60 protein-coding genes and 1 pseudogene (2 of these 61 only partly in view) are annotated in these 53,310 nt (G+C 72.3%); 39 read left to right on the forward strand and 22 right to left on the reverse strand.

Annotation, left to right across the window (positions count from 1 at the left end; translation table 11 throughout):
• The 6 genes from ACYU7L_RS11040 to ACYU7L_RS11065 form a co-directional block, all read left to right on the forward strand.
• Positions 1 to 218, forward strand: partial view of an LOG family protein gene (locus ACYU7L_RS11040; RefSeq protein WP_460796242.1) — the 3' end only. 574 nt of this gene lie to the left of the window's left edge; only the last 218 of its 792 coding nucleotides appear in the window; its start codon lies beyond the left edge, outside the window; it ends in the stop codon at positions 216 to 218.
• Positions 219 to 222: 4 nt separating this feature from the next.
• The gene (locus ACYU7L_RS11045; RefSeq protein WP_460796244.1) at positions 223 to 537 is read left to right on the forward strand and encodes a DivIVA domain-containing protein; all 315 of its coding nucleotides are present in this window, start codon (positions 223 to 225) and stop codon (positions 535 to 537) included.
• Between the two features lie 14 nt (positions 538 to 551).
• Positions 552 to 977: a hypothetical protein gene (locus ACYU7L_RS11050; protein ID WP_460796247.1), complete on the forward strand. Its 426-nt coding sequence runs from the start codon at positions 552 to 554 to the stop codon at positions 975 to 977.
• Between the two features lie 17 nt (positions 978 to 994).
• Positions 995 to 1,813, forward strand: coding sequence for a DUF2817 domain-containing protein (locus ACYU7L_RS11055; protein ID WP_460796251.1), 819 nt, complete (start codon positions 995 to 997; stop codon positions 1,811 to 1,813).
• Between the two features lie 64 nt (positions 1,814 to 1,877).
• Complete coding sequence (locus ACYU7L_RS11060) at positions 1,878 to 2,096, forward strand: helix-turn-helix domain-containing protein (RefSeq protein WP_460796254.1); 219 nt, start codon at positions 1,878 to 1,880, stop codon at positions 2,094 to 2,096.
• A gap of 16 nt (positions 2,097 to 2,112) precedes the next feature.
• Positions 2,113 to 2,616: a Clp protease N-terminal domain-containing protein gene (locus ACYU7L_RS11065; RefSeq protein WP_460796257.1), complete on the forward strand. Its 504-nt coding sequence runs from the start codon at positions 2,113 to 2,115 to the stop codon at positions 2,614 to 2,616.
• Here ACYU7L_RS11065 and ACYU7L_RS11070 read toward each other — a convergent pair.
• Positions 2,603 to 3,415 (reverse strand): enoyl-CoA hydratase/isomerase family protein, encoded by an 813-nt coding sequence (locus ACYU7L_RS11070; protein WP_460796259.1) that lies wholly within the window; start codon positions 3,413 to 3,415, stop codon positions 2,603 to 2,605. The two genes, ACYU7L_RS11065 and ACYU7L_RS11070, sit on opposite strands and share 14 nt — an antisense overlap.
• 219 nt (positions 3,416 to 3,634) lie before the next feature.
• On the opposite strand from ACYU7L_RS11070, the gene ACYU7L_RS11075 reads away from it, so the two are divergent.
• From ACYU7L_RS11075 to ACYU7L_RS11085, 3 genes are read left to right on the forward strand one after another with little or no spacing between them, the layout of a single operon-like run.
• Entirely contained in the window at positions 3,635 to 3,802 is a 168-nt protein-coding gene (locus ACYU7L_RS11075; protein ID WP_081795029.1) for a DUF3117 domain-containing protein, read from the forward strand.
• Positions 3,803 to 3,806: 4 nt separating this feature from the next.
• Positions 3,807 to 5,381 carry a leucyl aminopeptidase family protein gene (locus tag ACYU7L_RS11080; RefSeq protein ID WP_460796263.1) on the forward strand — a complete coding sequence of 525 codons (1,575 nt, stop codon included), beginning with the start codon at positions 3,807 to 3,809 and terminating at the stop codon, positions 5,379 to 5,381.
• Positions 5,378 to 5,716: a hypothetical protein gene (locus tag ACYU7L_RS11085; protein WP_460796266.1), complete on the forward strand. Its 339-nt coding sequence runs from the start codon at positions 5,378 to 5,380 to the stop codon at positions 5,714 to 5,716. The genes ACYU7L_RS11080 and ACYU7L_RS11085 overlap by 4 nt, the downstream gene beginning before the upstream one ends.
• Positions 5,717 to 5,854: 138 nt before the next feature.
• On the opposite strand, the gene ACYU7L_RS11090 is transcribed toward ACYU7L_RS11085, so the two are convergent.
• Positions 5,855 to 6,409 (reverse strand): O-methyltransferase, encoded by a 555-nt coding sequence (locus ACYU7L_RS11090; protein ID WP_460796268.1) that lies wholly within the window; start codon positions 6,407 to 6,409, stop codon positions 5,855 to 5,857.
• Positions 6,410 to 6,762: 353 nt separating this feature from the next.
• On the opposite strand from ACYU7L_RS11090, the gene sigE reads away from it, so the two are divergent.
• The 3 genes from sigE to ACYU7L_RS11105 are packed head-to-tail and all read left to right on the forward strand — an operon-like array spanning position 6,763 to position 9,561.
• Positions 6,763 to 7,374 (forward strand): RNA polymerase sigma factor SigE, encoded by a 612-nt coding sequence (sigE, locus tag ACYU7L_RS11095; RefSeq protein ID WP_460796270.1) that lies wholly within the window; start codon positions 6,763 to 6,765, stop codon positions 7,372 to 7,374.
• Entirely contained in the window at positions 7,371 to 7,961 is a 591-nt protein-coding gene (locus ACYU7L_RS11100; RefSeq protein ID WP_460796273.1) for a zf-HC2 domain-containing protein, read from the forward strand. Before sigE ends, ACYU7L_RS11100 begins: the two co-directional genes overlap by 4 nt.
• Position 7,962: 1 nt before the next feature.
• Complete coding sequence (locus ACYU7L_RS11105; protein ID WP_460796275.1) at positions 7,963 to 9,561, forward strand: S1C family serine protease; 1,599 nt, start codon at positions 7,963 to 7,965, stop codon at positions 9,559 to 9,561.
• Between the two features lie 19 nt (positions 9,562 to 9,580).
• Here ACYU7L_RS11105 and ACYU7L_RS11110 read toward each other — a convergent pair whose 3' ends face one another.
• Positions 9,581 to 9,823, reverse strand: a complete 243-nt coding sequence (locus tag ACYU7L_RS11110; protein WP_460796279.1) for a helix-turn-helix domain-containing protein — start codon at positions 9,821 to 9,823, stop codon at positions 9,581 to 9,583.
• Positions 9,824 to 9,924: 101 nt separating this feature from the next.
• Here ACYU7L_RS11110 and ACYU7L_RS11115 point away from each other — a divergent pair, with 101 nt between their 5' ends.
• Together ACYU7L_RS11115 and ACYU7L_RS11120 are read left to right on the forward strand one after the other, a co-directional pair.
• Complete coding sequence (locus ACYU7L_RS11115; RefSeq protein WP_460796282.1) at positions 9,925 to 10,587, forward strand: hypothetical protein; 663 nt, start codon at positions 9,925 to 9,927, stop codon at positions 10,585 to 10,587.
• A 3-nt stretch (positions 10,588 to 10,590) separates the two neighbouring features.
• Positions 10,591 to 11,952, forward strand: coding sequence for an AAA family ATPase (locus ACYU7L_RS11120; protein WP_460796285.1), 1,362 nt, complete (start codon positions 10,591 to 10,593; stop codon positions 11,950 to 11,952).
• Here the strand turns inward: ACYU7L_RS11120 and ACYU7L_RS11125 are convergent.
• Both ACYU7L_RS11125 and ACYU7L_RS11130 read right to left on the reverse strand, forming a co-directional pair.
• Entirely contained in the window at positions 11,915 to 13,276 is a 1,362-nt protein-coding gene (locus ACYU7L_RS11125; RefSeq protein ID WP_460796287.1) for a hypothetical protein, read from the reverse strand. The two genes, ACYU7L_RS11120 and ACYU7L_RS11125, sit on opposite strands and share 38 nt — an antisense overlap.
• A gap of 1 nt (position 13,277) precedes the next feature.
• Positions 13,278 to 13,718, reverse strand: coding sequence for a hypothetical protein (locus tag ACYU7L_RS11130; RefSeq protein WP_460796289.1), 441 nt, complete (start codon positions 13,716 to 13,718; stop codon positions 13,278 to 13,280).
• A gap of 158 nt (positions 13,719 to 13,876) precedes the next feature.
• Between ACYU7L_RS11130 and ACYU7L_RS11135 the strand changes: the two genes are divergently transcribed.
• From ACYU7L_RS11135 to ACYU7L_RS11150, 4 genes are all read left to right on the forward strand, one after another.
• A complete protein-coding gene (locus ACYU7L_RS11135) occupies positions 13,877 to 15,361 on the forward strand; it encodes a WS/DGAT/MGAT family O-acyltransferase (RefSeq protein ID WP_460796291.1) in 1,485 nt (494 codons plus the stop codon).
• On the forward strand, positions 15,358 to 15,783 hold the full coding sequence (locus tag ACYU7L_RS11140) for a DUF6912 family protein (RefSeq protein WP_460796293.1): 426 nt from the start codon (positions 15,358 to 15,360) through the stop codon (positions 15,781 to 15,783). Before ACYU7L_RS11135 ends, ACYU7L_RS11140 begins: the two co-directional genes overlap by 4 nt.
• Before the next feature lie 69 nt (positions 15,784 to 15,852).
• Positions 15,853 to 17,481, forward strand: a complete 1,629-nt coding sequence (gene pruA, locus ACYU7L_RS11145) for an L-glutamate gamma-semialdehyde dehydrogenase (RefSeq protein ID WP_460796295.1) — start codon at positions 15,853 to 15,855, stop codon at positions 17,479 to 17,481.
• Positions 17,482 to 17,619: 138 nt separating this feature from the next.
• Positions 17,620 to 17,844: a hypothetical protein gene (locus tag ACYU7L_RS11150; protein ID WP_460796297.1), complete on the forward strand. Its 225-nt coding sequence runs from the start codon at positions 17,620 to 17,622 to the stop codon at positions 17,842 to 17,844.
• Here ACYU7L_RS11150 and ACYU7L_RS11155 read toward each other — a convergent pair.
• The 3 genes from ACYU7L_RS11155 to ACYU7L_RS11165 form a co-directional block, all read right to left on the reverse strand.
• Complete coding sequence (locus ACYU7L_RS11155; RefSeq protein WP_460796299.1) at positions 17,823 to 18,896, reverse strand: alkene reductase; 1,074 nt, start codon at positions 18,894 to 18,896, stop codon at positions 17,823 to 17,825. The two genes, ACYU7L_RS11150 and ACYU7L_RS11155, sit on opposite strands and share 22 nt — an antisense overlap.
• 88 nt (positions 18,897 to 18,984) lie before the next feature.
• Entirely contained in the window at positions 18,985 to 19,467 is a 483-nt protein-coding gene (locus tag ACYU7L_RS11160; protein WP_460796301.1) for a DUF2505 domain-containing protein, read from the reverse strand.
• A complete protein-coding gene (locus tag ACYU7L_RS11165; RefSeq protein ID WP_460796303.1) occupies positions 19,467 to 19,949 on the reverse strand; it encodes a DUF2505 domain-containing protein in 483 nt (160 codons plus the stop codon). The genes ACYU7L_RS11160 and ACYU7L_RS11165 overlap by 1 nt, the downstream gene beginning before the upstream one ends.
• Before the next feature lie 51 nt (positions 19,950 to 20,000).
• Between ACYU7L_RS11165 and ACYU7L_RS11170 the strand changes: the two genes are divergently transcribed.
• From ACYU7L_RS11170 to ACYU7L_RS11180, 3 genes are all read left to right on the forward strand, one after another.
• A complete protein-coding gene (locus ACYU7L_RS11170; RefSeq protein ID WP_460796306.1) occupies positions 20,001 to 20,876 on the forward strand; it encodes a tryptophan 2,3-dioxygenase family protein in 876 nt (291 codons plus the stop codon).
• Positions 20,877 to 20,999: 123 nt separating this feature from the next.
• Positions 21,000 to 21,695, forward strand: a complete 696-nt coding sequence (locus ACYU7L_RS11175; protein ID WP_460796308.1) for a hypothetical protein — start codon at positions 21,000 to 21,002, stop codon at positions 21,693 to 21,695.
• A complete protein-coding gene (locus ACYU7L_RS11180) occupies positions 21,688 to 22,245 on the forward strand; it encodes an RNA polymerase sigma factor (protein WP_460796311.1) in 558 nt (185 codons plus the stop codon). The genes ACYU7L_RS11175 and ACYU7L_RS11180 overlap by 8 nt, the downstream gene beginning before the upstream one ends.
• Before the next feature lie 89 nt (positions 22,246 to 22,334).
• Here ACYU7L_RS11180 and ACYU7L_RS11185 read toward each other — a convergent pair whose 3' ends face one another.
• The gene (locus tag ACYU7L_RS11185) at positions 22,335 to 22,730 is read right to left on the reverse strand and encodes a hypothetical protein (protein WP_460796314.1); all 396 of its coding nucleotides are present in this window, start codon (positions 22,728 to 22,730) and stop codon (positions 22,335 to 22,337) included.
• A gap of 150 nt (positions 22,731 to 22,880) precedes the next feature.
• Here ACYU7L_RS11185 and ACYU7L_RS11190 point away from each other — a divergent pair, with 150 nt between their 5' ends.
• The 3 genes from ACYU7L_RS11190 to ACYU7L_RS11200 are packed head-to-tail and all read left to right on the forward strand — an operon-like array spanning position 22,881 to position 29,162.
• Positions 22,881 to 27,803, forward strand: a complete 4,923-nt coding sequence (locus ACYU7L_RS11190) for an NAD-glutamate dehydrogenase (RefSeq protein WP_460796317.1) — start codon at positions 22,881 to 22,883, stop codon at positions 27,801 to 27,803.
• Between the two features lie 40 nt (positions 27,804 to 27,843).
• On the forward strand, positions 27,844 to 28,371 hold the full coding sequence (locus ACYU7L_RS11195; protein ID WP_460796320.1) for a hypothetical protein: 528 nt from the start codon (positions 27,844 to 27,846) through the stop codon (positions 28,369 to 28,371).
• Positions 28,368 to 29,162, forward strand: coding sequence for a glycosyltransferase family 2 protein (locus ACYU7L_RS11200; RefSeq protein ID WP_460796322.1), 795 nt, complete (start codon positions 28,368 to 28,370; stop codon positions 29,160 to 29,162). The genes ACYU7L_RS11195 and ACYU7L_RS11200 overlap by 4 nt, the downstream gene beginning before the upstream one ends.
• Here ACYU7L_RS11200 and ACYU7L_RS11205 read toward each other — a convergent pair.
• Genes ACYU7L_RS11205 through idi form a run of 7 tightly spaced genes read right to left on the reverse strand, consistent with a single transcriptional unit; the run spans position 29,125 to position 34,862 of the window.
• On the reverse strand, positions 29,125 to 30,018 hold the full coding sequence (locus ACYU7L_RS11205) for a prenyltransferase (protein WP_460796324.1): 894 nt from the start codon (positions 30,016 to 30,018) through the stop codon (positions 29,125 to 29,127). The two genes, ACYU7L_RS11200 and ACYU7L_RS11205, sit on opposite strands and share 38 nt — an antisense overlap.
• Positions 30,015 to 30,320 carry a lycopene cyclase domain-containing protein gene (locus ACYU7L_RS11210; protein ID WP_460796327.1) on the reverse strand — a complete coding sequence of 102 codons (306 nt, stop codon included), beginning with the start codon at positions 30,318 to 30,320 and terminating at the stop codon, positions 30,015 to 30,017. Before ACYU7L_RS11210 ends, ACYU7L_RS11205 begins: the two co-directional genes overlap by 4 nt.
• Before the next feature lies 1 nt (position 30,321).
• Entirely contained in the window at positions 30,322 to 30,675 is a 354-nt protein-coding gene (locus ACYU7L_RS11215) for a lycopene cyclase domain-containing protein (RefSeq protein ID WP_460796330.1), read from the reverse strand.
• Positions 30,672 to 32,306, reverse strand: coding sequence for a phytoene desaturase family protein (gene crtI / locus ACYU7L_RS11220; protein WP_460796333.1), 1,635 nt, complete (start codon positions 32,304 to 32,306; stop codon positions 30,672 to 30,674). The genes ACYU7L_RS11215 and crtI overlap by 4 nt, the downstream gene beginning before the upstream one ends.
• Positions 32,303 to 33,217: a phytoene/squalene synthase family protein gene (locus ACYU7L_RS11225; protein WP_460796335.1), complete on the reverse strand. Its 915-nt coding sequence runs from the start codon at positions 33,215 to 33,217 to the stop codon at positions 32,303 to 32,305. The genes crtI and ACYU7L_RS11225 overlap by 4 nt, the downstream gene beginning before the upstream one ends.
• A complete protein-coding gene (locus ACYU7L_RS11230) occupies positions 33,214 to 34,281 on the reverse strand; it encodes a polyprenyl synthetase family protein (RefSeq protein WP_460796337.1) in 1,068 nt (355 codons plus the stop codon). The genes ACYU7L_RS11225 and ACYU7L_RS11230 overlap by 4 nt, the downstream gene beginning before the upstream one ends.
• A complete protein-coding gene (gene idi, locus ACYU7L_RS11235) occupies positions 34,278 to 34,862 on the reverse strand; it encodes an isopentenyl-diphosphate Delta-isomerase (RefSeq protein WP_460796339.1) in 585 nt (194 codons plus the stop codon). Before idi ends, ACYU7L_RS11230 begins: the two co-directional genes overlap by 4 nt.
• Before the next feature lie 75 nt (positions 34,863 to 34,937).
• On the opposite strand from idi, the gene ACYU7L_RS11240 reads away from it, so the two are divergent.
• The 4 genes from ACYU7L_RS11240 to ACYU7L_RS11255 are packed head-to-tail and all read left to right on the forward strand — an operon-like array spanning position 34,938 to position 38,862.
• Positions 34,938 to 35,474 (forward strand): MarR family winged helix-turn-helix transcriptional regulator, encoded by a 537-nt coding sequence (locus ACYU7L_RS11240; protein ID WP_460796341.1) that lies wholly within the window; start codon positions 34,938 to 34,940, stop codon positions 35,472 to 35,474.
• A gap of 9 nt (positions 35,475 to 35,483) precedes the next feature.
• Entirely contained in the window at positions 35,484 to 36,887 is a 1,404-nt protein-coding gene (locus ACYU7L_RS11245; RefSeq protein ID WP_460796343.1) for an amidase, read from the forward strand.
• A complete protein-coding gene (locus ACYU7L_RS11250; RefSeq protein ID WP_460796345.1) occupies positions 36,884 to 37,783 on the forward strand; it encodes an ABC transporter ATP-binding protein in 900 nt (299 codons plus the stop codon). The genes ACYU7L_RS11245 and ACYU7L_RS11250 overlap by 4 nt, the downstream gene beginning before the upstream one ends.
• Positions 37,780 to 38,862: an ABC transporter permease gene (locus ACYU7L_RS11255; RefSeq protein ID WP_460796348.1), complete on the forward strand. Its 1,083-nt coding sequence runs from the start codon at positions 37,780 to 37,782 to the stop codon at positions 38,860 to 38,862. The genes ACYU7L_RS11250 and ACYU7L_RS11255 overlap by 4 nt, the downstream gene beginning before the upstream one ends.
• Before the next feature lie 10 nt (positions 38,863 to 38,872).
• Here the strand turns inward: ACYU7L_RS11255 and ACYU7L_RS11260 are convergent, their stop codons facing one another.
• Together ACYU7L_RS11260 and ku are read right to left on the reverse strand one after the other, a co-directional pair.
• Positions 38,873 to 39,640 carry a VOC family protein gene (locus tag ACYU7L_RS11260; protein ID WP_460796351.1) on the reverse strand — a complete coding sequence of 256 codons (768 nt, stop codon included), beginning with the start codon at positions 39,638 to 39,640 and terminating at the stop codon, positions 38,873 to 38,875.
• An 85-nt stretch (positions 39,641 to 39,725) separates the two neighbouring features.
• Positions 39,726 to 40,700 carry a non-homologous end joining protein Ku gene (gene ku, locus ACYU7L_RS11265; RefSeq protein ID WP_460796355.1) on the reverse strand — a complete coding sequence of 325 codons (975 nt, stop codon included), beginning with the start codon at positions 40,698 to 40,700 and terminating at the stop codon, positions 39,726 to 39,728.
• 98 nt (positions 40,701 to 40,798) lie between these two features.
• Between ku and ligD (ACYU7L_RS11270) the strand changes: the two genes are divergently transcribed.
• The 6 genes from ligD (ACYU7L_RS11270) to ACYU7L_RS11295 all read left to right on the forward strand — a co-directional run bounded on the left by ligD (ACYU7L_RS11270) (position 40,799) and on the right by ACYU7L_RS11295 (position 45,641).
• Positions 40,799 to 41,752: a non-homologous end-joining DNA ligase gene (gene ligD / locus ACYU7L_RS11270; protein ID WP_460796358.1), complete on the forward strand. Its 954-nt coding sequence runs from the start codon at positions 40,799 to 40,801 to the stop codon at positions 41,750 to 41,752.
• Positions 41,752 to 42,483: a L,D-transpeptidase family protein gene (locus ACYU7L_RS11275; protein ID WP_460796361.1), complete on the forward strand. Its 732-nt coding sequence runs from the start codon at positions 41,752 to 41,754 to the stop codon at positions 42,481 to 42,483. The genes ligD (ACYU7L_RS11270) and ACYU7L_RS11275 overlap by 1 nt, the downstream gene beginning before the upstream one ends.
• Positions 42,480 to 43,382 (forward strand): non-homologous end-joining DNA ligase, encoded by a 903-nt coding sequence (gene ligD / locus ACYU7L_RS11280; protein WP_460796362.1) that lies wholly within the window; start codon positions 42,480 to 42,482, stop codon positions 43,380 to 43,382. Before ACYU7L_RS11275 ends, ligD (ACYU7L_RS11280) begins: the two co-directional genes overlap by 4 nt.
• A 127-nt stretch (positions 43,383 to 43,509) precedes the next feature.
• Positions 43,510 to 44,193, forward strand: coding sequence for a response regulator transcription factor (locus tag ACYU7L_RS11285; RefSeq protein ID WP_460796364.1), 684 nt, complete (start codon positions 43,510 to 43,512; stop codon positions 44,191 to 44,193).
• Positions 44,190 to 44,981 (forward strand): HAD-IIA family hydrolase, encoded by a 792-nt coding sequence (locus ACYU7L_RS11290; protein WP_460796367.1) that lies wholly within the window; start codon positions 44,190 to 44,192, stop codon positions 44,979 to 44,981. Before ACYU7L_RS11285 ends, ACYU7L_RS11290 begins: the two co-directional genes overlap by 4 nt.
• A gap of 24 nt (positions 44,982 to 45,005) precedes the next feature.
• A complete protein-coding gene (locus ACYU7L_RS11295) occupies positions 45,006 to 45,641 on the forward strand; it encodes a hypothetical protein (RefSeq protein ID WP_460796369.1) in 636 nt (211 codons plus the stop codon).
• 13 nt (positions 45,642 to 45,654) lie between these two features.
• Here ACYU7L_RS11295 and ACYU7L_RS11300 read toward each other — a convergent pair.
• The 4 genes and pseudogenes from ACYU7L_RS11300 to ACYU7L_RS11315 all read right to left on the reverse strand — a co-directional run bounded on the left by ACYU7L_RS11300 (position 45,655) and on the right by ACYU7L_RS11315 (position 49,325).
• Positions 45,655 to 46,619: pseudogene (locus ACYU7L_RS11300) on the reverse strand (IS481 family transposase).
• A gap of 104 nt (positions 46,620 to 46,723) precedes the next feature.
• Positions 46,724 to 47,668, reverse strand: a complete 945-nt coding sequence (locus ACYU7L_RS11305; RefSeq protein WP_460796372.1) for a GGDEF domain-containing response regulator — start codon at positions 47,666 to 47,668, stop codon at positions 46,724 to 46,726.
• Between the two features lie 65 nt (positions 47,669 to 47,733).
• Entirely contained in the window at positions 47,734 to 48,462 is a 729-nt protein-coding gene (locus ACYU7L_RS11310; protein ID WP_460796376.1) for a response regulator, read from the reverse strand.
• Positions 48,459 to 49,325: a sensor histidine kinase gene (locus ACYU7L_RS11315; RefSeq protein WP_460796378.1), complete on the reverse strand. Its 867-nt coding sequence runs from the start codon at positions 49,323 to 49,325 to the stop codon at positions 48,459 to 48,461. Before ACYU7L_RS11315 ends, ACYU7L_RS11310 begins: the two co-directional genes overlap by 4 nt.
• Here ACYU7L_RS11315 and ACYU7L_RS11320 point away from each other — a divergent pair.
• The 5 genes from ACYU7L_RS11320 to ACYU7L_RS11340 form a co-directional block, all read left to right on the forward strand.
• A complete protein-coding gene (locus ACYU7L_RS11320) occupies positions 49,309 to 49,866 on the forward strand; it encodes a serine hydrolase domain-containing protein (protein ID WP_460796381.1) in 558 nt (185 codons plus the stop codon). The genes ACYU7L_RS11315 and ACYU7L_RS11320 overlap by 17 nt on opposite strands.
• Positions 49,867 to 50,027: 161 nt before the next feature.
• Positions 50,028 to 51,308 (forward strand): CpaF family protein, encoded by a 1,281-nt coding sequence (locus tag ACYU7L_RS11325; protein ID WP_460796384.1) that lies wholly within the window; start codon positions 50,028 to 50,030, stop codon positions 51,306 to 51,308.
• On the forward strand, positions 51,308 to 52,162 hold the full coding sequence (locus ACYU7L_RS11330; RefSeq protein WP_460796386.1) for a type II secretion system F family protein: 855 nt from the start codon (positions 51,308 to 51,310) through the stop codon (positions 52,160 to 52,162). Before ACYU7L_RS11325 ends, ACYU7L_RS11330 begins: the two co-directional genes overlap by 1 nt.
• Positions 52,159 to 53,100: a type II secretion system F family protein gene (locus ACYU7L_RS11335; protein ID WP_460796389.1), complete on the forward strand. Its 942-nt coding sequence runs from the start codon at positions 52,159 to 52,161 to the stop codon at positions 53,098 to 53,100. The genes ACYU7L_RS11330 and ACYU7L_RS11335 overlap by 4 nt, the downstream gene beginning before the upstream one ends.
• Positions 53,101 to 53,132: 32 nt before the next feature.
• A protein-coding gene (locus ACYU7L_RS11340) for a hypothetical protein (RefSeq protein ID WP_460796391.1) crosses the window boundary here: on the forward strand, positions 53,133 to 53,310 show its 5' portion. 32 nt of this gene lie beyond the right edge of the window; only the first 178 of its 210 coding nucleotides appear in the window; the start codon lies at positions 53,133 to 53,135; its stop codon lies off the right edge, out of view.

Consider the following 53,310-nt stretch of genomic DNA (forward strand, 5'->3'; position numbering starts at 1 on the left):
GCAAGAAGACGTCGTTCCCGATCGTGCTGCTCGGCGTCGACTACTGGTCGGGCCTGCTCGACTGGCTGCGCGACACCGTGCTCGCCGAGGGCAAGATCTCCGCCCAGGACCTCGACCTGATCACTCTCACCGACGACGTTGACCTGGCCGTCTCGCTGATGGTCGCGGCCCGCGACGGCGACTGGCCGGCCGACCCCGTGCCCGAGCAGCCGGAGTAGCGACGTGGTCTGGTTCTTCGCGATCCTGATCGTGCTCGCGATGGGCGGTGTCGCGCTGGTCGCCGCCGGCCGGGGCGACCCGCTCGTCGACGTGTACGACGATCGCCCCGACGCGCTCGTGCCTGCCGACCGGCCGCTGGGGCCCACGGACCTGCGCCGGGTGCGCTTCTCGGTCGCGTTCCGGGGCTACCGGATGTCCGAGGTGGACGCGCTCCTCGACCGGCTGGCCCGGGAGCAGGAGGCCCAGGCGGCAGGCCCCGAAGATCGCCCCCACGCCGTACCACCCACCGACGCGCATGGCGGGCTCGACGTGGACTAGGGCACACTGCCCGGGTGTCCACGCAGGTGATCGTCTACATCCTGACCGCGCTCGGCGCGGTCGTCGTCGTGCTCACGCGCGTCCGGCTCCGCTCCGAGGGAGGCGGCGCCGGGCAGTTCCGGGTCGGGGGAGGCCTGCTCAACCTCCACACCATCGCCGGCACGCTGGCTCTCGTGACCTGGGTGACCTTCCTCGTCGCCCCGGAGGACTCGGCCCTGGGCGGTGCGGGCTTCGGTGTGCTCTCGCTGGGCTTCTGGTGGATCGTGGCCCTGGCCGGCCTCGCGATCCTGCTGCGCTGGGCGCCCACCAAGGGCAAGCACGCCACCAGCACCCGCGAGGACTCGTGGAGCGAAGGCCCCGCCCTGTCGATCCTGGCCCACGTCGGCATGCTCGTCGGCACCTGCGTGTTCACCGGCGCCTATCTGGTCGCCGCAGTCTGACTGGAAGGTCGCCTCGGATGTCCCACCGCTCACTGACCGGGCTCGCCGCCGCTGTCGCCCTGGCCGCCTCGCTGGCCGCCGTGCCCCCGGCCGTCTCCGCACCCACCACGTCAGCGCCCACCACGTCAGCGCCCACCACGTCGTACGGCGTGAGCGCGGCGCGGCAGTCGGCGGCCGCGCCGCGCCCCGCCGTACTCGAGAACCGGGTGATCGGCCGCTCGGTGCGCGGACGTCCGATCCGAGCCTTCCGGCTGGGGGAGCCCGGCAAGAAGAAGGTCGTGCTGATCTCGACGATGCACGGCAACGAGCGTCAGACCAAGCAGATCCTCGAGGTCCTGCGCGACGGTCCGGCGCTGCGCGGCGTCGACATGTGGGTGATCCCCAACTACAACCCCGACGGCTTCGCGCGCGGCACCCGCAAGAACGCCCGCGGCGTCGACCTGAACCGCAACTTCCCGCACCGCTGGGCCGACCTCGACGGCAGCTATGAGTCGGGCCGGCGCCCGGCCTCGGAGCCCGAGACCCGTGCGGTGATGGGCTTCTTGTCCAAGATCAGGCCGCAGCGGATCCTGAGCTTCCACCAGCCGCTGTACGGCGTGGACACCGACACCAAGAACCAGCGGTTCGCGCGCCGTGTCGCCCGCGAGCTGCGGCTGCCGCGCAAGACGTTCTCCTGTGGCGGCGTGTGCCACGGGACGATGACGATGTGGTTCAACCACAAGTTCGCCGGCGCCGCGCTCACGGTGGAGTACGCCACCTCGCCGAGCCGGCGCTCGATGCGTGTCGAGGCCCCGCGCCAGGTGCTGCGGATCTTCGAGGCGCGCCGGGCCCGCTGATCCTGGGCAGCCTGTTATCAACCTGGGTTGACGAAGGGTCGATCGTCAACGTAAGTTGATGGCCATGGATCCGGCATCCCTCCCGAAGCCCGAGGACCCCGAGGCCGCGCTGGCCGCGGTGGTGGCTCTGCGTCGACTGGCGGGTCAGCTGGAGTCTGCTGCGGTGGTCGAGGCGATCGCCCAGGGCTGGACCTGGGCCCAGGTGGGGGAGGCGCTCGGCGTCAGTCCCCAGGCGGCCCACAAGAGGTTCGCACCCGAGGTCCGCGCGCGGCGCGGCACGTGATCCGGAGGATCTGCAGATGGGACTCATGAACGCCGTGCGGGACATGCGCACGATCAAGCAGCTGTTGACCACGGCGGAGGCCGAGGCTCGGAGCGGGGGCGAGGAGCTCCCTGGGCCCGAGCACCTGCTGCTGGCAGCGACGGCGCTCCCCGACGGCAGCGCCACGCGCGCCCTCGAGCAGGTCGGCGTGACGCCGCACCAGCTGCGCGAGGCCGTCGTGGAGGTGCACCGCAGCGCGCTGGCCGCGGTCGGGATCGACGTCGATGTGGAGACCGAGCCGGCCTTCCAGAGCCCGGCCACCGGCGCGATGCGGTCGACTCCGCAGGGCCAGCGGGTCTTCCACGAAGCCGTGGCCCTGTCGAAGTCGACGAGGCCGTCGGTGCTGACCGGCGCGCATGTCGTCGTGGCGGTGTGCACGCTCGAGCGGGGCACGGCCGTCCGGGCGCTCGCCAGGCTCGGCGTCGACCCGGATCGGCTGCGCGCCGCCGCCTGTGCGGAGGCGGGGCTCAGCGCCCTGTGAAGTCCGGCTTCTGCTTGGCGATGAACGCCGTCACGGCCGCCTCGTGGTCCGCGGTGGCGCCCGTGCGCTGCATCATCCGGCTCTCGAAGGCCAGCGAGTCCTCGAAGCCGTGGCCAGCGGCGTACGCCACCGACTGACGGATCGAGGCCAGCGCGACCGTCGGGCCGGATGCGAGCCGGACGGCCAGCTCGCGGACGACTCGCTCCAGCTCCGCGGCCGGTACGACGCGGCTGGCGAGGCCGATCTCCAGAGCCTCGTCGGCGGGCACCGTGCGCGGGAAGTAGAGCAGGTCGAGCGCCTTGGCCGGGCCGACCAGGCGCTGCAGGGTCCAGCTGGCGCCGGTGTCGCAGGAGAGCGCGACGCCCGCGAACGCCAGGTTGAAGCCCGCGCTGTCCGCCACGACGCGGATGTCGCAGGCCATCGCCAGGCTCGCGCCGGCGCCGGCGGCCACGCCGTTCACGGCTGCGAGGACCGGCTTGTCCATCGTCGCCAGCGCGGTGACGATCGGGTTGTAGTGCTCGTCCACCGTGCGGAAAAGCTGCTCGCTGGAGTCGCTGTGCAGGATCTCGATGTGCTCCTTGAGGTCCTGGCCGACGCAGAAGGCGCGCCCGGTGCCGGTCAGGACCACGCAGCGCACGGCCGGGTCGGTGGCGACCTGGGTGACGACCTCGCGCAGCGCGACCTTGGTGGCGACGTCGAGACTGTTCATCGCGGAGGCTCGGTTGAGCGTGATCGTCGCGACGCCCTCGGAGACGTCGAGGAGGACGGGTGCGGACTCGGCAGACTGGGTGTCGGACATGGCGCGACCCTATCGCCGTGGGACGCCCGTGGGAGCGGCGTACCGTCTCCGTACCAACCCCGTGCCACGCCGGTGCAGAGACCGTTGCCCGACCTGTGGTCGGCGTCACCTCGTCGATGGGGGATAATGGTCTGCGCGCGCGGCGCCCCTGGGTCCTCCAAGGCCCGATTCGCCGGTGCGCACGTACTCACAACACGTACTCACAGAAGAGGTGCACGGATGGCGGCAATGAAGCCCAGGACGGGTGACGGTCCGCTGGAGGTCACCAAGGAGGGCCGCGGGATCGTGATGCGCGTGCCTCTCGAGGGTGGTGGCCGCCTGGTGGTGGAGCTCAACGCCGAGGAGGCCGGCGCGCTCGGCAACGCCCTCAAGGACGTCGTCGGCTGACCTCGTGACTGCCTCTCCCTCCCTCCCCAGCCAGGTCTCGCCGCCGGAGTTCGCGCTCAGCGCCGCCGCCGCCCACGCCATCCTCGGTGTGGAGGTGGTGGCGCTTCCGGTCGTGCCGGCGGGTGTCGACTCCGGGGACGACTCCACCGGCGCCGTGCTCCTCGGCCCCGGTGCCGACGAGCTCTCCGAGGCGCTGGGCGTCGACCTGCTCGAGCTCCTGGAGCAGCAGGAGGCCACCGGCCGCACGGGGGAGATCACGTCGTTCCCGGTGCTGACGCGCGGCACTCTCGACAACGAGCAGCTCACCACCGTGCTGCTGGTGGGGGTGGGGGAGCAGGAGCTGGTCGACTTCCGCCGCGCGGGCGCCGCGCTGGCCCGCGCGACCAAGGACCGCTCCAGCCTGGCCACGACGCTCCCGGCGATCGCGCCGGCCGGTGGGCTCGAGGCGTTCGTCGTGGGCGCGATGCTGGGCTCGTTCGTCTTCCACTGGCGCTCCGAGGGGCCGGAGCACCACCCGGTCGGCCGGATCGTGCTGGCCGGACTGCCCGACGCCGACGGTGACGAGCGGTCCCTCGAGCTCGACCGTGCCCTCGCTGTCGGGGGCGCCTCGTGGCGCGCCCGGGTCCTGGCGACCGTGCCGTCGAACCTGAAGAACCCCGCCTGGCTCGCCGACCAGGCCCGCCTCGCCGCGGACGAGGCCGGCCTCGAGATCACCGTGCTCGACGAGGTCGAGCTGGCCGCGGAGGGCTTCGGCGGCATCGTCGCGGTCGGCCAGGCCTCCGCCACGCCGCCCCGGCTGATCCGTCTGGACTACACGCCGCCCGGCGCCGATCGTCGTACGCCGCGGATCGTGCTGGTCGGCAAGGGCATCACGTTCGACACCGGCGGCCTGTCGATCAAGCCCGGCGAGGGCATGGTCAACATGAAGCGCGACATGACCGGCGGCGCCGTCGTCATCTCGGTGATGGCCGCGCTCGCCGACGTCCGTTGCCCGGTCCGGGTCACCGGGCTGGTCGCCGCCGCCGAGAACGCCGTCAGCGGCAACGCCCTGCGCCCCGGCGACGTGATCCGCCACTACGGCGGCCGCACCAGCGAGGTCACCAACACCGACGCCGAGGGGCGTCTGGTGATGGCGGACGCGCTGGCCTTCGCCGCCGCCGAGCTCAAGCCTGCGGCGCTGGTCGACATCGCCACGCTGACCGGCGCGATGAAGGTCGCGCTGGGCCTGCGCACCGGCGGCTTCTTCGCCAACGACGAGGCCCTGGCCGCGTCGATCCGCGAGGCCGGCGAGGTCTCCGGCGAGACGCTGTGGCGGATGCCGCTGGTCGCCGACTACGAGGAGAAGCTCGCCTCCAAGATCGCCGACGCCGACAACGCCGCCGGGGGAGCGGGCGCCATCACCGCGGCCCTGTTCCTGCAGCACTTCACCGGCGACGTGCCGTGGGCCCACCTCGACGTCGCCTCGGTCGGCGACGCGCCGGCCGACCTGCACGAGTGGACGGCGGGGCCGACCGGCTTCGGCGCCCGCGCCCTGCTCGCCTGGCTCGGGCGGCCCGATCCCCTGGAAGGACTCTCGTGAAGGGTCTCACCGTCCGCTGGTCGCTCGCCGACGCTCCCGCAGGAGTCGAGGACGAGCTCGCGTCGTACGTCGCGGAGACCTCGCACGCGAAGTTCACCGGCATGAGCGGACTGCGCTTCAAGACCTGGCGGATGCGCCGCGGCGAGTGGTTCGAGGGCTGCTACGTCTTCGCCACCGACGAGGCCCGCGCCGAGTTCCAGGCCGGCTTCACCCCCGGCGCCGCCGACGCACCGGGCTCCAAGATCATCGGCAGTGCCCCCATCCTCATCGAGGAGTGCGACATCGTCGCCGTCGCCGAGGGCTGGGAGGGCTTCGAGCCCACCCCCCGCGCCTGACCCCGCGCAAACGCGCACCCAAAAGGGGCCGAGTCGGCGCAAGTGCACGCTCAAGAGATGCTGAGTCGGCACAAGTGCACACAGAACCGTGTGCGTTAGCGCCGACTCGCGTCGTACGGCGTGTGCGTCAGCGCCGACTCAGGCGCCGGACTCGGGGGACCAGACCTTCTTCGCGGCCAGCAGGCCGTCGCCGACGGGGAGCAGGACGGACAGCAGACCGTCGTGCTCGGCGATGCGGTGGCCCAGCGAGCGGATGGCGACGGTCTCGGGGTCGCGCTGGGAGGGGTCGGCGACGCGGTCGTGCCACAGGGCGTTGTCGAAGACCACGATCCCGCCGGGACGCAGCAGGCGCAGCGCCTCGTCGAGGTAGGCGTCGTACTCCTGCTTCTCGCCGTCGCAGAACACCAGGTCGTAGTGACCGTCGGTCAAGCGCGGGAGCACCTCGAGGGCGGAGCCGGAGATCGTGCGCGCCCGCTGGGCCGGGATGCCGGCGTCGGCGAAGCTCTGCTTGGCGAGGCGCTGGTGCTCGGCCTCGATGTCGACGGTGGTCAGCACACCGTCCGGGCGCATGCCGCGCAGCAGCCAGAGGCCGGAGACACCGGTGCCGGTGCCGATCTCGACGACCGCCCGGGCCTCCAGGAGAGCCGCCAGGAAGCGCAGCGCGGCGCCGGCACCGGGGCTGATCGGGACCACGCCCACCTCGTCGGCGCGGCTGCGGGCGCCGGCCAGGACGTCGTCCTCAGCGACGAACGCCTCGGAGTAGGACCAACTCGAGGGCTTGATCGGGGTGGTGATGATGACCTCCTGGGGCGCGAATGCCTGCGTGAGCCGGGCAGACGACCGACTCGGGCGACTCTATCGCGACCCGGGCACCCGGCGGCCGGAACTAAAACGGCCGGTCGGATCGTTGACGAGACGGAAGAACTGGTGGAACCCGTGGTCCGTTCACAGGAACCTCTCAGTCGCGGTTCCTACGGTGAGGAGGCACAGGCTTGTTCACGAAGAGCACGCCCAAGGGTCAACGCAGGAACCAACAGGAGGACACGGTGGACGCCGCCGACACCAGCGACCAGACGGGCAACCAGTCCGGACTGAGCTGGGACGAGATCGTTGAGCAGCACTCGAGCCGGGTCTACCGGCTCGCCTACCGCCTGACCGGCAACCGCCCCGACGCGGAGGACCTCACCCAGGAGGTCTTCGTGCGCGTCTTCCGCTCGCTGTCGACGTACTCGCCGGGCACCTTCGAGGGCTGGCTGCACCGGATCACCACCAACCTCTTCCTCGACCAGGCCCGCCGCAAGCAGCGGATCCGCTTCGACGCCCTCTCCGACGAGCGCGCCGGCCGACTGGCCAGCAGCGCCCCGGAGCCCGACATCGCTGTCGCCGACCGCACCTTCGACGACGACATCGAGCAGGCGCTCGCCACGCTCCCACCGGACTTCCGCGCCGCCGTCGTGCTCTGTGACGTCGAGGGGCTGAGCTATGAGGAGATCGCCGACATCATGGGCGCCAAGCTCGGCACCGTGCGTTCGCGCATCCACCGTGGCCGGGCCATGCTGCGTACGGCGCTCGCCCACCGGGCGCCCGCCGAGGGCCGCATCCGCTACGCCGGTCCGATGCTTCCCGACACCGACCGTGCGGGAGGGATGAGCCGATGATGCAGCACCTCGGACACCTCGGACACCTCGGACACCTCGGTCACCTGGGCGACCGGGTCAGCGCCCTGCTCGACGGGCAGCTGCCGCCGGAGGAGGAGGAGCGCGCCTGGGCGCACGTCCACCGCTGCCACCCCTGCCGCGACCTCGTGGAGCGCGAGGGCTGGGTGAAGACCCGGCTCGCCGGCCTCGACCTCTCGCACGCCGACCCCTGCCCCGATCGGCTCAAGGGCTCCCTGCTGGACGCCTCCGCGCTGCGGGCCTCGGCGCTGCGCGCCGCCGCTTCCCAGCCCCCGATGCCGGTCGGGGGCCACCTGGCCTGGGCCGACCGGCCGCGCCACCGTGCCGGGCTCGCCGTCCTCGGCACGGGGGCGCTGGGCGCCGCCATGGTGGGCGTGCTGGCGCTGGGTGCGGTCTCCGGTGGCTCCACCGGCCTGGAGCGCCGCACGCCCCCCGCCGAGATCGCCCCGGGACGTCAGGTCGCGCCCACCCCCACGACGCCCACCGCCCGACCGTTGGCGAGCACCACGACCACGCCGCGCGTGTCACGCACCGGTCCCGCGCTGGTCCGCCAGCAGATGATGGAGTGAGATGGACCCCGTGAACCCGCAGGACGAGCCCCGCCAGCAGCCCGACGACGCCTCCGCGGACGGCGCCTCTCCAGAGGACGGCCGTGCCCTGGACGCAGGTGACGTGGACACAGGCGTGGACGCGGGTGACGTGAAGTCGGGCGGCGAGCACCCCGACGTCGAGCAGACTCTCCCGCTCCAGGGTCAGTGGGCCCCCCCGAGCGTCGGCGCGCCCCGGGTCCAACAGCCGTGGGGGACCGCGCCCCTTCCCCAGCAGCCGGCCCAGCAGCCGGCCTTCCAGCAGTCGCAGCAGGGCCCGCCCTCCTACGGCGGCTCGTTCGGTGGCCCGCCGCCCTACGGCCAGTCCTTCGGGGGCCAGCCCATGGGCGGCCAGTCGATGGGCGGGCAGTCGATGGGCGGGCAGTCGATGGGTGGCCAGCGCCCCTACCCGATGCCCCCGCAGCCGCCCGGCAACCAGTACTCCATGGCGCCACGGCCGATGGGTCCTCCGGCCCAGAAGGGCCGCGTGCCCGGCTGGCTCTGGCCGGCCGTCGCCGCCCTCGCCCTCGTCGTGGGGCTGGCGGGCGGTGCCCTCGGTGGCGCCCTGGTGCAGGACTCCGACGGCGACGGGACCGGTCTCGTCAGCGGCGGGCTCGACAGCGTCGACACGCGCACCGATCCGCCGCTGGAGGCCGAGAACGGCTCGGTCGCCGCGGTGGCCCAGGAGCTGCTGCCCAGCACCGTCCAGATCCTCGCGGAGTACGGCGGGGAGGACGCGGGCGCGACCGGCTCCGGCTTCGTGCTCGACCAGCAGGGCCACATCGTCACCAACAACCACGTCGTCGCCGACGCGGCCCAGGACGACGGCAAGATCGAGCTGATCGACCACAACGGCAAGCGGTACGACGCCACGGTGGTCGGTCGCAGCCCCGTCTACGACCTCGCGGTCCTCCTGACCGAGGAGCCCGACGGTCTCGTCCCGGCCGCCCTCGGCGCCTCGGAGACGCTGCTCGTCGGGGAGAGCGTGGTCGCGATCGGCTCCCCGCTGGGCCTGAGCTCCACCGTCACGTCGGGGATCGTCAGCGCCCTGAACCGCCCGGTGACCACCGGCGACAGCGAGAACGAGTCGTCGTACATCAACGCCGTGCAGACCGATGCCGCGATCAACCCCGGCAACTCCGGCGGCCCGCTGGTCAACCTGCGCGGCCAGGTCGTAGGGGTGAACTCCGCGATCGCCACCACCGGCGGCGGCTTCGGCGGCGAGTCCGGCAACATCGGCGTGGGCTTCGCGATCCCGATCGAGCAGGTGCGCATCACCGCGGACCAGATCCTCAAGACCGGCGAGGCCCGCTATCCGGTGATCGGGGCCGAGGTGCGCATCGGCGGCTCCGAGGGCACCGGCGCCGAGATCAAGAAGGTCAACGAGGGGACGCCCGCCGACAAGGGCGGCCTGCGCGAGGGCGACCTGGTCACCGAGGTCGACGGCGATCGCGTCACCGACGGGATCTCGCTGATCGTCGCGATCCGCACCCACCAGCCCGGTGAGACGGTCGCGTTCACCATCGAGCGCGGTGGGGACGAGGAGACCGTCGACATCAAGCTGGGGTCGGAGATCGGCTAGGTTTCGAGACGCTCGCTCCTCAACCCTCCGGGCGGGTCTCGGCCTCCACGAACGGGTGCTGGTCGACGAAGTCGCGGGTCTCGGCGTACATCCGCTCGATGTACTGCTCGAGCACCGCGGACTCGACGCGCCACTGGCCCCGTCCGCCGATCTTGATCGCGGGCAGGTCGCCGCGGCGCACGAGGGCGTAGACCTGGGCGCTGGAGGTGTTGAGGATCTCGGCCACGTCGGCGAGCGTGAGGAAACGGGGGGTTGCGGCCATGGGACAACTCTGCCATCCCGCCGGGCGGGGGCAGTGCGGGTGGTGCGCGTCCTGTGGACAACCAGATGACCGCCGGGGCCCGGTGACGCCATGATGAGCGCGTGAGTCAGAACGCCGAGACCTACGACGCGCCCGCGGCGACCCGCGCCACCGCCCCGGGCTGGCGGGACCCGCGGATGTGGATCGGGGTCGCCATCGTGGCGGTCTCGGTGGTGGTGGGAGCGCGCGTGGTGGGCGGCGCCGACGCGACGATCGCCGTGTGGGCGGCCGCTGAAGAGATGGGAGCCGGGGACACGGTGCTCGCCGCCGACCTGGTCCAGCGTCGGGTGCACTTCGACTCCGACGAGGACGCCGCGCGCTATCTCGCGGCCGACCAGCCGCTCCCCGAGGCGACCCAGCTGACCCGCAGCGTGGGGGCGGGCGAGCTGCTGCCGGTCTCGGCCCTGGGCTCGCAGGAGGACAGCGGCTCGGTGGAGGTGCCGCTCGCGGTGGCGCTGGTGCCGCCCTCGGTGCGGGCGGGCTCCGTGGTCAACGTCTGGGTGACCCCTCCGCCCGGGTCGGTGGACACGAAGGGTGCGGGCCAGGACGCCCAGCTCGTCCTGGAGGAGGTCGTGGTGATCGAGGCACCGCGCGCGTCCGACGACTTCGGTGCCACCGGCGATCGTCAGCTGGTCGTGGCGGTGCCACCTGAGCAGTCCGAGGAGCTCGCCGTCGCGCTGGGCGCCGCGGCGGCCGGGACCGTCACCGTGACGCGGCAGGGCTGAGCCGTGATCTGCGTGCTGGTGGTCGCCTCGGGGGCGACCTGGGAGTCCGCCGCGCTCGGCGTGCTGCAGGAGCGCCCCGGCGTCGTCGTGCTCAAGCGCTGCGTCGACGTCGACGATCTGCTGGCGTCGGCGGCCGCGGGACAAGCCGACGTCGCGGTCGTGGCACTCGATGCGCCCGGCCTCGACGTCGCGGCGGTGGACCACCTGCGCCGCCACCGGGTGCGAGCCGTCGGCGTCGTGCCCGCCACGCTCGAGCCGGACACGGCCAGGCTGCGAGCGGGCCGGATCGGGATCCACATGCTGGTGCCCGCCACGTCGCTCGATCAACTGGCCGACACCGTCTCCGCCCTGGGAGCGGACCTCGGCTGGGGGCCCGGGCCCAGCAGTGGGCCCAGCGGTGGGCCCAGCGGTGGACCCAGCGGTGGACCCAGCATCGAGCTGCCGCCCACCGTCGAGCGTCCGGCCGGAGCCGAGAGCGACGAGCCGCCCGAGCCGCCCACCGAGGGACGGGTCATCGTCGTGTGGGGCCCGCAGGGGGCGCCCGGACGGAGCCTGCTGGCGACGTCCGTCGCCGCGGAGCTGGCCCGGCGCTCGGTGCCCACGACGCTGGTCGATGCCGACCCGCTGGGCGCGTCGGTGGCCCAGCAGCTCGGCATCCTCGACGAGGTGTCCGGCCTCCTCGCCGCCGCGCGGCTGGCCGGCAGCGGCGAGCTCGCCGACCGGTTCGGCACGGTGCAGCGTGCCCTCGGCCCGCACCTGCGCGTGATCACCGGTCTGCCGCGCCCCGACCGCTGGGTCGAGGTGCGCTCGGGCACCGTCGAGCACCTCCTGGAGCTGGGGCGCGCGGTGGGACACGTCGTGGTCGACACCGGGTCGAGCCTCGAGGACGACGCCTCGGCGGACCTGGGCAGCCGGCCGGCCCGCAACCAGATGACGCTGGCCGCCGTCCAGGCCGCTGACGAGCTCGTGGTGGTCGGCAACGCGGACCCGGTGGGACTGTCCCGGCTGGCCCGCGGCCTGGTGGAGCTGCGCGAGATCACGGCAGGAGCCCCGGTGCGGGTGGTGGTCAACCGGATGCGGCCCACGCTCGGTTGGGCCGAGCGCGAGATCGCCGCGATGGTGGAGGGGTTCACCCGCCTGCGCGGCCTGCACGTCCTGCCCGACGACCGGGCGGCCGCCGACCGCGCGCTGGTCGCGGGGCGCAGCGTGGTCGAGTCCGGCGACTCCGCACTCACCAAGGGCCTGGTGGCGCTCACCGATGCGCTGGCGCCGCACACCGTCGGTGCCCACCCCCGGCGACGTCAGCCGGGGGCGCGACCGGCGGTGCTCAAGCGGCGAACAGCAGGTACAGCCCGCCCGCGGTGAAGCCCACCATCGCCACCAGCATCGGCAGCTGACCGATCAGCTGGTGCTGCTTGGGCAGCAGCTTCACGGCGCGGTCGTGGCTCGCGATGACACCGAGCACGTGGCCGATGACGATGGCGACCACCTTGGTGTTCGCCAGGAACGTCGGGTGATAGGTCAGCCAGGTGTTGGGGGTGAGGTCTGCGGTCCCCAGCAGGTTGCTGCCGTTGCTGAACGGGTCGCTCATCTGGATCAGCGTCTGCTGCCCGTAGCCCACCAGCATGCTCAGGTAGTGGGCGATGATGTAGCCGACGATGATCGGCACGATCGCGTGCGCGAGCAGGTCGGGCAGCGCGCCGCGTCGTACGTCGGGACCGACGCCGGTGGCCATGCTGGCGATCACCAGGATCAGGCTCACCCCGACGCAGAACCCGATCAGGGCCAGGTTGTTGAGCAGCTCGGTGGAGGCGTCGGTGCCCTGGGTGTAGCTCACCCAGCGCGGGGACTCGCTGAAGGAGTCGTAGGCGGTGCTGCCGAAGAGCACCCCGACGACGGCGACCAGCCCGGGGCGGACCTCGACGGTGTCCAGGTTGGCCAGCGGGCTGCGCAGGACCAGCTCGCGGTCCTCGCCCACGGGGCGCCAGCCGAAGACCGACAGCTTGCCGACGAGCGTGGAGTAGACCTCGAACGGGTCGGCGCTCTCATAGAAGCGGTTGCCGAACAGCGACCCGCCGATCAGCATCACCGCGACGTAGAGCGCGCACCACAGCCGGGTCGGGCCCACCTCGGCGGAGTAGGGGTAGACCAGCTCCAGCCAGACGAACGCGAACAGGCCGAACGCCGCCGGCCAGTAGCCCAGGCGCTCGGGGTAGGTGAAGATCCCCCGGTCGGGGTCGCTGCCGCTGACCCGGGCGATCAGGGCGTTGATCGTGCGGACCGGGCTGATCGCCTTCCAGAACGGGCCGAACAGCAGCGACAGCGGGACCAGGCCGACCCAGACGAAGACGTAGAAGATGCCCAGGAAGGGGTTGGTGGCGAGGTCCTGGCCGAAGATCGCGGCCGTGGCGGCGTAGAGGAAGAAGGCCAGCCCGAAGACCTGCAGGGCGGCGGCGAACCATCGCGACGCCACGAGGTCCTCGAGCCAGGCGGGAGCCGGTCGGCCCCCGCTCTCACCGGTGTAGCGGGGGGTGCGCCACGCCACCGCGAGCACCGTGAACGAGACCACCAGGGCGGCGACGGCCCCGACGATCGCCAGCTCGGGCGAGATCGGGAGGTCCTTGGCGCCGCCGATCCCGTGCGCCGAGATGTTGCCCGAGGAGAGGCTGGTCGACCAGAGGCTGTTCACGTCAGCTGACTTCGAGCTGCACCACGGTCAGCGCGGGATCGTGCAGCTCCACCTCGACCACGCCGGGCGTGTCGACGGTGATCTCGTGCTCGGACGTCCCGGCCTCGAAGGCGATCTCCTGCTCGGGCGTCGAGTGCACGTGCATCTCGCCGGCCACGTCGGAGCTGATCGCGAAGACCACCGGCTCGCCCAGGGCCGCCTCGACGCGGTCGCCGCTGGGGGAGACCTCGCCGTCGGCGATCGTGACCTCGATGACGGTGCCCTCCGGTGCGTCGGCCGAGGGGGAGCCGGTCGAGGGCGCAGACTCCGAGGAGGGGGCGGACGGGCTGGACGAGCTCGTCGTGGGCTCGTCGGCCTCCTCCGAGTCGTCCCCACACCCGCCGGTCACCAGCACCAACAGGGCGGCGACGGCCGCGGCCGACACCTTTCCAACACGAGCCACCACAGTCTCCTTCGTGTGTTCACGATCACGTCCGGGGCGCCGCTTCGCTCACGGCTCTGCCAGAATGCCATGTCCATGCATCGCCGGACGAAGCGGCCGCACGCCCCACCGGGCGTGGAGCAGCCGACGGCGGGTCCCGACGCGACGAAAGGCAGCCGATGACCGAGCGACTCCGGCCACGCGACTTGGCGTTCCTCGCCGGTGAGTCGCCGACCGCGCCCCTGCACAACGCGACCCTCGAGATCTTCCAGCCGGGGCGCTCGGGCTTCGACTACGGCCAAGCGGTGGACCTGCTCCGTGACCGGATCGCGTTCGTCCCCCGCTACCGCCAGCGGATCCAGCCGGTCCCCGGTCGGCTCGCGAACCCCACCTGGGTGGACGACCCGTCCTTCGACCTCGGCTACCACGTGCGGCGCTCCGCGCTGCCGCGCCCGGGGACCATGGACCAGCTGCTCGAGCTGGCCGCCCGCATCGTCTCGCGACCGCTGGACCGCAACCGACCGCTCTGGGAGGTCTACTTCATCGAGGGGCTCGAGCACGGCCGCGTAGCGGTGCTGGCCAAGTCCCACCAGCTGCTGGTCGACGGCGTCGAGACCGTGGACCTGGGCCAGGTGATGCTCGACGTCAGCCCCGACGTCCCCGTCGTGGAGCACGACGGCTGGGCGCCGCAGGGGCGCCCGAGCCCGGCCAACCTCGTCGTGGCCGCGCTGCGCGAGTCCGTGGCCGACCCCTCATTGGTCGCCAGCACCGTCATCGGCAACACCGGCGCGGCGCTGCGCGCGGTCGGATCCGTCGTGCACGGAGTCGGGGCCGTGGCAGGAGCGCTCACCAACCGTCGCCCCGTCCACGACTCGCCGATCCACGCCGAGCTGTCCCAGCAGCGGCGCATCGTCACGGTGCGGACCCGCCTCGAGGACTACCGCAAGGTGCGCCGGACGCACGGCGGCACGGTCAACGACGTCATCCTCGCCACCGTGACCGGCGGCCTGCGGGCGTGGCTGATGACCCGTGACGACACGCTGCGCCATCCTCGGCAGCTGCGCGCGATGGTGCCGATGTCGGTCATCGACGACGAGCTCGAGGCGACGTCGCTGGGGACCCAGATCGCCGGTCACCTGGTGGACCTCCCGATCGGCGAGCCGAGCCCGGTCGTGCGGCTGCACCAGGTCTCCTACTCCTTCAAGGCGCACGGCGAGACCGGGCGAGCGGTGGGCGCGCAGCGCCTCGCGGGCATCGCCGGCTTCGCACCCACGACGTTCCACGCGCTCGGCTCACGGGTGGCGGCCACTGAGCGTCGCGCCTTCGACCTCGCCATCACCAACGTGCCCGGCCCGCAGTTCCCGCTCTATGCGGCCGGGGCGCAGATGCTCGAGACCTACCCCGTGCACCCGCTGCTGCCCGGACATGCCCTGGCGATCGGCGTCACGTCGTACGACGGGTGCGTCTACTACGGCATCACCGCCGACAGGGACGCCCTGCCCGACGTCGATGTGCTGGGTCAGTGCGTCGCGGAGGCCCTCGACGAGCTCGTCGACAGCGCCAGTGAGAGCCGCCCGCGCGCCCCGCGGGGCCGGGGGAACGCCCGCGGTGCGAGCAGCCCGAGCAGGAAGACCACGAAGAAGACGAAGAAGGCGACGACATGAGCGTGCGGGTCTACGTCCCCACCACGGCCCCCGGGCTCGCGCGGCTGGCCGAGCAGGGCCGGCTGGACGGTCCGCTGCGCGCCCACGCCGTGACGTCCGCGCTGCGGGCGGAGTGGAGCGACGGCGACGACGAGGGCTGGGAGTACGCCGCGTTGATGGCCGCCGCGGCCGACTCCGCCGCGCTCCGCTCCGTCGACGAGCGCCCGCGCCGCTACGTGGTCGCCGCGGACGTGCCGGAGGCGTGCGTCGTACCCGCGACCGGAGAGGGGGACGACGTCACACTCGTCGACGTCTCCGCCGACGTGCCGTGGAAGAACGTCGCGGCCGCCCACGTCGACACCGAGGACTGGGCGGGCGACGCACCCGATCCCGACGAGGACCTGGCGTGGTTCGCGACGCAGGAGATCCAGCACCTGCTGTGAGGCTGCCGTCCGTCTGCCGGGGTCTGATGGCCCGTTGAGCGGGCTGGACCCGTCTGACACGATCGGCGGATGGACGCCATCTCGTTCCCCCCGACTCCCATCAACGAGCCGAACCTCACCTACGCCCCCGGCAGCCCCGAGCGAGAGACCCTCGTCGAGGAGCTCGACCGTCTGGAGGCCAGCCAGCGCGACCTGCCCGCCTACATCGGCGGTGCGTGGCACTCGGGCGGCGGCGCGGAGATCCAGGTCGTGCAGCCGCACGACCACGCCCACGTGTTGGGCGTGACCCGCGACTCGACGCAGGCCGACGCCCAGGCGGCGATCGACGCGGCGGCCGCGGCAGCGCCGGGCTGGCGCGAGATGGCCTACGAGGACCGCGCGGCCGTGCTGCTGCGCGCGGCGGACCTGCTGGCCGGGCCCTGGCGCCAGCGGATCAACGCCGCGACGATGCTCGGGCAGTCGAAGACCGCCTTCCAGGCCGAGATCGACGCGGCGTGCGAGCTGATCGACTTCTGGCGCTTCAACGTCCACTACGCCGGCGAGATCATGGCCGAGCAGCCGATCGCCAACGCGCCCGGCGTGTGGAACCGCACCGACCACCGCCCCCTCGAGGGCTTCGTCTATGCCATCACGCCGTTCAACTTCACCGCGATCGCCGGCAACCTGCCGACCGCGCCCGCCCTGATGGGCAACACCGTGATCTGGAAGCCCTCGCCGACCCAGCAGCTGGCCGCCAGCCTGACCATGGAGCTGCTCGAGGAGGCCGGGATGCCGCCCGGCGTCATCAACATGCTGCCCGGGCACGGTCGCGACGTCTCCGAGGTCGCGCTCGCGCACCCGGACCTCGCGGGGATCCACTTCACCGGCTCCACCCCGACCTTCCAGCACCTGTGGGGCGAGGTCGGCGCCAACATCGCCGGCTATCGCTCCTACCCGCGGATCGTGGGGGAGACCGGCGGCAAGGACTTCATCCTGGCCCACCCCTCGGCCGACCCCGACGTGCTGCGCACGGCGATGGTGCGCGGCTCGTTCGAATACCAGGGCCAGAAGTGCTCGGCCGCCTCGCGGGCCTATGTCCCACGCTCGCTGTGGCGTCGGATCGGCGACGACCTGATCGCCGAGGTCGAGGGCATCGCGATGGGCGATGTCACCGACCTGTCCAACTTCATGGGCGCGGTCATCGACGACCGCGCCTTCGCCAAGCACCGCGAGGCGATCGCCCGGGTGGACGGTGTGGCGCACCTCGACCTGGCGGCCGGCGGGCAGACCGACGACTCCGTGGGCTGGTTCGTCCGCCCGACGGTGGTCGTCTCGACCGACCCGACCGACGAGATGTTCTCGACGGAGTACTTCGGCCCGATCCTCGTCGTCCACGTCTACGAGGACGACGACTTCGAGACCGTCGCCCGCCAGCTCGAGTCGATCGCGCCGTACGCCCTCACCGGGGCGATCCTCGCCCGCGACCGTCGTGCCGTGGCCTGGGCCGCCGAGGAGCTGCGCTTCGCGGCCGGCAACTTCTACATCAACGACAAGCCCACCGGGGCCGTCGTCGGCCAGCAGCCGTTCGGTGGAGCCCGCGCGTCCGGCACCAACGACAAGGCGGGTGCCCCCGCCAACCTGCTGCGCTGGACGTCGCCGCGCTCCATCAAGGAGACGTTCGTGGCGCCGACGGACTACCGCTACCCGCACATGGGGTGAGGGGGGTTGGGCTCTGCATGATTCCCCGGTCGACCGGGGAAGACTGATGTTGTCGGCCGATACTTCGCCCGACAAGTGCAGCGATCCCCGGTCGATCGGGGAAACCGACACGAGCCACAGGGTCTACCATCGAAGGCGATGAACGCCGACCTGCTGCCGCTGCACATGGGCTCCCTGCACGCCTACGAGCAGGTGCTCGTGGTGCTGCTGGCGTTCGGGCCGTTCGTGGCGCTGGGCGTGGTGGCGGTGTTCCTGCGTCGGCGTGACGCCCGGGAGGCGGAGGCGGCGAGCCAGGAGCCCACCGTCCCGCCTGCTCAGCCCTCGGGGCCGGCCCCGCCTGCTCAGCCCTCGAGGAACGGGTAGTCGGTGTAGCCCTCGGCTCCGCCGGTGTAGTAGGTGCGCGAGTCGGGCTTGTTGAGCTCGGTGCCCAGCGCCCAGCGGCGCGGCAGGTCGGGGTTGGCCAGGAAGGGCCGGCCGACGGCGACGGCGTCGGCGAGGTCCTCGTCGAGGAACGCCTGCGCCACGTCGTGCGTGGTGATCGTGCCGAAGCCGTCGTTGACCACGGTGAAGCCGTCGAAGCGCTTGCGCAGGTGCTGGACGAGCTCGGCTCGCGGGTCGGCGAGGATGCTCAGGTAGGCCAGACCGAGCGGCGCGATGGCCTCGACCAGCGTGGTGTACGTCGCCTCGAGGTCGGCGGGGTCCTCCTCTGTCGCGCCCTGGACGTTGTGGGCGGGGGAGATCCGGATGCCCACCCGCTCGGGGCCGATCGCCGCGGCGAGGGACTGGGCCACTTCGATGGTGAGCCGGGCCCGGTTGGCCGGGGACTCGCCGTACTCGTCGGAGCGGCGGTTGGCGCTCGGGGCCAGGAACTGGTGCAGGAGGTAGCCGTTGGCGGCGTGGATCTCGACCCCGTCGAGGCCGGCCTCGACGGCGTTGCGTCCGGCCTGCACGAACTCCTCGACGATGCCCGGCAGCTCCTCGGTCGTCAGCGCGCGCGGGATCGGGTAGGGCTGCATGCCGGTGCCGGTGAAGATCTGGCCCGGCGCCGCGATCGCGCTGGGGCCGACGGTCTCGGCGCCGTGCTTGTTGTCGGGGTGGCCGATCCGGCCGGCGTGCATCAGCTGCATCACGATGCGCCCGCCGCGGGCGTGCACGGCGTCGCCGACCTGTCGCCAGCCCGCGATCTGCTGGGGGGTGTGGATGCCGGGGGTCCCGGCGTAGCCCTGGCCCACGGCGCTGGGCTGGGTGCCCTCGGTGATGATGAAGGCGGCCGAGGCGCGCTGGGCGTAGTACTCCACCGCCAGCTCGGTCGGGACCTCGCCCTCGCCCGCGCGGTTGCGCGTCAGCGGCGCCATCACCAAGCGGTGGGGCAACTCACCGAGGGGGCTGGCAGCGGGGGTGAAGAGGTCGGTCAACGAGATCAGCTCCTGGAGCGTGGGGGGATGGCCGTGCCCCTGTCCCAACCGGGATCCGGGCACGGCCATTCCCACGCGAGCTGTGACCTCAGCCGGCCAGGTAGTCCCGGCCGACCCGCTCCTCGGCCTTCAGCGCCTTGAGCAGCAGGTCGCTGATCAGGCCCTCGATCTTGCCGCCGACGAGCGGGATGTGGACCTTGACCTCGAGGTCGACGGTCTCGGTGGTGCGCCCGTCGGTCTCCACGAGCCGGATCGATCCGGTGATGTCGCCGGGCTTGTGGGGGATCGCCAGGTGGATGTCGGCGTGGCTCAGCGACGTCCAGGTCTCCTGCTGCACGATGTGGATCTCGTCGCCGACGAACTTCCTCGCGAAGCCCGGGATCGGGTCGGCGGACTGGTGCTCGTCGATCGAGACGACCTTGCGCTCGCCGTCGTGGGTGACGCTCACCTGGTGGCGCAGCACGTGGCGGGCCTCGCACACCCGCTCCCGGAAGGCGGCGTCGCCCAGCATCGCGGACACCTGCGCCAGCGGCGCGTCGTAGACGAGGTCGTAGGTGAGGCGCTTGGACATCAGCGCTCCTCCCTCAGCCAGGCGGTGCCGACCTCGTGCTCGACGTCCATGCCCTTGCGCACCTTCTCCGCGAGCAGCTTCTCGAGCTTGCCGCCGACGAGCGGCACCTTGACGCGTACGTCGAGCTCCACGACCTCGCGGGTCCCGTCGCCGTCGGCCTCGAGCCGGATCGTGCCGATCATCTCCGACGGCTTGCCGGGCGCGTCGATGCGCAGGGTGCCGCCACTCGCGTCCGCCCACTCCTCGATCTGGACGGCGCGCGTGGAGTCGCCGGCGAAGACTCGGGCGAACGACGGCAGGTCGTCGGTGCGCTGCAGCTGGTCGACGGTCAGCGAGAACCCGTCTCCGGAGGGCTCGAGGGCGACCTCGGCCGAGTGGACGTCCTGGGCCGCCGCGGAGGCCTCCCGGAACGCCGGGTCGGCGAGCATCGCGAAGACGGCGGCGGGGGGAGCGGCATAGGACAGCTCGTGTCGGAACCTCATGGGGGACATGATGACCTAACCCGGGGACGGGACCCGGGTTACGGTCGGCTCATGGTCGCTGACGAGCAGACATCCGCCCAGCAGGACAGCCAGCAGGACAGCCAGCCGCGGGAGGGCTTCGTCTCGTTCGGTGAGCAGGGTGCCCAGCTCACCTACGGCAGCTACCTGCGCCTGCCGCAGCTGCTGGACTGCCAGCACCTCGAGTCCGACCCGCCGGCCCACGACGAGCTGCTGTTCATCACCATCCACCAGGTCTACGAGCTGTGGTTCGCCCAGCTCCTCCACGAGCTGGGCGCGGCGCGGGACGCGATGTTCGCGTCCGCAGACGAGGCGGGCAGGGGCAGCGCCCGCCGGCTCTGGTGGGCCCAGCACCTGCTCACCCGGGTGCACGTCATCGAGCGGACCCTGGTGCAGCAGGTCGACGTGCTGGAGACGATGACCCCGCAGGACTTCCTGGAGTTCCGCCAGCGGCTGGCCCCGGCGAGTGGCTTCCAGTCGGTCCAGTTCCGCGAGCTGGAGTTCCTCTCCGGGGCCGGTGACCGCGCCTACCTCGACCGCTTCCGCGGCATCACCGCGGACGAGCAGGCCCGCCTGGAGCGCCGGCTGTCCGAGCCCACGCTGTGGGACGCGTTCGTCGACGTGCTGGTCGGTCACGGCCTCGCGGCCGATGACGACGCCGCCGTGCTGGCCTCGCTGCACACGGTGGCCCACGACCGCTCGTCGTACGCCGAGGTGTGGGGGCTGGCGGAGGCGCTGCTGCAGCACGACGAGCTGGCCGCGAGCTGGCGGGCGCGGCACGTCGTGATGGTGGAGCGGATGATCGGCGCACGCTCGGGGACGGGCGGCTCCAGCGGCGCGGGCTATCTGCGCTCGCGACTCGACCTGCGCTACTACCCGTTGCTGTGGGAGGCGCGCTCAGGGCTGTGACCGGCCGACGCCTCGCTAGGATGTGTCGAGCGTCACGAGGCGTCGAGTAACACCGGGACGCCTGCGTGACAGGTAGGTGTCGACAGCGCCTGTGCGCCGACGAACTTCCGAATGGTGATCTGGATGAAGCCTCCTGGCGACCGGCTGCGGCTCGACGTGGCCAAGATCGATCCTCCGGAGCACCTCGTGCACCAGCTCGCGGAGCTGGCGCGGCGGAGCACTCCCACGCCCGCGCCAAGCCGTCGCCCCATCGCGGTGGTCGCCGCGACCGCGAGTGCCGTGCTGCTCTCGGTGGGGGGCGCCTGGGCCACGGGCACCGTCAGCCTCCCGGGCCTGCCGCAGCCGAACCAGCAGACGCCCACGGCGCCGGGATCGTCGGGCCCTGAGTCCGCCACGACGTCGGTGCCGGAGTCCGAGTCGGTGCCGGCCGGCACCGGACCGTCTCCCCAGGGCAGCAACCAGGGCGACCAGAGCCACGGGCCGAGCCAGGGCCGGAGCCAGGGCACGGCCACCGGGGACGGATCGCCCGAGCGCAGCAACAACAGCAGGCCCGGCGCCCCGGGACAGACACGCACCGATCAGCCGGAGCGCACGCGGCCGGTGGAACCCACGCCTCCGACCAAGCCAGCCAAGCCGATCAAGCCGATCAAGCCCAGCAAGCCGACCAAGCCCGCCAAGCCGACCAAGCCCGCCAAGCCGATCAAGCCGATCAAGCCCTCGCAGACGAACGAGCCGGTCCAGCCGGTCGAGCCGAGGACGGCTCAGCCGCCGGCACGCGGCAAGACGGTGGAGCCCGGACTGCACGATGCGGATGGCTGACGACGACGTCGTCACCCGCGCGAAGGCAGGAGATCCGGAGGCTTGGCGCGAGCTCCACAGGACGCATGCGGGGAGACTGATCGCCTGGCTGGCCACCCGCTCCAGCGGGGACAGCATGGTGGGGCCCGAGGACGTCGCCGCCGAGGCCTGGCTGGTGGCGGCCGCGAAGATCGCGGACTTCGACGGCACCTCGGAGCAGTTCGCGGGCTGGCTGTTCGGCATCGCGCGCAAGGTGGGCGGGTCGATCCGGCGGCGCTCGGAGCGGCGCCGTACCTATCCGGGCGAGGTCGAGGACCAGATGCCGTCGACGCCCGACCCGACCGTGGCCCTCGACGGGCAGGACTGGGTGCGGCACGCGATCGCGTCGCTGCCGCCCCGGGAGCGCGACGTCGTCGGGCTGGTCGACGGTCTGGGCTTCGACAACCAAGCGGCAGCCGCAGTGCTGGGGATCAGTCCCGTCGCGGTGCGGGTCGCCCGGCACCGCGGGCTGCGCCGGCTCCGCAACCGGCTGCCGGAGTCCGTCCGCCCCACGGTGGGAGTTCAGGACTAGACAGACAGCGACCGTCGCCTCCCACTCAGGGATGGGGAGAGGCGACGGCCGCTCGACCGGTGAGTCAGGTCAGCCAGTCAGTCCAGGGGTCAGTCCTCGGTGGGGGTCTCACCGGCGCCGGCCTCGCACGTGGCGAGGCGCTGCTCGGCCTTGGCGAGCCGCTGCTGCTGAGCACGCTTGGTCGACTTGGCGTCCGACTTCGCGGCCCGGGCCTTGGCGAGGGCGCGCTTGGCCTCGGAGCGCTCGCGGGCGGTGTCGGCGCGCGAGGTCTTGGCCTTGGCCTTGGTCACCTTGACCTTCTGGCGCTCGAAGACGGCCGTCAGCCGCTCGAGGGCGGCCGTCGCGCGGTCGACCTGCTGCTCCTGCTGGGCGCACGGCGCTGCCGGCGGCTCCTCGGCGGCGGTGGCGGTCGAGACCGTGGCGAGCGAGCCGACGGTCATCGTGAGGCCGGCGACGACACCGGCGGTGCGAGTGGTCAGGTGCAAGATGATGCTCCTTGTCGTGAGGGTCCCGCGAACGGGGCTTTCACCCTCCACCTGCCGCGAGAGTGTCGCGGTGTTACACGTGCCGGGCGCGAGATCGGTGTCCGGTGCCTCGTGTTGTCCCGCTCACACCTGCGTCCTAGGGTCGGGGGCGTGCCCATCACCCTCGAGGACGACAAGGCAGAGCTGCTCCGGAGGGCCACCGACCTGGCCCTGGAGGACACCACCCCCGGCGGTCCGCCGCGGGAGGACGTCGCCGCCCTGCTGACCAGCTACTACCGCCACGTGGCGCCGGAGGACGTCTGCGACCGCAGCGACGTCGACCTGATCGGCGCGCTCGGCTCGCACTACCGACTCGCCGCGCACCGCCCGCAGGGGACCGCACGCGTGCGCGTCCTGACCCCGTCGATGGGCGAGCACGGCTGGACGGCGTGCGGTCACTCGGTCGTCGAGGTGGTCACCGACGACATGCCCTTCCTGGTCGACTCGCTGACGATGGCGCTGACCGGCCAGGACCGTGGCGTGCACGTGGTCGTCCACCCGCAGTTCGAGGTGACCCGCGACGTCGCCGGCGAGCTCCGCTCGGTCGCCCCCGCCGAGGAGGGCGTGGTGCCCGGGGGGAGCGAGGACCCGGACCGCTCGGGCGCGATCCCCGGCGGGGAGACGCTGCGCGAGTCGTGGATGCACATCGAGATCGACCGGCTGCCCGAGGACGAGGACGTCTCCGCCCTCGAGCACCAGCTGGAGAGCGCGCTGCGCGACGTCCGGGAGTCGGTGGAGGACTGGGACAAGATGCGTGCCCGGGCGCTGCAGATCGTGGCGGCCGTCGAGCAGTCGCCGCCGCCGCTGCCCGCCGAGGAGCTCGAGCAGAGCCTCGGGCTGCTGCGCTGGCTGGCCGACGAGCACTTCACCTTCCTCGGCTGTCGCGACTACGACCTGGTCCGTGAGGGGGAGGACGACGTGCTGCACGCCGTACCCGGCTCGGGGCTGGGCATCCTGCGCGCCGACCCGGACCTGAGCGATACCGCGCCGCTGCCCCCCGAGGTCGCCAAGCGGGCCCGCGAGAAGACGCTGCTGGTGCTCTCCAAGGCCAACTCCCGCGCCACCGTGCACCGCCCCGTCCACCTCGACTACGTGGGCATCAAGCGCTTCGACGCGGCCGGCGACGTGGTCGGCGAGCACCGCTTCCTCGGGCTGTTCTCGAGTGCGGCCTACACCGAGTCGCTGACGCGGATCCCGCTGCTGCGCGAGAAGGCGCTCGAGGTCCTCCAGCGGGTCGGCTTCGACCCGCGCAGCCACGCCGGCAAGACGCTGCTCTACACGCTCGAGAACTACCCGCGCGACGAGCTCTTCCAGACCCCGGTCGACGAGCTGGCCCCGATCGCCGAGGCCGTGATGTACACCCGCGAGCGGCGCCAGCTGCGGGTCTTCGTGCGTCGCGACACCTATGGCCGCTACCTCTCGGTGCTCGTCTACCTCCCGCGCGACCGCTACAACACCGGTGTCAGGGAGAGGTTCGCCGCGATCCTCAAGGAGCGGCTGGGCGGCGACAACATCGAGTTCAACGCGCGGGTCGCGGAGTCGGTGCTCGCTCGCGTGCACTTCGTGGTCCGCCCGCCGGCGGGTCGGCTGATCGAGGAGGCCGACATCGAGGACCTCGAGCGCCGCCTCGCGGAGGCCGCCCGGTCCTGGCGCGACGACTTCATGGCCTCCGTCGTCGGCGAGTACGGCGAGGCCGTCGGGTCGCGGCTCGGGCGTCACTACGCCGGGTCGTTCCCCGAGGCCTACAAGGAGGACTTCTCCCCGCACACCGGTGCGGCCGACGTCGGCCGGATCGAGCACCTCGGCCGCACCCAGGGCGACGAGGGGCTGGACCTGACCCTCTACCGGCCGGTGGGGGCGGGGCCCCGGGAGGGGCGGCTCAAGGTGTTCCGCACCGGGGCGCCGCTCTCGCTGTCGCAGATCCTGCCGATGCTCACCTCGATGGGCGTCGAGGTCGTGGACGAGCGCCCCTACGAGCTCGAGGGGCTCGCCCGCCCGACCCACGTCTACGACTTCGGTCTGCGCTACGACACCGAGCCGCCCGCCGGGTCCAAGGAGCTCTTCGAGGAGACCCTGCTCGCGATCCGCGACCAGGCCGCGGAGATCGACGGCTTCAACCAGCTGGTCCTCGCCGCGCAGCTGAGCTGGCGCCAGGTGACGGTGCTGCGCGCCTACGCGAAGTACATGAAGCAGGGCGGCACCCCCTTCGCGCTCTCCTCGATCCAGAACGCGCTGATCGGCAACGTCGACATCACCCGGCTGCTCGTGCAGCTCTTCGAGGCGCGCTTCGACCCCGGCCGGGGGACCGTGGGCGCGACCGACGAGGCGCGCCGGGCGCGGATGGACGAGGTCGAGCAGCGCATCGAGCGGGCGCTCGACGACGTGGTGAGCCTCGACCACGACCGGATCCTGCGCTCCTACCTGATCCACCTCCGCAGCACCCTGCGCACGAACTTCTTCCAGCAGCGCAGCAGCGGCGGCTGGCACCGCTACCTCTCCCTCAAGCTCGACCCCTCCGGCATCCCCGATCTGCCCGAGCCGCGGCCCCGCTTCGAGATCTTCGTGCACTCCCCGCGCGTCGAGGGCGTCCACCTGCGCTTCGGGTCGGTGGCGCGCGGCGGGCTGCGCTGGTCGGACCGGCGCGACGACTTCCGCACCGAGGTGCTCGGCCTGGTCAAGGCCCAGATGGTCAAGAACACCGTGATCGTCCCGGTCGGGGCCAAGGGCGGCTTCTACTGCAAGCAGCTGCCCGACCCCGGCGACCGCGAGGCCTGGATGGCCGAGGGGATCGCCTGCTACCGCACGTTCATCTCGGGTCTGCTCGACCTCACCGACAACCTCGTCGACGGCGACAACGTGGCGCCGCGCGACGTGGTCTGCCACGACCCGGCCGACTCCTACCTGGTGGTGGCCGCGGACAAGGGCACCGCGACGTTCTCCGACATCGCCAACGACGTCGCGGCGAAGTACGGCTTCTGGCTCGGTGACGCGTTCGCCTCGGGTGGCTCGGTCGGCTACGACCACAAGGCGATGGGCATCACCGCCCGCGGCGCGTGGGTATCGGTGCGCCGCCACTTCCGCGAGATGGGCATCGACTGCCAGAGCGAGGACATCACGGTCGTCGGCATCGGCGACATGTCCGGCGACGTCTTCGGCAACGGGATGCTCTGCTCCGAGCACATCCGCCTGGTCGCCGCCTTCGACCACCGCGACATCTTCCTCGACCCCGACCCCGACGCGGCGGCCTCCTACGCCGAGCGGCGCAGGCTCTTCGAGAAGCCGCGCTCGAGCTGGCGCGACTACGACCCCGAGCTGATCTCGGAGGGCGGGGGCGTGCACAGCCGCACCGCCAAGTCGATCAAGATCACGCCCCAGGTGCGCGCCGCGCTCGGCCTCGACGACGCGGTGGTCAAGCTGACCCCGGCCGAGCTGATCCGCGCGATCCTGCTGGCCCCCGTCGACCTGCTGTGGAACGGCGGGATCGGCACCTACGTCAAGGCGTCCACCGAGTCCCACGCGGACGCCGGCGACAAGGCCAACGACACGATCCGGGTCGACGGCGGCGAGCTGCGGGCGCGCTGCGTGGGGGAGGGCGGCAACCTCGGCCTCACCCAGCGGGGCCGCATCGAGTACGCCGTGAGCGGGGCGGACGGTCGCGGGGGGCGGATCAACACCGACTTCATCGACAACTCCGCGGGCGTCGACACGTCCGACCACGAGGTCAACATCAAGATCCTGCTCGACCGGGTCGTGGCGGCCGGGGAGATGGCCGGGGAGGAGCGCGACGAGCTGCTGGCGTCGATGACCGACCAGGTCGCGGACCTGGTGCTGCGCGACAACTACGAGCAGAACCTCGCCCTCTCCAACGCCGCCAGCCTGTCGACTCCGCTGCTGCACGTGCACGAGGACTGGATGAAGCGCCTGGAGCGCGAGGGCCTCATCGACCGCGACCTGGAGGCGCTGCCCTCCAGCCGGGAGGTGCGCCGCCGGCTCGAGGTGGGCGAGGGGCTGAGCCTGCCCGAGCTCTCGGTGCTGCTCGCGTGGACCAAGATCGCGCTGGCCGACGAGCTGCTGGCCTCCGACCTGCCCGACGACCCGTTCCTGCGCGCGGACCTCTACGCCTACTTCCCCGAGAAGATGCGCCAGGGCTACCGCGAGCAGATGGACGAGCACCCGCTGCGTCGCGAGATCGTGGTGACCCAGGTCGTCAACGACCTCGTCAACGGCGCCGGGATGACGTTCTGGCCGCGGCTGGAGGGGGAGACCGGCGCCTCGGCGGCGGAGCTCACCCGTGCCAACTTCGTGGCCCGCGAGATCTACGGCTCGCTGGCGCTGCGCGACGAGCTCGCGTCGTACGACAACGTGCTGGACGCGCGGGTCCAGACGCAGATGCGCCTGGAGATGCGCACGCTCGTGGAGCGGGCTTCGCGCTGGCTGGTCAACAACCGGCGCCCGCCGGTGGACTCCGAGGGCGTCGTGGACTTCTTCGGCGTCACCATCCAGCGCGTGGTCGCGCAGCTGCCCGAGCTGCTCACCGGGCACGAGCGCCACGCCTTCTCGAAGCGGCGCGACGACCTCGTGCAGCGGGGAGTGCCCGAGGAGCTGGCCACCCGGGTGGCGGTGCTGCCCCCGGCCTACATGCTGCTCGGGGTCGTGGAGACCGCGACCCGCGAGGGGCTCGACCCCACCGAGGTCGCCCGGGTGCACTTCGCCGTCGGCGAGCGGCTCGGGCTGCCGCCGCTGGTCAGCCGGATCCTGGCCCTGCCACGGGAGGACCGCTGGCAGACGATGGCCCGGGCCGCGCTGCGCGACGACCTGCACGCCGTGCACGGCCAGATCACCGCCCAGGTGCTGGCGTCCACGCCTCCTGGCGACGCGCCCGAGGCCCGGGTCGCCGCCTGGGAGGCGCCCGGTGGGCCGCGCGCCGAGCGGGCGACCGACACGCTCGAGGAGATCTGCGCCGACGACGGGGCCGACCTGGCCCGGCTGTCGGTCGGGCTCCGGGTGGTGCGGGGGCTGCTGGTCGGAGGCTGAGCGGGGAGCCGAGTGGGGGCGCTTGGCTAGGCTCGACGGCGTGTTCCGTCCTGTCCTCGCCGGTGACCTGATGCGGGTGGCGGCTGCGCTCAGCGTCGTCGTCGCCGCCGTGCAGTACGGCGCGGTGCCGGCGGCGCTGTTCTTCCTGGTCCTCGGCGGGGCGATGGTGCCGCGGGCCCTGGGAGCGCCCTGGGGCCTCGACCTGGCCTACGTCACCGCGCTGCTCCTGGCGGGCTGGGCCGCGGTGCTCGACCTCTATCGGAGCGTCCCGGGGCTCGACCTCGCGGTGCACGCGGTGGCCACCGGGATGATCGCGCTGATGGTGCACGTGCTGCGCCTCAAGATGGGCGCTCCCGCCGACTCCTGGGCGACCACGGTGTCGCTCGCGCTGGTCCTCGCGGTCGTGTGGGAGGTCGGGGAGTGGTGGGGCCACCTGACCCTCGACGACCGGATCCAGGTGGGGGCCGCCGACACGCTCAGCGACCTGGTGGCCGGCGGGCTCGGTGCCGTGGCCGCCCTGTGGCTCTCCCGGGCCCCCGTCCCGGTCCGGCAGCCGGCCTCCCGGTGAGGCCCACCGTCTCCGTCGTGATCCCGGTCCGCGACGACGCCGACGCGTTGGCGCGCTGCCTGGCCCGGCTGGCCCGCCAGCGGGTCGCCCCGTTCGAGATCGTCGTGGTCGACAACGCCTCGAGCGACGACAGCGCCGCCGTCGCCGCGTCGTACGGCGCGCGGGTGGTGCGGGAGCCGGTGGTCGGGATCCCCTCCGCCGCCGCCACGGGGTACGACGCGGCGCGCGGCGACGTGATCGCCCGCTGCGACGCGGACTCCCTGCCCGGAGCACGGTGGGTGCAGCGCATCGCCGACCGGATGGGCCAGGACCCCGGGCTCGACGCGGTGACGGGGACCGGCTGGTTCCACGACGTGGTGCCGGTGTGGCGGTGGGTGCTGGAGCTGGCCTACCTCGGCTCCTACTACCTCTTCACGCACCTCGCTCTGGGCCACACCGCGCTGTGGGGCTCGAGCATGGCGCTGCGGCGGACCACCTGGGAGGCGGTCCGTGCGGACGTGCACCGCGACGACCCCGAGCTGCACGACGACATGGATCTGGCGTTCGTGCTGGGACCGAGCCGGCGGATCCGGCTCGACCCGCTGCTGCGCGTCGGCGTCTCGGGGCGCTCGCTGCGCGGCCGGGCCCAGCGCCGGCGCCGGCTGGAGCGGGCGAAGCGCACCCTGGCCGCCAACTGGGCGGTGGCGCCCCCGTGGATCCGCTGGCAGCAGCGCCTCACCCGCCCGCACCGCCCGATCACCCGACGAGCGGGCCTCAGCGGAAGAGCGCGTCCCAGAGGAAGAGCTGGGTGATCAGGAACCCGCTCAGGTAGTTCAGCCACAGGAACCGTCGCCAGCCGGCGTTGGCCTGCATGCACTCGCCCTCGGTGAGGGTGAGGAACGGCGCCACGTTGGCGAGGTAGGGCAGCGCCAGCAGGGCGCTGAGCAGCCACGGCCAGCCGGTGGTGAGCAGCAGCGCCGCCGCCGCGACGTACGCCGCGGCTGCGAAGCGCACCGTGGGGGCGGCGCCCAGGACGGTGGCGATCGACGAGATGGATCCGCCGCGATCGGCCTCGATGTCCTGCACGGCACCGAAGGCGTGCGAGGCCACGCCCCACAGGAAGAAGCCGGCCAGCGCGGCGAACGCGGTCCAGGTCAGCGGCGCCCCGGCCAGCGCCAACCCGAGCACCGCCGGGCTGACGAAGTGGGTGCTGGAGGTGAGCGAGTCGAGGAACGGTCGCTCCTTGAAGCGCAGCACAGGCGCGGAGTAGGCGATCACCGCGAAGACGCTGACGGCGAGGACGGCGTGCGAGGCGGGGGAGCCGAGAGCCACCAGCGCCACCAGGAAGGGCAGGTTGAGCAGGCCGGCCAGCCACAGCGTGAGCCGGTGTACCCGGCGATCGAGGACCACGCCCTCCATCCCGCCCTTGCGGGGGTTGCGGATGTCGGACTCGTAGTCGAAGACGTCGTTCACGCCGTACATCAGCAGGTTGTAGGGCACGAGGAACCAGATCGTGCCGAGCACCAGCGTGAGGTCGAGCCCCTCGCCCGCGAGCAGGTAGGCCGCCGCGAAGGGATAGGCGGTGTTGACCCAGCTCAGCGGGCGCGAGGAGCCGACGACCTGGCCGAGCAGCCGGGCGGTCGACCGGGGGGCGAGGTCGGTGCTCATCGCCGGCTCCCGCCCAGCAGGAGCCACAGCGAGGGCAGCGCGGCCACGACCGCCACCGGCCAGGCGAAGTCCTCGATCGGCGCCAGCCCGATGTGCAGCCCCGAGATCTGGTCGTCGGAGTAGCGGAACAGGTCGAGGCCGATCATCAGGTTGTCGAAGACCGCCGTGAGCACCAGCAGCACGACGGCGGTGATGCCGGTCGCGGTCCACCACACCCGGTCGGGGCTGCGGCGGAGCACGGCGATGAGCAGGACGACCAGCGCGAGGCCGACGAAGAACGCGGAGAGGCTGAGATAGGTCATCTCAGGCCACCGCCCGATGGGTCGGCGCGGGCCGAGCGCCGCGCCGCCGCAGCACGTGCAGGGCCAGTCCGTGCACGACCATCGTGTGATAGCAGAGGAACACGATGAAGAAGAGCTCCTCCAGGGGCAGCTCGGGCGCCAACTCGATGCCGGTCATCGCCGACGACTCGCCGCGGGCATAGATCTCGAGGGCGATCGCGACCAGGTCCCAGGCGAGGAACAGCACCAGGCCAGCCCCCAGCACGATCAGCGCCCGGCCCGGGCGCGCGAAGAGGAACAGCGTCCAGCGCCGGTCGACGAGCCCCATGCAGAACGTCGAGGCGAGGATCGCGAGCAGGTAGAGCCACTCGGTCATGCGGCCCCTCGTCCCGGAGCAGGCGCGGCGGCCCCCGCGGGCCCGGTGGAGCGGTCGCCGCGCAGCCGCTTGAGCACCAGCTCGGCGCTGATCAGGCACATCGGCAGGCCGATGCCCGGGATCGTGCTGGAGCCGGCGTAGAAGAGACCGTCGACGCGCTTGGACACGTTGCCGGCGCGCAGGAAGGCGCTCTGGCGCAGCACGTGCCCGGGCCCCAGCGCCCCGCCGGACCAGGCATTGAGGTCGTGGTCGAAGTCGCCGGGGCCCACCGTGCGGCGCACCTCGATCCGCTCGGCCAGGTCGGGGATCCCCGCCCAGGCGGCGACCTGGGCGATCGCGGCGTCCGCGATCTTCTCGACCATCGGGTCGCCTGCGCCGTCCACGCCGCCGCGGCCGAGCGTCACGTCGGCGGGCACGGGCACCAGCACGAAGACGTTCTCGCAGCCGTCGGGGGCGACGCCGGGGTCGGTCGCCGACGGCTTGCAGACGTAGGCCGACGCCGGGTCGGGCACCCGCGACGGCGAGCCGAAGATGTCGGAGAAGTTGGCGTCCCAGTCGTCGGTGAAGAACAGCGAGTGGTGCTCCAGCTCCGGCAGCCCGCCGCGGACGCCGAGGTAGGCCAGCACGGCGCCGGGGCCCGGGTCGCGACGGTCCCACCACGTCTGGGGGTAGGTCTGCAGCGACTCCGGCAGCAGCCGGGTCTCGACGTGGTGCAGGTCGGCGGCCGCGACCACGACGTCCGCGCTGAGCTCGCGCTCCACGCCGTCGGCGCCGCGGTGGACGACGCCGGTGGCGCTCGCCCGGGAGCCGCGCCTACGACGAGCACCCGTCGGTCCCAGACCGGCGACCGGGGCGGTGGTGATCGCGGTGACCTCCGCGCCGGTGCGGATCCGCACGCCGTGGTCGCGAGCCAGGCCGGCGATCGCGTCGATCAGCTGCGTGAAGCCGCCCTGGGGATAGAGAACGCCGTCGGCCAGGTCCATCCAGCTCATCAGGTGGTACATGCTCGGCGTCCGGTCGGGCGAGGAGCCGAGGAAGACAGCCGGGTAGCCGAGGATCTGGCGCAGCCGAGGGTCGGAGAAGCTGCCGGCGACATGGGTGGCCAGGGAGCGGGTGAGCAGCCGGGCGAGCCGGGGGCCCCGGGCGAGGATGTCGCGGTGCAGCAGCGAGCGCGGTGACTCGAAGCTCGTGTAGAGGAAGCGCTGCACGGCCATGTCGTAGGTCTCGCGGGCCGAGGCCAGATAGCTGCGCAGCCGGCCACCGGCGCCCGGCTCCAGGGACTCGAAGAGGGTGACGTTGGCCTCCTCGGAGTCGCGGATCTCGACGGGCTCGTCGTACTTCTCGAAGAAGACCTTGTAGCCGGGGTCGAGCCGGACCAGATCGAGCTGCTCGGCGGCCGAGGTGCCCATCAGCTCGAAGAAGTGCTCGAAGACCTCGGGCATGAGGTACCACGACGGGCCGGTGTCGAAGCGGTAGCCGCCGCTCTCCCAGGAGCCGGCCCGGCCGCCCACCTCGTCGCGCTGCTCGAGCAGGTCGACCGACCAGCCGTCGCGGGCGAGCAGGGCGGCGGTGGCGAGCCCCGAGATCCCGCCGCCGATCACGATCGCGGTGGGGGCGGGCGGGCGGCTCATCGGGCACCTCTCAGCAGGGAGGCGGCGATGACGCGCGCCTTGACGGGGTTGGGGACGCGGACCCGCTCGGTGCGGATGCGCGTGGCGGGCACCCCGCGCATCCGGCGCGAGAGCTCGGCGAAGAGGGCGTGGGCGGCGCAGACGGCGCGGCGGCTGCTGTCGGGCAGCCGGGGGATCACCCGGGCGGCCGCCGCGAGGTCGGCGTCGATGTCGTCGAGCAGCGCGTCGCGCTGGGCGTCGGTGAGCCGGGCCGGGTCGAGGTCGGGGAAGTAGCGGCGGCCGAGCTCGTGGTGGTCTCCGGCCAGGTCGCGCAGGAAGTTGATCTTCTGGAACGCCGCGCCCAGGCGCTGCGCGCCGGCAGCCAGCTCGTCGTAGCCCGCGGCGGCCGCCGGGTCGGTGACGAACGCCCGCAGGCACATCAGCCCGACCACCTCGGCGGAGCCGTAGATGTAGCGGGCGAAGCTCTCCGGGTCGTGGCGGTCGACGACGAGGTCGGTGCGCATCGCCTCGAAGAACGGCGTGATCAGCTCGGCGCCGATGCCGCACCGACGCGCGCTGCGGGCGAACGCGTGGACGACGAGGTTGGCGCTGTGACCCGACCCCATCGCGGACAGCGTCTCGGCCTCGAGCTCGTCGAGCAGGCGGGCCTGCGCCTCGTGGGTGCCGCCGGGGCGGGGGGCGTCGACGATCTCGTCGGCGACCCGGACCAGCGCGTAGACGTTGCGCACGTGGGTGCGGATCGGCTCGGCCAGGAGCCGCGACGCCATCCCGAACGACGTGGAGTAGGCGCGGATGACGAGCGCGGCGGTGGCCTCGGCGACCTCGTCGTAGGTCAGGTAGGCCGGGGCGACCCCGTTGCGGGGGGACGTCCCGGCTCCGGCGACGCGCTCTCGAAGGCCCATGCCGCTCATGCTGCCCCCTTCAGGAGCTCGTCAGACATGGCGCCGACCCAGTTCGTCAGATCGACGGCGCCCAGCTCCGCCGCCTGGGCGACGGCGGCCTCGAGGTAGCCCTGGGCGAGCTGCTCGATGAACGCGCGCGAGCCGCCGGCCTCGAGCGCGCGTCGTACGACGTCGGCCTGCTGCTCGCTGAGGGCGGGGTCGCCGAGGTGGGCCGCGATCTCGGGCCAGGTCGTGGTGGTGCGGGCGTGCACGATCAGCGGGGTGCGCTTGCCCTCGCGCAGGTCGCCGAGCGCACTCTTGCCGGTGCGGGCCGGGTCGCCGAAGACGCCGAGCAGGTCATCGAGGAGCTGGAAGGCGACCCCGAGCTGGCGGCCCACCTGGCCCAGGCCCGTGACGGTCGCCGGGTCGGCGCCGGCGAGGACGGCACCCGCCTGCATCGGCAGCTCGAAGGAGTAGACGGCCGTCTTGTGCTCCTCCATCGTCAGCACCTCGCCCAGGGAGGGGCCCAGGGACGGGTCGGCCCGGCCCAGGTCCAGGCTCATCCGCACATCGGCGAGCTCGCCGACCGCCGAGACGTGCAGCGCGTGGTCGAAGAGGTCGAGAAGGGCGCGGATGACCTCGGGGGGAGCCGGGCAGGTCGCGACGGTGCGGATGGCCGCGGCCAGGGCGAGGTCGCCGGTCAGGAGGGCACCGGCGACGGCGTAGCCCCGCGCCGCGCGGGGCTCGGCGCCGCGCTCGCGGATGTCACCGATGAAGCGTCCCGGCACGCTCGGCCGGCCCCGTCGGGTGTCGTCGCCGTCGATGACGTCGTCGTGGATCACGAAGGCCGTGTGCAGCAGCTCGACGGCGGCGCCGACCGCGGCCACGGCGGCGCGCGCCTCCTCGTCCGCGTCGGGGACGAGGCAGTCGTGGACCGCTGCCACCAGGGCGGGGCGGAAGCGCTTGCCACCGCGGGTCGCGTCGGCGAGGGCCGTCCAGAGCGCCACGTGGTCCTCGCCGAGGGTGGCGCCGCGAGCGGCTCCATCGGCGAGCACCCGGTCGAGCACGCCCTGGACGTCGGCCGGGGTGGTCATCGTGAGCCTTCGCCCGCGGGCCAGCCGGCCGCCTCGATGCGGGGGAGCTGCTCGAGCAGCCACGGGCTGAGCGCCCAGGGGGCGGCCTCGGCGGCGGCCCGGAGCTCGTCGATGCTCACCCAGTGCAGGTCCATCACCTCGTCGGGGTGCGGGGCGGGGGAGCCGGTGGTCCGGGCGGCATAGACCGGGCACACCTCGTTCTCCACGATCCCCGAGGCGTCCACCGCGCGGTAGCGGAAGTCCGGCACCAGACTGACCACGTCGGTGACCTCGAGCCCGAGCTCGTGGGCGGCGTAGCGCTGCAGCGCCTGCACACTCTCCTCGCCCGGGCGGGGGTGGCCGCAGAACGAGTTGGTCCACACCCCGGGCCAGGCGCGCTTCGACAGCGCGCGGCGGGTGAGCAGCAGACGGCCGGCGTCGTCGAAGAGATAGCACGAGAAGGCCAGATGGAGCGGGGTGTCGAGGGTGTGCACCTCACCGCGGGGGGCACTGCCGATGGGACGGCCGTCGTCGTCGAGCAGCACGACCTCGTCGGCCGGCTCCTCACCGGTGGCTGCCCGCCGGTCGGTCGAACTCGTCATGGGATCCCTCGCTCCATCGTCGGTGCCAGCGAGATTACTAGATAAACTAGTAACTCGTAAAGTAAGGTATCTCAGGTGACCGCCGACCAGCCCCCGATGCCGGAGCCGCGGATGACCGCGTCCTACGACGCCGGCGTCCGTGAGCTGCTGGTCGCTCTGCGCGACTTCACACGTGCCGACCAGGAGATGCGCCGGCGGCTGAGCGCGACCATGCGGATGAACGTCACCGATGTCCAGGCGCTGCGTCATGTCATTGATTCGGAGCGGACGGCCGGTTGGACGACCCCGCGTGAGCTGGCGGCCTATCTGGGCATCTCGACCGCGTCCACCACCAAGCTGCTCGACCGGCTCACCGCCTCGGGTCACCTCGTCCGCGCAGCCCACCCGAGCGACCGCCGCTCGGTGGTGGTCACCTCCACCCCGCACGCGCGCGAGGAGGTCCGGACCCGGCTGGGAGCCATGCACGAGCGGATGCGGGAGATCGCCGAGGCGGTGCCGTCCCAGGCGCGCGGGGCGGTGGTCGCCTTCCTGCAGGCGATGGCGCGGGAAATGATCGAGACAGGCGCCGTCGACCCTCTGCTTCCAGCCCCGGAGGCGTCTCCGGCTGACTAGGCTGAGGCCATGGCGCTGGAGCAGTCCGTCGAGGCAGGTGTGGCCGAGCAAGCCCGGAGGGTGCGCGAGGGGGAGACCTCCTCTCGGAGGCTGGTCGACGCCTCGCTGGAGCGCATCGCGGAGCGGGACCCTGCGCTGAACGCGTTCAGCGTGGTCCTGGCCGACGCCGCGCGCGCCGACGCCGACGCCCGCGACGCCGCGCTCGCGTCGGGCGCCGAGCCCGGTCCGCTCCACGGCGTGCCGATCGCCGTCAAGGAGGAGGTCGACGTCGCGGGCTGCGTCACGACGTACGGCGGTCGCGGCAACAGCACGCCGGTCGGCGAGGACGGCGAGCTGGTCCGCCGACTGCGGGAGGCCGGCGCCGTCCTCGTGGGCAAGACCACGATGCCCGAGTTCGGCGCCTGGCCGTTCACCGAGTCGGTCGCGCAGGGCATCACCCGCAACCCCTGGGATCCCTCGCGCACGCCGGGTGGCTCCAGCGGGGGTACGGCGGTCGCCGTCGCCACCGGCATGGTGCCCGCGGCGATCGGCGGGGACGGCGGCGGCTCGATCCGGATCCCCAGCGCCTCGTGCGGGCTCTTCGGCCTCAAGCCGCAGCGCGGCCGGGTCACCACGGCGCCGATGCGGCACCTGTGGTGGGCGCTGGGCACCGCCGGTCCGCTGACGCGCAGCGTGCTGGACTCGGCGATCATCTACGACGTCATCCGCGGCAACGTCGACACCGACCTCTACCGGGCCGGGCCCGCTCCGTCGTTCACCGAGGCGGCCCAGCGCGAGCCGGGCCGGCTGCGGATCGGCTGGTCGGTGCAGCCCGTGACCCGCGGCGTACGCCCCGATCCCGTGCACGTGCGCGCGGTCGAGGAGACCGCCGCCCTGCTCGCCGACCTCGGTCACGACGTGGCCCGCGTCGACCCGGGCTATCCCGACCCGACCGCGGCGTTCGTCCCGCAGTTCTTCGCCGGCATCCGCGCCGAGGCCGAGGAGGTCGAGCACTTCGACCGCCTCGAGCGGCGGACCCGGGAGACCTATCGCCTCGGCAGCTGGGTGCGGCCGCTGGTGCTGAAGGGGGCGCTGCGCGAGACCGAGCGCATCTCCCGGCGCGCCAACCGCGTCTTCGACTCCGTCGACGTGCTGCTCACCCCGGTGACCGCCCACCGTCCCCGCCCGGTCGGCGTGCTCGACGGCGTGGGCACGGTCCGTGCCGCCCTGCGCGCGATGCCCTCGATCGCCTACGCCGCGCTGTGGAACGTCGCCGGCAACCCGGCCGCGTCGGTGCCCGCCGGGATGGCGCCCGACGGGCTGCCCACCGCCGTCCAGCTGGTGGGCCGCACCGACGACGAGGCCACGCTGTTCAGCCTCTCCGCGCAGCTCGAGGCGGTCCGTCCCTGGGCCCAGCGCCGCCCGCCCCGATGAGTGCCATCGAGGTCTCGGGACTGACGAAGCTCTACGGCGACTTCCGCGCCGTCGACGACGTGACCCTCGACGTGGGCGCGGGGGAGTTCTTCGGGATCCTCGGGCCCAACGGCGCCGGCAAGACCACTGCGCTGGAGATGATCGAGGGGCTGCGCCGGCCCGACGCCGGTGAGATCCGGGTCTTCGGCGAGAGCCCGTGGCCGCGCAACCCCGCGCTGCTGCCGCGCATCGGCGTCCAGCTGCAGGCGTCGTCGTTCTTCGAGCGGCTCACCACGCGCGAGCAGATCCAGACCTTCGCCGCGCTGTACGGCGTGCGGGCCGGCGCCGCGGACGAGTGGCTGGAGCGGGTGGGGCTCAGCGACAAGGCCGACGCCCGCGTCGAGGATCTCTCCGGAGGCCAGGCCCAGCGCCTCTCGATCGCCTGCGCCCTGGTCCACGACCCCGAGCTGGTCTTCCTCGACGAGCCCACCGCGGCCCTGGACCCGCAGGCGCGCCGCAACCTGTGGGACCTGCTCTCCGGACTCAACGACTCCGGCCGCACGGTGGTGCTGACGACGCACTACATGGACGAGGCCGAGGTGCTCTGCGACCGGGTGGCGGTGATGGACCACGGCCGCCTGCTGCGCCTGGACTCGCCGGCCGCGCTGGTGCGCGACCTCGACGCGCCCACCCGGATCACCGTGGCCCCCGGGCAGCTGTCGCGTGACGAGGCGGCGGCGCTGCCCGGTGTGAGCGCGGTGGCCGACGACCCGGACGGCCTCGTCCTCACCTCGCGCGAGCCCGCTGTGGTGCTGACCCGGCTGGCTGAGACCAACAGGCTCGACGGCGTGCGCGTCACCTCCGGGACGCTGGAGGACGTGTTCCTCGACCTCACCGGACGGGAGTACCGCGCATGAGCGCCCGGGCCTTCACCAGCCTGTCGGCCGCCATCGCGAAGGGCTTCTTCCGCGACCGGGGCTCGGTGTTCTTCGCGATCGTCTTCCCGCTGATGTTCCTGGTGCTCTTCGGCGGGGTGCTGTCCAACCCCACGCAGTCGCGCATCGACCTGATCCAGGTGGGGGAGGTCTCGCTCATCGACGACTTCGACGCCGCGACCCGGGCGGCGTTCGAGGACACCTTCGAGGTGACCCGCTCCACCGACGCGGCAGGGGCCGTCGACGAGGTGCGCACCGGCGACGCCGACGTGGCCCTGCAGATGGTGGACGGGGAGACGGTGGACGGGGAGCTGGTCGCTCACTACACCGAGACCGACCAGACGGCCGCGGCGATCACCCGCGGGGCTCTGCAGGCGTTCGTCGACGGCGCCAACGTCGCGGCGTCGGGCCGCCCCCCGACGTACGCCCTGCGCACCGAGCGGGTCGAGGACGACTCGCTGGAGACCATCCAGTTCGTCACGCCCGGCCTGCTCGGCTGGGCGGTCGCGATGAGCGCCAGCTTCGGCGCCGCGGCGACCCTCCAGGGCTGGCGGCAGAGCAAGCTGCTGCGCCGCCTGCAGCTCGCGCCGGTCTCGACCCGCACGGTGGTCGCGGCCCGGATCGCGGTCACGGTCGGGATCGCTCTGGTGCAGATGGCGATCTTCCTCGGGCTCGGGGTGGCGGCGTTCGGCCTGAAGCTGACCGGGTCCTGGCCGCTCGCGATCCCGCTGGTCGTGGTCGGCACGCTGTGCTTCATGGCCGTCGGGCTGCTCGCCGGCGCGGTGGCCAAGACCACCGAGGGGGCGGTCAACATGGCCAACTTCCTGGTCCTGCCGATGGCCTTCCTCTCCGGGTCGTTCTTCTCCCTCGACGGAGCACCCGGGTGGCTGCAGACGGTGAGCAGCCTGATGCCGCTGCGCCACCTCAACGACGGGATGCTCGACGTGATGGTGCGCGACCAGGGCTGGGCGGGCATCGGTCAGCCGATGGCGATCCTGGCCGGCTTCGCGATCGTGGTCACGCTGATCGCCGCCCGGCTCTTCCGCTGGGACGCCGACTGAGCCGTCGGGCTCAGCCCAGGGGAGCGGCGACGAGCTTGAACGCGGCGCCGGCGGGGTCGGCGACCGCGGCGAGCCGGCCGTACGGCGTGTCGTCGGGGCCCTGCAGCACCCGGCCGCCCAGCGCGCCGACCCGGTCCAGGGCGGCGTCGACGTCGTCCACGCGGGCGTAGAACATCCAGTGCGAGGTGGCGTCGGGGGTCAGGAGGCCACCGTCCATGATGCCCGCGAGCGGCTCGGAGTCGTGCAGCGCGTGGGCGTAGCGGAACTCGTCGGAGTCGCTGAGCGTCTCGGTCCGCCAGTCGAAGACGTCCTGGTAGAACCCCAGCGAGGCCTTGAAGTCGGTGCTGTAGGTCTCGAACCAGGCGGGGGCGCCCACCGCTCCGACGTCGGTGAAGCCGGGGTGGTCCGACGGCTGCCAGGCCCCGATCTCGGCGCCGGCCGGGTCGCGGACCACCAGCATGTGCCCGGCGCCGCCGACCTGCATCGGACCGGCCAGCACCGTGGCGCCGTGGGCCCGGGCCCGCTCCGCAGTCGCGAGGACGTCGTCGGTGCGCAGGTAGACCGACCAGGCGGTCGGGCCGGCGTCGATGCCGGCGCTGTCCATGCAGCCGCCGACCGGAGCACCGTCGCGCAGGAACAGGCGATAGCCGTGGAACTCCTCGGACGGCGCGGTCGCCTCCCAGCCGAGGAGGTCGCGGTAGAAGTCGACCGCTCCGTCGGGGTCGGAGGTGAACAACTCGATCCAGCAGGGGGCGCCGGCGGGGGTGGACACGGTCATGGATCTGCTCCTCGCAACGAGTGGGTGTGCTGCGAGGTCCGACCGGTGTGCCGCGCGAGAATCATCGCCGGCGGGGCAGGCGGGGTCAGCTGGCCTTCTTGGCCGGCGTCCTCTTGGCGGGGGCCTTCTTGGCGGGGGCCTTCTTCGCCGCGGACTTCTTGGCGGTGCCCTTGGCGGGGGTCTTCTTGGCCGGGGCCTTCTTCGCGGCCGCCTTCTTGGCGGTCGACTTCCGAGGGGCTTCGTCCTCGGCGTCCTCCGTGTCCTCGGCGTCCTCGGCCGGCTTCTCGCCCCGGGCCGTCTTGGCCGCGTCCACCGAGCGCTGCAGGGCGGCGAGCAGGTCGACGACCTCGCCGGAGGACTTGGTGGAGGTCTCGGTGCGCTTGACCTCGCCGCCCTCGATCTTGGCCTTGACCAGCGCCTCCACGGCGCCGGCGTAGTCGTCCTCGAACTCGCTGGCGTCGAAGTCGCCGGCGAGGGTCTCGACGAGCATGTGCGCCATCTTCACCTCGGAGTCCTTGACCTCGCCGGTGTCGATGTTGAAGTCGGGCTTGCGGACCTCGTCGGGCCACATCATGGTCTGGAGCACGATCACGTCGTCGCGCACCCGCAGCACCGCGACCGTCGTACGCTGCCGCAGCGCCACCGTGACGACCGCCATCCGGTCGGCGTCCTTGAGCGCCTGGCGCAGCAGGGCGTAGGCCTTGGCGCCGGCCTTCTCGGGCTCGAGGTAGTAGGACTTCTCCAGCAGCAGCGGGTCGATCTGCTCGGTGGGCACGAACTTCTCCACCGAGATCTCGCGGCTCGAGGTCGACGGCAGCTCGGCCATGTCCTCGTCGCTGAGGATGACCATCTCGCCGTCCTCGGTCTCGTAGCCCTTGGCGATGTCGGCGTAGGCCACCTCCTCGCCGTCGATGGAGCAGATCCGCTGGTACTTGATCCGCCCGCCGTCCTTGGCGTGGACCTGGCGGAACGACACGTCGTGGGACTCGGTGGCGGCATAGAGCTTCACCGGCACGCTGACCAGCCCGAAGGAGACCGCGCCCTTCCAGATCGCACGCATTCCTCGCACCCTTCTCGCACACCGTCGGCCGACCCTCGGACCAGTATTGCCCTCTCTACCCTCCGTGCGCTGCCCCCAAGCCTGTGAGAATGCGACCCATGCGCCCGATGCTCGCCACCCGCGGCTCCCACGTCCCGACCGGCGACGACTGGGTGCACGAGGTGAAGTGGGACGGCATGCGCGTGCTGGCCCGCCTCGATCCCGACGCCGACTCTGACGCCGACTCCGGGCGAGTGGTCCGGCTGACCAGCCGCAACGAGAACGACGTGACGGTGTCGTTCCCCGAGCTGCAGGAGCCCCCCGAGGGGCTGCTGGGCCGCTCGGCGCTCCTCGACGGCGAGGTCGTCGCCTTCGCCGACGGGATTCCGACCTTCGCCGCCCTGGGCGACCGGATGCACGTGCGCAACGCCCGGCGCGCGGCCGCCCTGGCGACGACCAACCCGGTCACGTTCATCGTCTTCGACCTGCTCGCCCTCGACGGCGACGACCTCACCCGCCGCCCGCTCGCCGAGCGCCGTGAGCTGCTGGAGGGCCTCGGGGTCGGGTCGGCGACCTGGCAGGTGCCCCCGTGGTACGACGACGGCGACATGCTGCTGCGCGCCACCGCCGCCCAGGGCCTCGAGGGCGTGGTCAGCAAGAGGCGCTCCTCGCGCTACGAGCCCGGGGCGCGCAGCAAGGCGTGGCTGAAGTTCCCGCACCGGCGGCGCACGTCGTACGTCGTGGGCGGCTGGCGCGCGGAGACCGGGTCGGACACCCGGCTCGGTGCCGTGCTGGTGGGGGAGCCCACGCCCGACGGGCTGGTGTTCCGCGGGCGGGTCGGGAGCGGGATCACCGGACGCACCGGTCCGGCGCTGCTCGAGCAGCTCGGCCCGCTGGCCCGCGCGAGCAGCCCCTTCGCCGACCCGATCCCGCGCGTCGACGCGCTCGGCACCACCTGGGTCGAGCCCGTCGTCGTGGTGGACGTGGAGGCGCTCGGGCTCGGCGGGCAGGGCCGGCTGCGCCAGCCGTCGTACCGTGGCACCCGCCCCGACCTCGGACCGGAGGACCTCTGATGCCCCGACTGCTCGCCCGCGTCGCCGCCGTCGCCGCGCTCGCGCTCGCCCCGCTCGCCGTACCCGCCGCCACGCCGGCCGCGGCTCCCGGCCCCGGGCCCGGCGGCTCGATGACCACCCGTCTCGACGGGGTGCCCGTCCGGATGGGCCCGAAGACCCGCCAGGTGCTGACCGTGAACCCCACGCGCGGTCACCACGCGCGGGTGACCTGGTGGGTGCGCACCGACAGCGGGTGGAGGGCCGAGATGCGCACCCGCGACGGCCGGATCGGGTACGGCGGACTGGTGCCGGGCCACCGCCGCCGGCAGGGGACCGGGACGACGCCGCTGGGGACCTACGCGCTGCCCTCGGCGTTCGGGATGCACGCCCCGCGGAAGACCTGGGACCTGCCCTACCGGCGCGTCCGTCAGGGGGACTACTGGGTGCAGGACAACGCCTCGCGGTTCTACAACCGCTACCGCAACAAGCGCCAGGGTGGCTTCCGCTGGCGGCTGCCGGCCAGCGACCCGAACTCCTCGGAGCGGCTGCTCGACTATCGCCGGCAGTACGAGTGGGCCGTCGTCACCGGCTTCAACCGAAAGCAGGTCCGCCACCGCGGGTCCGGGATCTTCCTGCACGTCAACGGCTCCGGGGCGACCGCCGGCTGCGTGAGCGTGCCGCGGCCCTTCATGCGCGCGTTGATGCGCCGGATCGAGGCGACCCCGACGGCCCGGATCGCGATCGGCAGATGAGCGACGTCCAGGTCGAGGTCGACGGCCGGCGCCTGAAGATCAGCAACCTCGACAAGGTGCTCTACCCGAGCACCGGCACCACCAAGGGCGAGGTGCTCAACTACTACGCGCAGGTCGCGCCGGTGCTGCTGCCGCACCTGGCCGACCGGGCGGTGACCCGGATCCGGTGGCCGCACGGGGTGCAGGACGGCAGCTTCTTCGAGAAGAACACGCCTCCCGGGACGCCGTCGTGGGTGCGCACGGTGAAGGTGCCGACCACGGGGTCGCGGGCCGGCGCCTCGTCTCGGGGCGCCGACGAGATCGTCTTCCCCATCGTCGACGACCTGGCCACGCTGACCTGGCTGGTCAACCTCGCCTCGCTGGAGCTGCACGTGCACCAGTGGACGGTGGGGCGCAACGGCCGCCCGCGCAACCCCGACCGGCTGGTCATCGATCTGGATCCCGGCGAGCCGGCGGGGCTGCACGAGTGCTGCCAGGTGGCGCTGCGCGTCCGCGACGAGCTGGCCGAGCGCGGTCTCGAGTGCCGGCCGGTGACGAGCGGGAGCAAGGGGCTGCACCTGTATGCCGACCTGCCCGGCCGGCGCCGCGGCTCGGACGCGACGACCGCGCTCGCCAAGGAGGTGGCCGAGGGGCTGCAGGCCGAGCTGCCGAAGCTGGTGACGGCCACGATGACCAAGGCCAAGCGACCCGGCAAGGTCTTCTTGGACTGGTCGCAGAACAACGGCTCCAAGACCACCGTCTCGCCCTACTCCCTGCGGGGCCGTGAGCGGCCCACCGTGGCCACCCCCGTGACCTGGACCGAGGTCGAGGCGGGCGCCGAGGACCCGTTCGGTCTCGAGCAGTTCCGTCTCGAGGAGGTCCTCGAGCGGGTGGCCGAGCACGGGGACCTCTTCGCCTGACGTGACGGCCTGACGTGACGGCCCGACGTGTCCGGGCCGTGGCCCTCTGTGCCCCTTTCGTGCATCGGACCGGGTCTGAATGTGGAAAAGCCCGGGCTATGCCACCCGTCCGCCTATGCTTCGCATCGTGGACCCGCACGTACTCGTCATCGAGGACTCCGACGACATTGCGATGCCGTTGGTGCGGATGCTCGAGCGCGAGGGATACGTCGTGTCCTGGACCGAGGACGGCGCCAGCGCACTGGCCCACCTGGCGAGCAAGCCCGTCGACGTCGCGATCCTCGACCTCGGACTGCCGGACATGGACGGCCTCGAGGTCTGCCAGCGCGCACGTGACGCCGGCTTCGAGGGCGGGATCATGATCGTGACCGCGCGCGCCGAGGAGCTGGACCGCGTCGTCGGGCTCGACTACGGCGCCGACGACTACCTCGCCAAGCCGTTCAGCGTCGCCGAGCTGCAGGCCCGGGTGCGCGCCCTCCTGCGGCGCAGCGCGCCACGGCGTCCCGCGGAGGTCGTGATCACCGCCGGGCAGCTGCGCATCGACGTGGCCGCCCGCCGGGTCTTCTCGGGGGACCGCGAGATCCAGCTCACGACCAAGGAGTTCGACGTGCTCGCGCTCCTCGACGGCGCCCGCGACACTGTGGTGTCGCGCCAGAAGCTGATGGACGAGGTCTGGGACCACAACTGGTACGGCTCCACCAAGACCCTCGACGTGACCGTCGGCCGACTGCGTCAGAAGCTCGACGAGGCAGGGGTCCAGGAGAAGGTCGTCACCGTGCGCGGGGTCGGCTTCCGGCTGGAGACCGCGTGAGCACGCCGCGCCCCGTCGAGACCTGGCTCACCGACATGGACGGCGTCCTGGTCCGCGAGGAGGTCCCGATCCCCGGCGCCCAGGAGTTCATCGAGGCGCTCAAGACCTCGGGCCTGCGCTTCCTGGTGCTGACGAACAACTCGATCTACACCCCGCGCGACCTGCGTGCCCGACTGCTCGGCGGCGGGATCGACGTCCCCGAGCAGGCGATCTGGACCTCCGCGCTGGCGACCGCGCAGTTCCTCGCCGACCAGCGCCCGCACGGGTCGGCGTACGTCGTGGGGGAGGCGGGGCTGACCACCGCACTGCACGACATCGGCTACGTGATGACCGACCGCGATCCCGACTACGTGGTGCTGGGGGAGACCCGGACCTACTCCTTCGAGGCGATCACCAGGGCGATCCGGCTGATCGCCGGCGGCGCCCGGTTCATCGCCACCAACCCCGACCCGAGCGGCCCGAGCCAGCAGGGGCTGGTCCCCGCGACCGGGTCGGTGGCCGCGCTGATCAGTGCCGCGACCGGTCGCCAGCCCTACTTCATCGGCAAGCCCAACCCGCTGATGATGCGCAGCGCGCTCAACCGGTTGGAGGCGCACTCGGAGACGACGGTGATGATCGGCGACCGGATGGACACCGACATCATCAGCGGGCTCGAGGCCGGACTGCGCACCGTGCTGGTGACCACCGGCTCCACCAGCCCCGAGCAGATCGAGACGTTCCCCTACAGCCCGACCCGCGTCTTCGACTCGATCGCGGACCTCGTCGAGCTGGTGGAGACGGGTTTCTGAGCCGACTCGCCGTAGGGTGGGCCCGTGTCTGAGGTCTCGCCCGCTGTCCGCCATCCCACCCCGAGCGCGATCCAGCACCTGGATGTGGCCGCGAAGGCCCTGCTCGTCCTGCTGCTGGTGATGGCGACGCTCAACCCCGAGCTCGGCAACGTCGAGGGCAAGGGCGCCGGATTCCGGACGATCGGCTATTCCCTGCTGGCCTTCACGGTGCCGGTGATCTGGTACCTCCGCTGGCGCGAGCGCGCGTCGTTCCCGTGGCTCGCGGACCTGCTGGTCACCGTCACCTGCTTCACCGACACCCTCGGCAACCGGATGGACCTCTACGACGCCGTGTGGTGGTTCGACGACTGGATGCACTTCATGAACACCGGTCTCCTCGCCGCCGCCGTGCTCCTGCTGACCCTGCACAACAGCGCCACCCTGGGAGCCACCCTCGAGCGGGCGCTCGCCTTCGGGGTCCCGGCGGCGCTGGCCTGGGAGATCGCGGAGTTCTTCGCGTTCATCAGCAAGTCCTCCGAGCGGGCGGGCGCCTACGTGGACACCCTGGCCGACATGACGCTGGGGACGATCGGCACCGTGGTCGCCGCGTTCGTCGTACACCGTCTGTGGCAGCGGGGGCGGCTGGCCACCACTGCCCCGCAGCTCGCCGGCCGGCTCTAGATGTACCCGGCCATCAGGTTGGTAGCAGCCGGCTGATGGGTGGTTGGCCTCCGAGTGCGCTGTGGCGGCGGACAGTGTTGTAGTGCTCGAGCCAGGGTGCAAGGGCGGCTGCGCGGGCGGCGTTGGTGGTGAAGGCCTGGCGGTAGGCCCATTCGGTGGCCAGGGTGCGGTTGAGGCGTTCGACCTTGCCGTTCTGCCAGGGGCAGTGGGGCTTGATGAACTTCTGCTTGATGTCGAGTTCTGCGCACACGCCCTTGATGTCGGCTGAGTGGCGGTAGGCGAAGGCGTTGTCGGTGATCAGCCGCTCGATGCGGGTGATGCCTTTGGTGGCGAAGTAGGCCGCGGCCCGTTGGAGGAACGCTGCACAGGTCGTGCCCTTCTCGTCGGGCAGGACCTCGGAGTAGGCCAGCCGGGAGTAGTCATCGACCAGCGAGTGCACGAAGTCGTAGCCGGTCTTGGCCTGGCGGTCTCGGTTGCCGTTGCCGCGGCCGTGGGCTCGCCAGCCGCCGCCGTCGGGGATGCGGGCGAGCTTCTTGACGTCCATGTGGACAAGCTCGCCGGGCCGTTCGCGCTCGTAACGGACCGCAGTGGCCTTCGAGGACCGGATCACCTCGCCGGTCATCGGGTCGCACTCACGCAGGTAGGGCACCCCATGGCGGCGCAGGATCCGCGAGACCGTCCGGGCCGGCACGCCGACCTTTGGGCCGAGCACGTCGGGCCCGTCGCGATGCTTGACGCGGGCAGCCAGGACCTTCTGCTCGACCTCAGCGCTGGTGCGGGTCGCCATGGTGTGCGGTCGCGATGAACGCGTCACCAACCCGGCCTCACCCTGGCGGTGAACCGGTCGATCCAGGTCTTCACGCACTTGCGAGACACGCCCATCGCAGCGGCGATGCTGGCTTGGGTCCAGCCGGCCTCATGGCGTTGAACGATCAGTCGGCGACCGTGAACAGTCAGCCGGGCATTACCGTGGGACACGAGAACCTCCGGGTTGGAGTGGGCCTTAGACAAGCCACATCCCATTCGGAGGTTCTCGCTCGTTCAACCAGGCGCGCCGCTACCAACGTCCTGGCCGGGTACATCTAGAGCCTTGTCTGGGCCTCGACCAGATTGCGGCCCGCGTCCTTGGCCCGATAGAGCGCCTGGTCGGCGGCGCGGAGCATGTGGTCGACGGTGACGCCGTCCGGGCGCCCGTCACCGACGGCCGCCACCCCGACACTGGTCGTGATGACCCCCCACGGAGCGTTCAGCTCGTGGGGGATGGCCAGGCCCTCGATCGCCTGGCGCAGTCGCTCGGCGAGGACCGCTCCGCTCGAGAGGGCCTGCTCGGGGAGGATGACCAGGAACTCCTCGCCGCCGTAGCGGTAGGAGGCGTCACCGGCCCGGCACTGCTGGAGGATGGTGGTGGCGATCTGCTGCAGGACGTGGTCCCCGGCCTGGTGGCCGTAGTGGTCGTTGTAGGACTTGAAGCGGTCGATGTCGCACAGCACCATGCAGTAGCTGTGCCCGTAGCGCTGGACCCGGGTGGTGAGCGCGTCGAGGTCCTCGCTCAGCTTGAGGCGGTTGCCCAGGCCGGTGAGCGGGTCGGTGCGGGACTGCTCGCGCAGCTGGGCGGTGAGACGCTCGAGGTCGCCGTTCTGCTCGCTGAGGCTGCGGTGCGCCGAGGTCACCCGGTCGGCGCTGCGCAGCCGCGCCTGGAGCTGCTGGGGGTCGAGCGGCTTGGTCATGTAGTCGTCGGCGCCGGCGTCGAGTCCCTGGACGAGGTGGGAGTCGCCGAGTGCGGTGAGGAAGATGAAGTAGGGGTAGGCCCGGTCGCCGGTCTCGCGCACGCGACGGCAGAGCTCCAGGCCGTCCATCTCGGGCATCATCCAGTCGCTGATGACGACGTCGATCCCGGGCGACTCGCAGAAGACCTCCCAGGCGCGCAGTCCGTCCTCGGCGACGAGGACCTCGTGCCCGGCGTTCGCCAAGTGGGTGCGCAGGACCAGCCTCGAGACCTCGTCGTCCTCGGCAACCAGAATTCTCACGCAACGCCTCACTTTCCACTTCAGCGTACGGGCGGACCCGGCCTCAGGCGCACTGTTACGGCGCCTCATCCGTCCAGCGAGACATCTCCTCCCACTCCCGGCACGATCAGCCCGCTCTCGTAGGCGACGACGACGGCCTGGGCGCGGCTGGACAGTCCGAGCTTGGACATCACCCGCTTGACGTGGGTCTTCACGGTCGACTCGCCGAGCACAAGTCGGCCGGCGATCTCGGAGTTGCTGAGTCCGCTCCCGATCAGCTGCAGCACCTCCGTCTCCCGGGGGGTCAGCCCTGCCAGCGCCTGGACCGGTCGCGACAGGGGAGGGCTGCGTCGGGCGTGGGTCTCCACCAGGCGCTGGGTGATCCGCGGCGAGATCAGTACGTCGCCGGCGACGACCGACTGGAGGGCGGCGAGGATCCGCGGGGGAGGGGTGTCCTTGAGCAGGAAGCCCGACGCGCCCGCGCTCAGGGCGGCATAGACGTACTCGTCGAGGTCGAACGTCGTCAGGACGACGACCTGGGGAGTCGTCTCGTCGTCCTGCCTGTCCTGCCTGTCCTGTCCTCCCTGCCCGGTCGGCCGGGCGAGGATCAGCCGCGTCGCCTCGATGCCGTCCATCACCGGCATCCGGATGTCCATCAGGACCACGTCGGGACGGGTCGCCGCGGCGAGCGCGACGGCGTCGGCGCCGTCCGCCGCCTCGCCCACGGGCTCGAACCCGGGGGCTGCCGCGAGCAGGGCGGTCAGGCCGCTGCGGATCAGCGCCTGGTCGTCGACGACGAGGACACGGACGGTCATGACGACTCCACGAGGGGCAGCCGGAGCAGCACCCGCCACCCGCCCGCCGGACGAGGGCCGGCGTGCAGCACGCCGCCGTAGAGGGCCGCCCGCTCCCGCATCCCGCGGATGCCGTGTCCTGGTGGGGTGGTCATGGCGGGCGAACCGGCGCCGTCGTCGGCGACGTCGACGGTCAGCACGCCCTCGGCCTCGGTGATCGACACGGTCGCGGAGCCGGCGGGACCGGCATGCTTGAGCACGTTGGTGAGCGCCTCCTGCACGACGCGGTAGGCGCACAGGGCGAGCCCGGGGGGCAGGTCGGGGGTCGGGGTGGGGGTGCGCAGGTCGACGTCCAGCCCGGTGCCGCGCAACCTTGCCACCAGGGCCTCGACCTGGCCCAGCCCCGGCTGGGGGTCGTACGGCGCGGTCTCGGTCTCCTCGTCGCGCAGGGCGTCGAGCATCCGGCGCAGGTCCAGCAGTGCCTCGCGCCCGGCCGCGCCGACGTGTCCGATGGCCGTCCGGGCGACCGCCGGGTCGGTGTCGAGGACGTACTCCGCGAGGCCCGACTGCAGCGCCACCACCGACATGTGGTGGCTGACCACGTCGTGCAGCTCGCGCGCGATCCGGGTGCGCTCCTCCGCGACGGCGCGAGCCGCCTGGGCGGCGGCGTCCTCGGTCTCCCGGGCCCACTCCTTGGCCCAGCGCCGGGTGGCGTCGCCCAGCGCCCAGGCGACCAGGCAGGTCACGCCCGCCTGGACGGCCATCGCCCAGGTGACGCCCTCCACGGTGCGGTGGGCGAGGGCGATGACCGCGATGGCCCCGGGGAAGAGCGCGGCCGCCACCCGGCGGGGGCGCAGCGTCGCGACCGTGAACATCGCGACCATCAGGCCGCTCGGTCTGCGGCACACCACCGTGCCGGGCAACCGCGCCGGCATCCCCGGGCCGCACGCGGTCGGCTACGAGCGCTTCCCCGGGCCGGACGCCACCGCAGAGGACCCCGACTACGGCGACGCGATCGACGCGACCCGGCAGAACCCGACCTGGGGCGGCGCGGCCGGCGAGATGATCAGCACCACCCGCGACACCAACCGCTTCCTGCGCGCGCTGGTCAGCGGCGAGCTGCTGCGTCCGGCGCAGCTGCGGGCGATGCAGCGGACCGTGGCGACGAGCAAGGAGTTCCGGCAGAACTGGCCCGGCGCGCGCTACGGCCTCGGCCTGATGTGGGTGCCCACGTCGTGCGGCGGCTCGTGGGCCCCCGGCGGCGACAACAGGGGCTTCCAGACCCGCAACGGCGTCACCCCTGACGGACGGCGCAGCGTGATGGTCACGATCAACACCGACTCGTTCCAACGCGACGAGGGAGTGCCGGCGACGAAGCACGACAAGACCACCGCGCTGATCGACCACGCGCTCTGCGGGGTCTGACGATCTCAGGTCGGTCAGCAGGTCCTGCGGCACGACGGGGATGTCTGATTCCCACCCGTCACACAAGTATTTGTTGTCCACAGCCGTGGGAACTGCCTCTAGATCGCGCGTCCGCTCAGCGGATATAACTCTTCCGGGAGCCTCACTCGGGATGGGTACTCATGACGATGACCTCGGCAAACGGCCACAGCACTCTGCACGGTGCGCACGGTCACGCTGCCCTCCTCGAACTGCTCGACGAGCAGGTGCGCGAGATCGTGCGCCGGGAGAACATCGACCCTCAGCGCGACGCCGTCGTCGTACGGCGCATCGCGGAGTCGGTGGTCCGCGACCACGACGAGCGCAGCCTCACCGGGGCGGTGGCGCCGGTGGCCGACCCCGCCTCGGTGGTCGGTGAGCTCCTCGCCCGGGTCTCCGGGTTCGGGCCGCTCCAGGCGTTCCTCGACGACCCGAGCGTCGAGGAGGTGTGGATCAACGATCCGAGCCGCGTCTTCGTCGCCCGCAACGGGCGCCACGAGCTCACCAACCTGGTGCTCACCACGGCCCAGGTCCGAGAGCTGGTCGAGCGGATGCTCAAGTCCAGCGGCCGCCGCATCGACATCAGCCAGCCGTTCGTCGATGCGATGCTCCCGGAGGGGCACCGGCTCCACGTGGTGCTGGAGGGGATCAGCCGTGGGTTCTCGGCCGTCAACATCAGGAAGTTCGTCCTCAAGGCAGCGCGGCTGCACGACCTGGTCGAGCTGGGCAGCCTGACGCCGCGAGCGGCCTCCTTCCTCGAGGCGTCCGTGCGCGCCGGCCTCAACGTGCTGGTCGCCGGCGCGACGCAAGCCGGCAAGACGACCATGCTCAATTGCTTGGCGGCGTCCATCCCCGGGAGCGAGCGGGTGATCTCCACTGAGGAGGTCTTCGAGCTGCGCTTCCCTCACCCGGACTGGGTGCCGCTGCAGACGCGCCAGTCGGGACTAGAGGGGACCGGGGAGATCCGGCTGCGGGACCTCGTCAAGGAGAGTCTGCGGATGCGGCCGAGCCGGATCATCGTCGGCGAGGTCCGGGCCGAGGAGTGCCTCGACCTCTTGCTCGCGCTCAACTCGGGCCTGCCGGGGATGTGCACGATCCACGCCAACAGCGCCCGAGAGTCCCTGGTCAAGATGTGCACCCTGCCCCTGCTGGCTGGGGAGAACATCTCGTCGAGGTTCGTGGTCCCGACGGTCGCCAGCTCGGTCGACCTGGTGGTGCACCTGGGACTCGACCATCGTGGCGTGCGCCGCGTGAACGAGATCGTGGGAGTGCCGGGCCGCGTCGAGAACGACAACATCGAGAGCGAGGTCCTGTTCACCCGTCAGGCCGGGGAGCTGCGCCGCGTGCACGGCATGCCTCCCCATCTCGAGCGTTTCGAGCGGGTCGGGATCGATGTCCACCGGTTGCTCAACGAGGGCGTCTGATGGGTGCGCTTCTCGGGCTCGGGGTGGGCGTCGGCCTGATGCTGGTGTGGTCGGCGTTCTTCCTTCCCCGACAGCCGCGACGGGCGCGCGTGCGAGCCGGACGGCTCACGCACCTGCTGGCCCGTGCCGGGCTGGGGCAGGTCAGCGCCTCCAGCCTGCTCGTGCTCTGCCTCGTGCTCGCGGTCGTGGTGGCCGTGACGATCCAGCTGGTCTCAGGGACCCCGCCGGTGGCGCTCACCTTCGGGGTGATGGCGGGCTACAGCCCGGTGGCGATCGTGTCCGGACGTGCGCGTCGGCGGCAGCGTGAGTTCGCGGAGGTCTGGCCGGAGGCGGTGGACAACCTTGCCTCCGGCGTGCGCGCCGGCCTCTCGCTCCCCGACGCACTCGGGGCGCTCGGCGTCCGAGGCCCTGAGCCGCTGCGCGATGCCTTCGACCAGTTCGCCCTCGACTATCAGGTGACCGGTCGCTTCGGGGAGTCCCTCGACAAGCTCAAGGACCGGCTGGCGGACCCGGTCGGGGACCGGGTCGTGGAGGGCCTCCGGGTCGCCCGTGAGGTGGGTGGGGGCGAGCTGGGGCGGCTGCTGCGGAACCTGTCGGGCTACCTGCGTGACGAGGCGCGGACCCGCTCGGAGATGGAGTCGCGGCAGGCCTGGACCGTCAACGGCGCGCGCTTGGCCGTGGCCGCCCCGTGGCTGGTGCTGCTGATGCTCTGCTTCCAGTCCGAGGCGATCTCGCGCTACTCGTCCCCCGGTGGGGTCTTCGTGCTCGCGGTCGGAGCGGGTGCCTGCATCCTGGCCTACCGCCTGATGATGCGACTCGGCCGACTGCCGACCGAGCGGCGGATCCTGTCATGAGTCTCACCTGGTGGGGCGCCCTGCTGGGCGCCGTCGTCGGCGCCGGGCTGCTGCTGGTCGGGCAGCGGATCCTCGTCATCCGCCGCCCGCAGCTGGCGCTGCGTGTCCTGCCCTACGTCCGCGACCTGCCGCAGGTGGGTCGGACCCCCGCACTGCGGGTGGCGACAGCGACGCCTGTCGTCGCCGTGAGCGGGGTGTTCGGCCCGTCGCTGCGCTCGGCCGCTGACTGGGTGGAGCGGATCCTCGGTGGTGCGACGTCCGTCCGGCGACGGCTCGAGCGCGCCGGCATCGACAAGAGCGTCCACGAGTTCCGCATCGAGCAGGTCCTGTGGGGGCTGGTCGGGTTCGTGCTGGTCGCCGCCTTCGGCGTGCTGGAGGCGCTGCGCAACCCCAGCGGCTCCGTGGGGACGCTGATCTTCTGCCTGACCGCCTTCGTGACGGGTGTCCTGGCCCGTGACTACCACCTGACCGGCCAGGTCCGCGCCCGGGAGCGGCGGATCCTGGCGGAGTTCCCCACCGTGGCCGAGCTGCTGGCGTTGGCGGTGGCCGCCGGCGAGAGCCCCGTGGCTGCGCTGGACCGGGTGGTCCAGCGCAGCGGAGGAGAGCTGTCCGGAGACCTGGGTCGGGTGCTGGCCACGATCCGCACCGGGGCTCCGGTCGGAGAGGCGTTCGACGGCCTGGCCAAGCGGACCGGACTGCCGCTGGTGGCGCGCTTCGCCGAGGGCATCGCCATCGCGGTGGAGCGGGGGACCCCGCTCGCCGACGTGCTGCACGCCCAGGCCGCCGACGTCCGTGAGGCCGGCCGGCGCGAGCTGATCGAGGTCGCGGCCCGCAAGGAGGTCTTCATGATGGTGCCGGTCGTCTTCCTGGTCCTCCCCATCACGGTGCTCTTCGCGTTCTGGCCCGGCATCGTCGGGCTCAACCTCACCACTCCCTGAAGCGTTCTCCACACCGATGAGAAGAGGAATCGATGGACCCGATCTCGCTGGCGATGACCCGGCTCTACGTCACGCTGAGCCTGCTGCCACTGAAGCCGCCCGAGCGCGACGAGCGCGGCGACGTGCCCGGCTGGGTGATGATCACGGTGATGACCGCAGGACTCGTCGGGGGTCTGCTCGCCATCGCCCGGCCGCAGCTCAACCAGATGC

The sequence above is a fragment of the Nocardioides pacificus genome, assembly GCF_054775955.1.

Coding starts and splice junctions, on each gene's coding strand:
- ACYU7L_RS11215 (WP_460796330.1), bottom strand. CDS start 30,675: ATGACCGAGTGGCTCTACCTGCTCGCGATCCTCGCCTCGACGTTCTGC.
- pruA (WP_460796295.1), top strand. CDS start 15,853: ATGGACGCCATCTCGTTCCCCCCGACTCCCATCAACGAGCCGAACCTC.
- ACYU7L_RS11180 (WP_460796311.1), top strand. CDS start 21,688: ATGGCTGACGACGACGTCGTCACCCGCGCGAAGGCAGGAGATCCGGAG.
- ACYU7L_RS11140 (WP_460796293.1), top strand. CDS start 15,358: ATGAGCGTGCGGGTCTACGTCCCCACCACGGCCCCCGGGCTCGCGCGG.
- ACYU7L_RS11105 (WP_460796275.1), top strand. CDS start 7,963: ATGGACCCCGTGAACCCGCAGGACGAGCCCCGCCAGCAGCCCGACGAC.
- ACYU7L_RS11225 (WP_460796335.1), bottom strand. CDS start 33,217: ATGAGCGGCATGGGCCTTCGAGAGCGCGTCGCCGGAGCCGGGACGTCC.
- ACYU7L_RS11205 (WP_460796324.1), bottom strand. CDS start 30,018: ATGAGCACCGACCTCGCCCCCCGGTCGACCGCCCGGCTGCTCGGCCAG.
- ACYU7L_RS11210 (WP_460796327.1), bottom strand. CDS start 30,320: ATGACCTATCTCAGCCTCTCCGCGTTCTTCGTCGGCCTCGCGCTGGTC.
- ku (WP_460796355.1), bottom strand. CDS start 40,700: ATGCGTGCGATCTGGAAGGGCGCGGTCTCCTTCGGGCTGGTCAGCGTG.
- ACYU7L_RS11110 (WP_460796279.1), bottom strand. CDS start 9,823: ATGGCCGCAACCCCCCGTTTCCTCACGCTCGCCGACGTGGCCGAGATC.
- ACYU7L_RS11055 (WP_460796251.1), top strand. CDS start 995: ATGTCCCACCGCTCACTGACCGGGCTCGCCGCCGCTGTCGCCCTGGCC.
- ACYU7L_RS11170 (WP_460796306.1), top strand. CDS start 20,001: ATGGTCGCTGACGAGCAGACATCCGCCCAGCAGGACAGCCAGCAGGAC.
- ACYU7L_RS11315 (WP_460796378.1), bottom strand. CDS start 49,325: ATGGTCGCGATGTTCACGGTCGCGACGCTGCGCCCCCGCCGGGTGGCG.
- ACYU7L_RS11260 (WP_460796351.1), bottom strand. CDS start 39,640: ATGACCGTGTCCACCCCCGCCGGCGCCCCCTGCTGGATCGAGTTGTTC.
- idi (WP_460796339.1), bottom strand. CDS start 34,862: ATGACGAGTTCGACCGACCGGCGGGCAGCCACCGGTGAGGAGCCGGCC.
- ACYU7L_RS11100 (WP_460796273.1), top strand. CDS start 7,371: ATGATGCAGCACCTCGGACACCTCGGACACCTCGGACACCTCGGTCAC.
- ACYU7L_RS11065 (WP_460796257.1), top strand. CDS start 2,113: ATGGGACTCATGAACGCCGTGCGGGACATGCGCACGATCAAGCAGCTG.
- ACYU7L_RS11230 (WP_460796337.1), bottom strand. CDS start 34,281: ATGACCACCCCGGCCGACGTCCAGGGCGTGCTCGACCGGGTGCTCGCC.
- ACYU7L_RS11335 (WP_460796389.1), top strand. CDS start 52,159: ATGAGTCTCACCTGGTGGGGCGCCCTGCTGGGCGCCGTCGTCGGCGCC.
- crtI (WP_460796333.1), bottom strand. CDS start 32,306: ATGAGCCGCCCGCCCGCCCCCACCGCGATCGTGATCGGCGGCGGGATC.
- ACYU7L_RS11245 (WP_460796343.1), top strand. CDS start 35,484: ATGGCGCTGGAGCAGTCCGTCGAGGCAGGTGTGGCCGAGCAAGCCCGG.
- ACYU7L_RS11135 (WP_460796291.1), top strand. CDS start 13,877: ATGACCGAGCGACTCCGGCCACGCGACTTGGCGTTCCTCGCCGGTGAG.
- ligD (WP_460796362.1), top strand. CDS start 42,480: ATGAGCGACGTCCAGGTCGAGGTCGACGGCCGGCGCCTGAAGATCAGC.
- ligD (WP_460796358.1), top strand. CDS start 40,799: ATGCGCCCGATGCTCGCCACCCGCGGCTCCCACGTCCCGACCGGCGAC.
- ACYU7L_RS11160 (WP_460796301.1), bottom strand. CDS start 19,467: ATGTCCAAGCGCCTCACCTACGACCTCGTCTACGACGCGCCGCTGGCG.
- ACYU7L_RS11165 (WP_460796303.1), bottom strand. CDS start 19,949: ATGAGGTTCCGACACGAGCTGTCCTATGCCGCTCCCCCCGCCGCCGTC.
- ACYU7L_RS11325 (WP_460796384.1), top strand. CDS start 50,028: ATGACGATGACCTCGGCAAACGGCCACAGCACTCTGCACGGTGCGCAC.
- ACYU7L_RS11070 (WP_460796259.1), bottom strand. CDS start 3,415: ATGTCCGACACCCAGTCTGCCGAGTCCGCACCCGTCCTCCTCGACGTC.
- ACYU7L_RS11310 (WP_460796376.1), bottom strand. CDS start 48,462: ATGACCGTCCGTGTCCTCGTCGTCGACGACCAGGCGCTGATCCGCAGC.
- ACYU7L_RS11250 (WP_460796345.1), top strand. CDS start 36,884: ATGAGTGCCATCGAGGTCTCGGGACTGACGAAGCTCTACGGCGACTTC.
- ACYU7L_RS11150 (WP_460796297.1), top strand. CDS start 17,620: ATGAACGCCGACCTGCTGCCGCTGCACATGGGCTCCCTGCACGCCTAC.
- ACYU7L_RS11175 (WP_460796308.1), top strand. CDS start 21,000: ATGAAGCCTCCTGGCGACCGGCTGCGGCTCGACGTGGCCAAGATCGAT.
- ACYU7L_RS11060 (WP_460796254.1), top strand. CDS start 1,878: ATGGATCCGGCATCCCTCCCGAAGCCCGAGGACCCCGAGGCCGCGCTG.
- ACYU7L_RS11255 (WP_460796348.1), top strand. CDS start 37,780: ATGAGCGCCCGGGCCTTCACCAGCCTGTCGGCCGCCATCGCGAAGGGC.
- ACYU7L_RS11275 (WP_460796361.1), top strand. CDS start 41,752: ATGCCCCGACTGCTCGCCCGCGTCGCCGCCGTCGCCGCGCTCGCGCTC.
- ACYU7L_RS11075 (WP_081795029.1), top strand. CDS start 3,635: ATGGCGGCAATGAAGCCCAGGACGGGTGACGGTCCGCTGGAGGTCACC.
- ACYU7L_RS11330 (WP_460796386.1), top strand. CDS start 51,308: ATGGGTGCGCTTCTCGGGCTCGGGGTGGGCGTCGGCCTGATGCTGGTG.